Consider the following 40,422-nt stretch of genomic DNA (forward strand, 5'->3'; position numbering starts at 1 on the left):
AGTTTTAGAAGTATGTTGAATCAATGAGGTTTAGTACATGGATATCCACTGTTTTCTATGTATTGCTGTTTTAGAAGTATGTTGAATCAATGAGGTTTAGTACATTCGTATAAGTAATGATGCAATCTTTTTAGTTTTAGAAGTATGTTGAATCAATGAGGTTTAGTACAATTCAAATTAATACCAGTTATGATCGTCCGTTTTAGAAGTATGTTGAATCAATGAGGTTTAGTACACATTCTTAAAAGAAAACTATATTCAACATGTTTTAGAAGTATGTTGAATCAATGAGGTTTAGTACATCAATAAAGATAACATCATATTTGCTTTTGTTTTAGAAGTATGTTGAATCAATGAGGTTTAGTACCCTAACCAATCAATCAACGTCGGCGAGATGGTTTTAGAAGTATGTTGAATCAATGAGGTTTAGTACTCAACTTGGTTTCAGCTGGCAGAATGCTCTGTTTTAGAAGTATGTTGAATCAATGAGGTTTAGTACTTAAACCTTTAGAGTCAGTTGTTATTGACAGTTTTAGAAGTATGTTGAATCAATGAGGTTTAGTACGTAGTAATCCTGATCATTAAAATCGGACATGTTTTAGAAGTATGTTGAATCAATGAGGTTTAGTACCCATCTTTGCTCGTTCTTCACCTTTTTTAAGTTTTAGAAGTATGTTGAATCAATGAGGTTTAGTACGGTACAAATTGATGGACTTCAACTAACCCGGTTTTAGAAGTATGTTGAATCAATGAGGTTTAGTACAATTGTTTAATTATGCTTTTGGATCCTTTGAGTTTTAGAAGTATGTTGAATCAATGAGGTTTAGTAGATAATTTGAATAGGTTGTGTGTTTATGAAAATATGTTATTGGAATTGTAATGGTGCTTTTAGAAAAAAATATAAACAGATTATTAAAGAAGAAGCAGATTTATATATCATATCCGAGGTAGAAGATATTGATAAAATTGATTTTCTTGATGACGTAAATCATAAACTATATCGTAGAATTGATGGGGACCAAAAAGGGATATTGTTTTTTACATTTTTGGATGAAGAGATTATTCCGATTGAAAATAATAACTATGGAATTCGTTATATCATTCCGGTGATGTTTTTAAGCCATAAAATATATGGAGTTTGGATGAAAGGTGGATATATTGAAGATTTGTATACATATTGTGCTGTAAACATTAAGCACCTTTCCAATGCCATTATTATGGGAGATTTTAATAGTAATGTGATATGGGATAAGAAACATGGTGATCGAAATCATACACGATTTGACTTTATGATGAAACAAATTGGTATACATAGTGCCTATCATCAACAAGAAGCCAAACAATTAGGGGAAGAAACAGATTATACCTTTTATATGTATAGAAAGCCTGATAAAGGTTATTATATAGACTATGCATATGTACCTGTGAATATGGTTTATCATTTTTCTATATCAGATAATACATTACTTGATTATTCTGATCATATGATTATCACATTGAGTGTGGATACAGATTCATAATCTCTGGATTTTATTAAATAAAAAACACCTCTCAGCATCCAATACAGATGCTGAAAGGTGTTTTATTTTAGTACTTATTTATTTTGGTTTGCGAAAACAATCGCTGTCTTTGCAAGTTGTTCTGGAACGTCTTGCATGTCCATATTAACTTGAATTAATACGAATTTATCAGTTTCAACTTTGGCTTTTTCAATGGCATCGATTAGTTCTTTTTCGGTTGATGCCTCAATGAAATCGTATTGGTCATCACTAGCGCCAAATGCGTTAGGCATAGCACCATAGTTTAATCCTGGAACGTCATTGTAACTTTCATGCATCCCATGAATAACTCTTTCTACAGTGTATCCAGTGTTATCGATTACAAACATAACGGGATGTAATTGTTCACGGAAAGCAAGACCGAATTCTTGAATGGTTAATTGTAATGATCCTTCACCGGTAGATAGAACTACTCGACGATTTTTATCAGCAATTTGGTTTCCTAATGCAGCTGGGAAAGCGTAACCAATGGAACCCCAAAGTGGTTGACCAAAGAATTTAGCGCCTTTAGTAAGTTTTTGGCTAGCTAAACCAAAGAAAGAAGTTCCTTGTTCAGCTACAAGCGTGTTATTTTCATTTAAGTAATTAGCAATGGCTTGATCATAAAAACTTTGTGTTAACTTGGCATCTGAAGGGTTTAATGAATTGTTGCTATCATTTGCTTTTACGGCTGGTAATGATAAATCTAAAGTAGTGTTAGACAATTCTTCCATAACGGATGCGAAATGATAATCTCCGTCGACTGCTTTGCCATAAATGCTGGCGCCATCATAACTAATTGCGATTGTATTATTTTCTGCAAATTGTTGAGTGAATCCACCGGTAACGGAATCAGTAAGTTTGGCACCTACCAGAATAACTGTATCTGCATTTTCTACGTATGCGTTAATCGTTTCGTCTGAAATTTCACCGTTGTAAGTACCCACGAAATTGGCAAAGCTTTCGTCAATATTACCTTTTCCTAAACCTAAGTCTAGGACTGGGATGTTGTTTTGGGCAGAAAAGTTTTTGATGTCTTCAAAAAGATTAAAACGATCTACTTCATGACCCATAATGATTACAGGATTATGACTATTATTAATTGCATCTTTTATTTCATGGAACGCTTTTTCTACATTATGACTAGCTGGTATAAATAGATCAGCAATCTTATCTTTTAATGATGGATTTACTTCCATTTCTACTAAGTTAGTTGGTAAAATAAGGTATGCAGGTTTTTTACTTTCGTAAATGTATTTGGCGATATCATTAATTTGGTTAACGGCATCATCTTTGTTTAAACGAGCTGATTTAATGCCTAGTTGACGATGTGCATTTTCAAAACGATTGAAGTCATGATCACCAAAAGTATGGTGGACTAAAGCGCCGTTGTTTTGTACCTCATTAGTAGGGGCACCGACAATTTCCAATACGGGAACATGTTCAGCGATGCTGCCGGCAAGACCGTTAATGGCGCTTAATTCACCGACACCAAAGGTGGTAACGAAAGTAGCAAAACCTTTTTCTCTAGCATATCCATCGGCCATGTATGAAGCATTTAATTCATTGGCATTTCCTGTCCATTTTAAATCTTGTCGATGAGTGATATGATCTAGGAATTGAAGATTATAATCCCCAGGGACACCAAAGATATCATTAGCACCCATATACTTAACGACATCTAATAAATAATCTGATAATTTGTAACTGTTTGACACTGTAAAAACTTCCTTTCAATTTATGTCAATCACGTTGACATATTAATTGAAAATATTATAAATCCACTAAAATAAAATGTCAACATAGTTGACATAAAAAGAAGGTAATTTTATCAATTCTAAGGAAAAACTATCCACTATATTCTTTGCATATCAACGTTTTGCGTCGATGATTGATTTAAAAAATTATGATATAAATCAAACGCAACATAGAATAATTTACTCAATTTCGGAATTAGATATTGCCAGTATGGGTAATATTCTACGATTGCTTAATATTTCTAGACAGGCTTTGAATGTTAATGTTCGCGATTTAATGAGTCGTAATTTAATTGAAGAAGTTAGTTCGGATAAAGATAAACGAATTAAAACCCTTCATTTGACTACAGAAGGTAATAAACTTAATGATCAAATTAATGCTGAGCAAATGCAAAAAATCGAAACATTATTTACTAATGTCGATAATGATTGGGAAAAAGCAATGCAGCAATTGGCTAATGAGTATATAAAAGGCTTTGATAAATAGTCATTTTGAATGATTAATGCTTAAAAAATAAAAAGTACACGTAAAGTGTACTTTTTTTGTTTATAAAATTAGATAAGTTGTATAATTGTATTAGATTATAAAAAGAAGATGATATACATGAAATTTGGCGTTAGAAAACCCAGTTGGAAAAAATCTTTCTCTGCACGGACCAGAGGACGTGCAGTCCGATCATTAAAACGTGCCGTTAACCCTTATTATGGTAAGAAGGGAATGGGGTGGATTAATAATCCTCATAAAGCTTTATATAATAAAGTCTATCATAAGACTTCATTTAAATTATTTAAATGGTATTAAAATCATCCAATGTAAAATAGAAAATACATAAGAAATGGGGTAGCTTAAATGAAAAACACAGCTAAAAAGCATAAATTTTTTTCATATTTACGAGAAATCATTATTATGGTTTCTTTTTTCGTGTCCATTAATCTATTTGCTTATATCTACGCTTTTAATCAAAAATCGATTTTAAAAATTGTTCTGGCTTCTTTTGTATTAATAATGACGTTAGTTTTGGTTGCTATACACTATTCAATTGAAGGAAAAGATATATCTTCATTTTTTGAAGATTAGTTTTAAGCTCTCCAAAAATTGGGTATCTTATATACAAGATTGAATTAAAAGAAAGAAGGAATGTTGATTTATCAACATTCCTTCTTATTTTTTTATAATTTGTTGCAAGAAAATAGTCGTTGTTTAAATTAATTATTGAGATTATCATGATTTTAAAGAATTAATGGAGATGATAAAAATTAGTACATTCAATTGGGAAAGAAAACCGGCATTAAGAAATAATTTAGATAAGATAATGAAAGAAAGGCATTTAAGCAATTCATACTTATCGAAATTATCTGGAGTGTCTAGGAGTACCATTTATAGAATTAGAATGAATCCATATAACAAAACAACGATGGTGGTTAAAAATAAATTATGTTCTGCATTACATCTGAAAATGAATGAATTTGATAAAAGGGTTGATCATCTTTATATGATTCTCGAAAAAATAAACAAAGCTTCCTTTAGTAAAAAAACATTATTGAGTTCCAAAAGATTTTATTCACTAATACACATGGATATTTTCAAATGGATCCATATAATGAAAATTCATGTTTAAACATTAGGATGAAATGGAAAAGAAAGAATAAGTTTAGTGGAAATATTAGAATTACTACTGAAGAAGATGAAATAGTTTTTAAAGTTATTGATTTTGATTTTACTTTTTTTGAAAGTAAGTTAGTAGATTCTATTATTAGGAGTTTTGAAATATATGCTTTTTATATAGGTGTTAAATATATAATTTTTTCACCTGGTGTTTTATATAATACTTATGAACTTGTTCATGAGCCAATTAGAGCTCTTATTGAAAAAGACTATGTTTATTATCGTGGGAGTCTAAAAAATGCTGTGCTAATTACTGAAGACAATATATATTCAAGATTCATAAATAAAGTTGATAGAATATATGGATTCGCAAAATTTATTACTTATTAATGGATGTAAATTACGTTAATTATCAAAAAAGAAATCTTCTCTTCAAAAAAGGACTAAATCCTCTCGAGTTAGTCCTTTTTTTCTTTCTTAAAATTAACGTCATAAAAGATGGTGAATAGGTTAAACAAAATCATTAAATAGGACACTAAACGTGCAATTGGATCGTTCACGTATACGTTTTGAAGCCAAACGGCTAATCCTAAAAATGCTAACCAGACAACAGCATCTAAAATTAGGGCGTAATTTATTTTCATAGTTCGTCTCCCCACTGATAAATCGAATTTAATGGTAGAGTAAATACTATTTTTCATTTTTTTGTAAAATAATTAAAAGACGGTCATATCAACATTTTAGATTGTCTTAATTACTAGCGATAATCAGCCTTTAGGTCAGATCTTCTGGAATAAATGACAAAATCATGGTCATAGTCGCCGATTTTACGCACGACGGGAATTTCCGCTTTCAATACAAAATGACATCTTTTTGCGACGTTACGACTAGCCTGATTATTGGGACGGGATAATAATTTAATTTCGTTTAAACCGAGTCGATGAAAACTATAATTGCAAAATTCATCTACGCAGGCCTGCATTAGACCGCGGTGTTGAAAATTAACACTTAACCAATAACCGATTTCGGCAGTTCGCGTCGATAAATTAATATTGTGTAAATCTATCATCCCCACAATCCGTTCATTTACCATTATCGTACATACCATTTCTTTTTGTTGCTGATACCGTATCTGGGCATACTCGATAAAGGCAGTTTCGTCTTCCATTGTCTTCATCGAATTCACCCATGGAAACCATGGTCTTAAGATTGCTTCGTTAGCCTGAACTAAATCGAATACTTCGGCCGCCATAGACATATCAATTAAACTAATTTTGATATTGTCATCTTGATGCTTAAACTGAGTAATTACATTCATCATAAGAACCTCCATAATCGTTTGTCCTTATTATATGCTTATCCCGAACCTTTTAATATATTTTAATCTTTACTCATTTTTTACCGTAATTTTATCGGAAATTTACATTGGCTACCTATAATTAAAAATGTTCCAATATAAGCATCCTTTAACTTACTTAATCAATTTTTTCTTGGCTTTCTCATGGTGGGGCGCTAAGGTTATCATCCTTTACCGATGGTGATAAATAGTCTTCGTTCACAGTAAAAGCTAAAAGCAGCCTGCATCATATGATGAGCATCCCAAAGATTGGGACTTACTTTCGTATGTTATGCTAGACTGTTTTTTTATGTTTTTAATCGATATTTATTGATGATTCACACATAAGGATTTTGAAAGATTAATGCTTTGAGAATTTATAATTGGAGTTTTATATATATATTTAGTTATTATTTTTTTAATAAAAAATTAATAAATAAACTTATTGTCACTTGAAATGCAAAAATATCCTATATTGTTTCTAAATAAAATCGTAAAGTGACAAAAAGTATAGATAATAATTTATGGCAAAATGAGCTGCAATTGAAAAGTGTCAATTCTATTGTATTATTAAATTGTGAAGTATAACTATACCACGAGAGTAATGAATTTATATTGGTGGTGATTAATTTGATGTACAATAAGAAAAATGTTCAAAAAAATTATGATAAGAAAATTTTACGAAAAGCTAAGAAAAATTGGGTAATAATATCTGTAGCAAGTTTTGCATTTATTGGGGTAGCTACTGTTTTTCAATTTAGTGCAATTAGCGCAAGTGCTAATGCTAATGACAATGTTGTTACTAAGGTAAATAATAACCAACAACAAGAAACAGGTGTTAGCACCCAGCAAGAATATGCAGACTATACAAGATATATAGGTTATCAGGAATCATATAGTAACTTAAGCACAAGTGGTAAGACTTTATCACCACAAAAAATTGATTCGGTTCATTATATTAGAACGAAAGTAATGAATGCATCCAATAATCTAATTGGTTATTCATCAAATGGGACTAATGATGTGGATATTAGTTTAAATGATCCTCAAAATGGATGGAGACCAAGGGATGGAAGCGACGGGTTGCTCCCAGATGTTGATTCTCCAAGCATTCAAGGATATGGGAATCCAAGTATAAGTAGAGTAAATAGTACATTTACACCAGGAAGTGGTTTCACAGATACCACAAATGATCAAAACGTATCTATTACTAATGGAGATACTGGTCAAAAGAATGCAATTGAATATGTTAAAGTTTTCTATGATAATCCTTCAGCACAGTATAGGGTTAAAACCCAGTACTCTAACCTTACAAGGCAAATTGATTTCGTAGAAAATAGTAACCAGTCAACGAGCGGAACCCATATTTTTCCCACAATGTATGACAGTATTAGTTGGATAAGAAATATTGTTTTGGATAAAAATGGAGATATTATTGGATATTCTTCGTCTAATAATACTGATATGGATATACCTAAAGATGATTCTGATCAAGGATGGAGATTGAAATCAGGGTCGGCACTTACAATACCTGACGTATACTCACCAAGTGATAATCTTGAAGAAAAAGGTTATGCATCTCCTGATTTATCTGTTGTTCATAGTACTTATTCGCCAGAGAACGGATTCACTAATCTCAATAACTCAGCAGATGTTGCAATTTATGATGGTAAAGATAGTAACGGAAACGTAATTCAAAAAAATGCGTATGAATTAGTTACTGTGAAATATGATAATAATAGAACTAGTCAAACAGATTATAGTAATTTAACAAGACAAATTGATTATGTTAATAGAAATGACTTTATTGACGATGGAACACCATTTCCAGCAGGTTATCATATTTATCCAACTAGAAAAGATACAGTAAACTATGTAAGAACAAGAGTATACGATGTTAACGGTAAACTGATTGGGTATTCATCAACTGATGTAAGTAGCAATGTTGACATTTCACTAAATGATCCATCTCAAGGATGGCATGTTTCGTCGAACTCTCCACAAAAAATTATTCCAGATGTTGTTAGTCCGACTGTAGATGGATATATAGATCCAAGTTCTTCGTCATACTCCAGTAACTATAATCCAGGTAGTGGTTTCAGTAATCCTTCTAATAAGCCCAATGTTATAATTAATGGTAATCCGGCAAATACCTATGAATACGTAAAAGTGGTTTATGGTAGAGATATAAACGTTATAACAATTAATTCTAAAACATTAACTAGAAATGTAAGATATGTTGATGAAAAAGGAAAAGAAATTTATCCAAGGACTACTGAAAAGGTTAACTACAAGAGAGCTGAAATTTATTCAAATGATGGAAAAACATTGTTAGGATATGCTTCTAATTTAAATGGTTCAAAAACACCTGATATAAGTACAAATAGTGATTCCCAAGGATGGATTGTGCAAGATAGTAATTTGAAAAATCATAGTGTAAAAGATTTAACATCACTGGGTTATGTAAATCCTAATAGAAACGAAATAACTAGTAATTATACCGCAGCTTATGGTTTTTACAATCCTAATAATGATAGCAATATCAATATTTATAATGATAATAATGACGAAGATATTGTTGTTATATATAATCACAAGGTGGACACAGTTACACCAGATAATCCAGGCCTACCGGGACAACCCATCAACCCAGATAATCCAAACGGACCAAAGTGGCCAAATGGCACAGACAAGGACAGTTTGAGTAAGACAGTTAATCAAACCATCAACTATGTTGATGGCAATGGAAAGAGTGTCCATGACGCAAGTCATGATCAAGTAAGGTTTGGTAGAACGGCGATGGTTGATGAAGTAACTGGCGAAGTAACCTACGGTGATTGGGATAGAGATAGCGGAACTTTTAGTACAAAGTTATCACCAGAAGTAACAGGATATGTTATAAGGGATTCTAGCCAAAAGACAATCCCAGCGGTAACAGTAAATCCAATCTCAAGTGATATTAACGAAACAGTTATTTATGACAAGGTAGGATCACTAGTGCCAGTGGATACCATAGGTAATCCAATTGACAATGGCAGCCATGACACTAGTTATCCCAATGACCCTAACGATACGGGTAAAGTAACTAACCCGGTCATTCCAAGTATTCCAGGAAAGACACCGGTAGATAAGGATGGTAATCCATTAACCCCCGGTAGTACTTACCCAATTGATGGCACTAAACCAACTGAAGATACTAAGATAACTTACGTAAATAATAACCAAAAAGCGAAGGTAAGTTACATCGACAGTACAACTGGAAAGACACTAGAAAGTGTATACTTGAGTGGCCAACCACAAAGTATTTCTGACTATCGCACTACAGATACAATTAGGAAGTACACTGATCAAGGATACAAACTATTAAGTGATAACTACCCTGTAAGTGGAGTTAAGTTCAATAGTGATAATAAGGAACAAGACTTCACTGTTATATTGGAACACAAGGTAGATAAAGTAATACCGGATAATCCGGGTACACTGGGACAACCAATCAAACCAGATAAAGAAGGTTTTAGTAAGACAATTACTAGAAAGATTAATTATGTAGATCAAAATGGTAATAAAATTCATCATTCTACAATTCAAACTGTAACGTTTAGTAGAACCGTGACAGTTAATGAAGTAACTGGTAAAGTTATTTATGGTAATTGGACAAGTAAAGAAAGTTCATGGAAATCATTTAATACACCATTAGTATCAGGATACAAATTGGTTAATAGAAAACAATCTACTATTAAATCAGTTAATTTGAATCCGGATAGTATTGATGAAAATATAACTGTTGTGTATAAAAAAGATAAACACAAAAATAGTTCTTCAATATCATCAGTTAAGCATAAGATAAATTATCAAAATAGTAATTCATTTATAAATAGTCATAACAAAAGTGATAGAAAGCTTCCACAAACGGGAGTATCTGACGAAAATAACATTCGTATATTAGGATTATTTTTAACAATTTCCTCATTAGTTCTTAGTTTGTTTGGAATTCGAAGAAAGAGATAGTTGTTAATTATCGGTCAATAAATAAATCCGCTTCATTTGATTTACATTAATCAAATGAGACGGATTTTATTTGTACTTTGTGTACAATTAATATTATTATGTACGTATACAGAAAGGTAGATATTTATATGGAGATACGCAATAAATCAAAAAAGAAAATAGTGGATACCTTTATAAACATGACAGTAAATAATGACATTAATGATATCGGAATAGATGATATTGTTAAAAATAGTGGTGTTTCAAGAGGTACTTTTTATAACCATTTTAAAAGCAAAAACGATATAATAGTTTTTATTGAACAATTGATGTGTAGGTCTATTGATAATTCATTTCAAGATATAGAAGACGATAATCGTAATTATATGGAAATTATGACTGATCGAATATTGCCTTTAGTTTATGAAAATAGGGGATATACAAAAGTTTTGTATAACTATTATCAACCTGTATTTTTTGATTTTCTTATAAAAAGATACTCAAAATATTTTATTAAGTATTTTGATAATTATGATGAAAAGGTTTTAAATCTATCAAAAGACTTTGCTGTACAATTTTTCTTCAGAATGATGCTTAATGCAATGTTATTATGGATTTCTCAGCCAATACCATCTGAACCTGAAGAATTTAAGTACTCGTTTGAAAAAATTATTAATTCGTCAGTTTCAGACGTTTGTGGAGTATCTATAAGATAAAAAGAACGACTTTTATAGTCGTTCTTTTTTATTTGCTTTCATATTTCTTAATTCATCTTCTACTTTTAACATATGGGTGTCAAAGTTTTCGATTTTACGTTCTAAATGATCAATGGCTTTTTGCATCATATCACGTTTTTCTTCCATGATGCGTTTTTGTTCTACTAATAATGCCAATTGTTGGTCTTCACTATTTTCAACATTATCAAACAGATTGATATATTGTTTTAAAGTGCTGATTTCCATTCCAGCGTCGCGCATTTTTTTCGCGAAACTAATTCGTTTAATGGCGTGATCATCAAAGTCACGCACACCTGAATCATTCCTATCGACTGCAGGGATGATATGTTCCTTTTCGTAATATCGAATGGTAGATGCTGGAACATCAGTAATTTGACTTGCTTCTTTAATGTTCAAAATTTATCACCTCAATGTCTTGCCTTAAAGTTCGCTTTAAGGAATATGATTACTTTATCATATTTTCAGGAGGAAGCAAGTATGAAATATAAGTTTGGTATTATTCTACCAATTATTTTAATTAGCAATTTTTTAATTTTATTGGATAACTCCGTAGTTTTTACGAGTACCGTTAAAATTGCGGCTGACTTACACATGACTACCCAAAGTATCACATGGATTACAAACATTTATGCATTGGTATTCGGTAGCCTACTATTATTAGGTGGACGTTTAGGTGATTTATATGGTCGTAAACGTATTTTTTTAAGCGGACTTGTAATTTTTACGCTCTGTTCTTTATTAGTAGGGTTGGCGCCTAATGGTGCCTTTATTATCGTAATGCGAGGATTACAAGGGATTGGTTCTGCCATTCTAGCACCCACTTCTTTAGCGTTATTATTAGATAATTATGTAGGAGCTAAACGAGAAAAGGCCATTTCTTATTATGGTGTCACCGCAGGACTAGGCGCTAGTATTGGATTGATTATTGGTGGCTTGGTCACCACATTTGCTTCATGGCGTTTAGGCTTTTTAATCAATGTGCCGTTAGGAATTTTATTGATAATCCTAACCATCTTTGCGGTTCCCCATAAGTCGGCACAAACACGACTAAAATTAGACTATGCGGGTTCGGTTTTATCAGTTCTTATGATTTTATCATTAGTTAATGGGATTAATGGAGCTCAACACCGCCTCATGTTCATGGCTTTATTTGTGCTTTTACTAGTATTATTTTTAGTGCGCGAAGTTAAAATTAGCAATCCTATTATGCCGCTGGCCATATTTAAAGATCCAGAACGCTATTCGGCCTATGTTGCTCGTTTTTGCTATATTGGAGCCATGATTTCCTTTTTCTTTTTAGTTCCCCAAGTTCTCCAAAATTTCTATGGGTTCACACCTTTATTAGCTGCTTTTGGTTTTATGCCAGAAACGGTTCCCCAATTCTTATTTGGGTTACTGCAGTCCAAACTAGCTAATCGGTATCGAAATGAAAATATTTTACTGGTGGGGACCGTTATTTCTTTCATCGGGGTTTTGTTACTATTCGGATTAGACTTACATTATGGGTATTGGATTTCGATTGCGCTACCTATGGTAGTGATTGGGATCGGCCAAGGCTTCTCATTTGGACCCCTAACAGTATCAGGAGTGGCCAATACTCCGCCAGAATTGGGAGGATCCACATCTAGCGCAGTAAATGTTTTTTCTCAACTAGGGAGCTCCATTGTTTTATCAGTGATAGTCAGTTTAACCGCCGGGTTAACTAATGCGCTAACTGCTTATCATTATCAGACATTATTAATGACCATTTTTATTATTGTTCCTATTTTAATGGCGCTTAATATCAAACGTATTCATCATAAATAAATGGCTACAAAAAAGCTGCGCAACGGCGCAGCTTTTTTATTTGAAATCATCGGGGGTTATTTTAGACTATTTGCACACTTTTGCATATATGCTTGTCGGCGTTTTAGCGTATCTACTTTGGCTTCCATGTTCCCTAAGTCAAAGCAAGCAGTAGTTTTAATTCCACAAAAACCCAATACTAAATATTTCCAGCGAAATAACGTGTTACCCCACATTTTGTAGAAAAAAGCAGGGCCATGGCTGGTGGTAAAGATACTTGCAGTCTTGTTAGTTAAGAGCTTTTGGTTTTTGCCATTGGGATTGTAAGTGTAAGCGAAATGTGGCGTTAGTACTCGATCGATAAATCCTTTTAAAATGGCAGGCTCACTTGACCACCAAATCGGAAAGAAGAACGCGATATGATCAGCATCCTGGATTAGTTGTTGTGCATGTTGGGGAAACCTTTCGTCTGACATATGTTGGCGGTATCCATACCTTAAAATCGGATTGAATTCATTTTGACTCAAATCTACTAATTCAGTGTCATAACCTAAATCTTTTGCGTGTTGTAGATAATTTAACGCATTCGCACGTGTGAAGGATTCTGCATCTGGATGCCCTTGAATGACTAAAATTTTCATTTCCTTAACCTCTTAATATAGTTGATTTTGTCATTATTATACACTCAAATAAAAACGCTGCGCATTTGCGCAACGTTTTTTTATTATTTTGGATGTTTATGACGGTCCTTAATCCATAGGAACACAGTCACGAATAACGCAATAATTAGGATTAAATGAAAGATGCGGCCAGCATCACTACTAGTCAGCGCATTATTACTAATTAAAATGATATTAATCAATAATACAATGGCCACTAATAAATTATATGGATTTTTCACGGAATGAACTCCTTTTAATTGATATTTACATTTTATCATGATGTATAATTACTGTCCTTATTTTATGTAATGAAGCTGAATGACCGTCAATAGTAAAACAAACGGGATAATTAGTCATTTTATATAAAGTTAGTATCGATCGAAGCGCTTAAAATTTACGATAACTTTACACTAATCAATCAATAACTTTACAAAGAGTTGCTAATATAAAAAGTGTTAAGAAGTCATTATCTATCATGGCGTTAAAAATTAGAGGAGTTGATTTGAAATGATGAAGCAAAAATTACTGACGATAATCTCGGGAGCAATACTAGCGTTTACTTTGGCGGGCTGTTCTAGTTCTGATCAGGGGAAAGTTACATCTAACAATGAACAAACCATTATTAAAAATGCGAAAAAAGAAGGTTCCATTATTTCGATTGGAATGCCTGACACTTGGGCTAATTGGGGAGAGACTTGGCAAGATTTAACCAAGCAATATGGGTTAAAGCATTCGGATACTGATATGAGTAGTGCTGAAGAAGTACAAAAGTTTAAATCCGCTGGAACCAGTTCATCGGCACCAGATATTGGAGACATTGGGCTTAACGTTGCTCCCACAGCAGTCAAACAAAATCTTGTAGTGCCATATAAGACGAAGTATTGGAAAGATATTCCCGCTTGGGCTAAAGATAAAGACGGTAAATATGCGGCCGTCTATCAAGGATCAATCGCTTTTATTACTGATACGAAAAACGTCAGTGCATCTCAAGCACCTAAGTCATGGAAAGATTTATTAAGTGGTAAATATAAAGTGGCGATTGGTGATGTTTCACAAGATTCTCAAGCACAATATGCGGTCTTAGCGGCGGCTTTTGCTCACGGTGGTAGTGAATCTAATTTAAAACCTGGACTGGATTACTTTAAAAAATTACAAAAACAAAATCGTTTATCATCAGTTGAAACGGTGATTCAAAATTTCCAAAAGGGTGAAATTCAAGTGGGAGTAGTATGGGACTTTAATGCGCTAAACTATGCCCACCAAATTGACTCTAAACGTTATAAGATTACTATTCCTACAGACGGAACTGTTACTTCAGGCTACACTGAAATTTTAAATAAAAATGCGCCCCATCCATATGCAGCCAAATTAGCGCATCTATATACTTTATCAGATCAAGGGCAAATTAATTTAGCAAAGGGCTATGCGCGTCCAATCCGTTCTAATGTCAAATTACCTAAGGCAGTTGCGGATAAGTTATTGCCAGCAAGTGATTATAAGAAAGTTTTCCACGTAGCCAATAATAATGTTTGGAATCAAGAAACTGTTAAATTAGGTCAAGCTTGGCAATCAGAAGTTTTAAACTAACGAGGTGCGTTTATGAAAAATAAGCTTAAGATTTATTTGCCATTTAGTTTGTTGATATTGTTGATTTTGGTTATGCCGTTAATAGTAATGGTCTTAGCAAGTTTTCAATCAATAAATCATCCGGGGTTTAATTTGGATAACTATCGACAAATCATTAGTAATGGTTATTATCATAATGCGTTCATCAACAGTTTTAAAATCGCAATCTATTCATCTGTAATTTCGATGGTAGTCGCGATCATTGGAGCATGGGCATTGACTCAATTAGCGGATTCAACTAAAAACATATTAATTACCATTTTTAATATGTCATCTAGTTTTGCGGGGGTACCATTATCATTTTCCTTAATCATTTTGTTTGGAAATGCAGGAATGTTTAAAGCGATTACAACGGCATTGCATCTGAATGATACCTTTAACGTCTATTCATTATCGGGCTTAGTGACCGCTTATACTTTCTTTGAAATTCCTTTAGGCATCATGTTTTTATTTCCGGTGTTTAATGGCATTGATAATGAATGGCATCAAGCATCTAATGTTTTGGGAGCTTCGAAAAACTTTTACATCCGTAATGTCGTACTTCCGTTTATTTTACCTAACCTAGTCCAAGTTTTGATTTTGTTGTTTGCTAATGCGATGGGAGCATATGAAACGGCTTATGCGTTAACTAGTAACACGGTCGTTTCGGTTCCTACATTGATTGGCTACTGTATTAATGGTGAAATTAATCCTAATATTCCACTTGCCTGTGCTTTTGCCACAATTTTTGCGCTAATTATGTGGGTAATGGTTACAGTCGGTAACTTAGTGATTAAACGACATAAGGGAGGCATCCGTTAATGCGAATTAATAAAAGTAAAATATTTGCCCGCTTGGTTATTATCTTGATCTTACTTTATTTAGTGGCCCCCGTTTTGGCAACTGTAGTGTATTCATTTTCAACAACATGGGTGAAAACTATTTTGCCAGAAGGATTGACCTTTCAATGGTATCAACAAATTCTAACTAATCAAGATTTTATGCTATCTGTTTTACGGTCACTTTTTCTAGCAATTATGACCACGTTAGTCAGTATGATTATTTTTCTACCAGTGATTTTTTATGTCAATGTCTATAATTCTAAGATGAAAAAGCATCTTAAAATCATTACGGTATTACCTTACACGATTCCCGGGATTATTTTAGTTACAGGTTTAATGGAACTTTACCAAAATATACCGATTCCCAAAGTTATCGTTTTGATTTTAGCAATTACGTTCATTAGTTTGCCATTGTCATATCAAACGTTGGATAACACTTTTGTTGCGCATGATTATAAGGCGATGTTTGAACAAGCAATGTTGCTAGGGGATGGCCCGATAAAATCATTTATAAAGGTAATTCTGCCTAATATTAAATCTAGTATTTTCATTTCTATGTTGTTAACCTTTGCGACGGCGTTTGGAGAATATGTGATTACTAATTTGTTATTAGGTGGAAATTTTGAAACTTTAAAAATTTATATGTATATATTAATGCAAGGAAATGGGCAAGCTAGCAGTGTCTTAACCACGATTTACTTTGTTTTGCTAGTAGTTATTTCAGCAGTGTTGATCTTTATTATGCGTCATTATAATCATCATACTAATAAGGACTGGAAGAAAGGATTGTGATAAAAATGCCAAATCAATTTCTACAAATACAAGACTTATCTATAAGTTTCGACAAAAGCGCGGTCATTAAAGATATGAACTTTAATATTCAAAAAGGTAGTCTTACAACGTTCCTCGGTCCCAGTGGCAGTGGGAAGACTACCGTTTTACGCGCTATTGCCGGGTTAAATACTCAAATAGGAGGCAAAATTTTATTAGATGGCCAAGATATTCATAATGTAGCGGCTAATAAACGTAATATTGGGATGGTTTTTCAATCGTATGCACTATTTCCTAATTTAACCGTTTTTGAAAATATTGCGTATGGATTAAAGGTCCGGAAGTTACCTAAAGCAGAAATTCGAGAAGCAGTGCAAGCCATGTTAGCCACGGTTGCATTATCCGATAAAGCGGATGCATATCCAGCTGATTTATCTGGAGGACAAAAGCAGCGAGTGGCTATTGCTCGTGCAATGGTGTTAAAACCTAAATTGCTGTTACTAGATGAACCGCTAAGTGCCCTAGATGCTAAAATTAGGGTGAATCTTCGAGAACAAATTCGGTTGTATCAACAAAAATTTGGCATTACGATGATTTTTGTGACCCATGATCAAGCTGAAGCAATGGCGATTTCAGATGATATTGTTATCATTAATGATGGTAAGGTGCAACAACAAGGCGCGCCAATCGAGATTTATAATAATCCAGCTAATCACTTCATTGCTAACTTTATCGGTAATAGTAATATTTTGTCGGGAGATCAATTGTTACAGTCGGGGCTTTCTAATCTGGATGCCAATGATATTGATACTGATACTAGCTATATTATTCGTCCGGAAGTCTTCAATATTGGTAAAGAATATCCATCCGATTACCATATTCCAGGACAAGTTGTTTCTAGTTCAGTATTAGGGGACAGAATTGAATATGATGTTTCAGTGAATGACCAGTTGTCCTTTAAAGTGGAAAGTCTTAACCATAATAATCAATTGCTAGCGGGTAGTTGGATTGATCTAGCGATTAATCAATGTGATATTAAGCAAGTGGGGGTTAATTAACAAATCTTAGTAAAAACTTTACCTTCATTCACCTTCAAATGATTTATGATAGGGCTAGATAATTAAATTTATCTAATCTAAACATTGAGGTGATATTATGAGTTTGGAAAACGAAAAAGATAAAGTGGTCGGAAAGGCTACTGAATTGAAAGGTAAAGTAACTGGTAACAAGTTTGATGAACTAAAAGGGAAGGCACAAAACTTCTTTGGCAAGGCCAAAGACAGTTTTGATGAAGCCCGCCGTAAGTCAGAAGCTCGTCGTAGTGAACGTGAACAAAAAGATGCAGATAAATAAAAAGACGCCGATGGTGCACTGCACCCCAAAGTTTGTACAAAACTTTGGGGTGTTTTTTGTGTCTAAATATAAAGTACAAGTTAAATTAAACGTAATTAACGCATACCTAAACGGTATGGGATCACAAATGGTAGCTAGAAAGTTTGGAATCAAAAGTAGAAATACTGTTTTATGTTGGGTTAAGAGTTACCAAAAACATGGACTAAATGGTCTGAAAAAAAGAAAGAATATAATCGAATACTCTACTAAAGAGAAACAATATATATTAAACTGGATGAAAACGACTAAATCATCTTATCCAGAGGTAGCTTATCATTTTAATATTCCTTCTCCATCAACTATCTGGACTTGGGAAAAACGACTAGAGCAAAAAGGTATTGATGGTTTATTGTCCCGAAGGGAAAGAAAATCCGTGACAAAAAAGAAAACTAATAAAATCAATTCAAACAACACTAATACCGATAAAGAAAAATTGAAGAAACTTGAAGAAGAAAACTTAATGTTGAAAATAGAGAACGATTTCTTAAAAAAATTGAGGGCCTTAGACGACGAAGAAGACCAGAAGTAATTATTAAAATAATCGACGAACTAAGGCTGAAATACCACACTACTAAAACATTAATACTAAAGGCATTGAGGATATCTAGAAGTACCTATTATTACATTAGATCAATCCAAAATAATCCTGATAAGCACGCTGGAATCACTAAAATTATCCAGGACATTAAAGATAAAAATAAATCCTACGGATATAGAAGAGTGTGCTTAGAATTAACTAATCGTGGATATTGTGTTAATCATAAACTAGTATTAAAGATAATGAAAAAGAATAATTTACTATCTTCATCATATTCAAGAAAAACACGTAAATATAATTCCTATCGTGGTCAAATTGGAGAACTTAAATCAAATCAATTAAATCGAAGATTTAATACTGACAGACCATATCAAAAGCTCTGTACTGATATCAGTGAATTCAGATATGGAAATTGTGATATGAATCATCGTGTTTACCTTTCACCTATTATGGATTTATTTTCTGGTGAAGTAATATCCTATAATATTAGCAGCCATCCAAACATGAACTGTGTTATGAAACCTTTAAAAGAAGTTATTTCATTAGTTAAAGATTTACCATACAGAACGACTATTCATAGTGATCAGGGAGCTCAGTATCAAAGCCATATCTGGCAAAAAGAGCTTAAGAAGAATAAGATATTTCAAAGCATGTCCCGTAAGGGAAATTGTATAGATAACTCACCAATGGAATCTTTTTTTCATATTATGAAAGCTGAAATTATGGACTGTCATTATGACTTTAAAGAAGATTTGATTTCTTCAATGAAAATATGGATTGATTATTACAATAATCATCGTATTAAAACAAAACTAGGCGGAAAGTCACCGGTTCAATACCGGAAACTTTCCGCCTAGGAAAAAATATAATAATGTACAACTTTTGGGGTGCACATCATGGGCGTCTTTTTTGTTATCTCACTTCTCGTGATTAGAATTATTGTTTAGCTAAGGCTAAGCTATTGATAATCACTAACTTGTCTTCATCGCAACTTGGTTATTTTTGATTATTATGACGATCCCTAACCCATAGGACAGCGGTTGCTAATAATGCGATAATCAAGATTAAATGAAATAAACGTCCGACGTTGCTACTAGTTAGATTGTCATCACTAATTAAAACGATGTTAACTAATAAGACACCGACCATTGATATGTTGTACTTATTTCTAATTGGATTACTCCTTTGAATTGATAATTATATTTTATCACACAAAAAAGACGCTGAAATGCGTCTTTTTTGTTATCTCACTTCTTGTGAGTAAAATTGTTGTTTAGCTAAAGCTAAGTTACCGATAATCGCTAACTTGTCTTCATCGCAACTAGGAAGGGTGATGTATTGATCAACATCGCCGACATTCAAGTAGTTGTTTAATAATTGCTTGAACTGTTCCTTTACCTTTTGAAGTTCGATTTCATTGACGATACTACCACCTAATATGATTTTTTGTGGTCTTACGAAAACGGTGGTTTGTACTAAAGATTGAGCAATATAGTAAGCCACGATATCCCAGATAGGATTAAACATGGAAATTTCTTCAGGTTTTTGACCCATGCGAGCTTCAATAGCTGGTGTTGACACCAATCCTTCTAAGCAGTCGCTTTGGTATGGGCAGACTCCGGGAAAGTCCATATCATCTACGTGACGTTGCGGAATAATATGTCCAATTTCTGGACTACCCATGGTTCCAACAAATTTTCCATCATTGACGATACCAACTCCGACTCCATCACTGATGGTGATGTATGAAAGTGCCAAGATGGGATCGTCTTGTAAAATGGATTGGATGTATTCACCATAAGCGCGACTGTTAACATCAGTGGTAAATGAAATCGGAATTTTAAAGTGATGACGTAATGTGCCTAATAGGTTCACATTTTGCCAATTTTCTCTTGAAGATTCCTTAATGTAGCCATATTGTGATGAATAAGTTCTAAGTTCCAATGGTCCAAATGAGGAAACACCAATGGCAGCTAAGTCGTCAAAACCATCGAAGTAATCAATGACTTTTTTCAAAGTTACAGCGGGGGTGGATAAATCAATTGTGATACGGTCTAAGATGTTACATTTACCGTCACCGACAGCACACACCATTTGGTTGTGATCTGTGGTGCAGAGACTTCCTAATAACATGTTATCGCCTCTTTACTTTTTAGTGAAATTCTTTTTGATCTTGTTCTTGAATGGATTGACGTAATTCTTCGTATCCAGGCTTACCTAATAGTGCAAACATGTTTTGTTTGTAGTCTTCGACACCGGGTTGATTAAATGGATTAATTCCATTTAGATATCCCGAAGTTGCAATCGCAAATTCAAAGAAGTAAATCAAGTAACCAAGTGTCTCAGCAGAATTATCTTCAATTTGAATTAACATGTTAGGAACGCCACCATTAGTATGAGCTAAGACTACGGCTTCACGAGCAGTTTTATTAACCGCATCCATAGAAGTTTGTTCAAGGTATTGGAGGCCATCTAGGTTCTCATCTAATGTGGGGATACCTAAGTTTGAAGCCGGTTGTTTGATTTCCACTACGGTTTCCATCAAGTTTCGCATGCCTTCTTGAATGTATTGACCTAATGAATGAAGGTCGGTACTAAAGATAGCTGAGCTAGGGTAGATGCCTTTGTGGTCTTTACCTTCACTTTCGCCAGCTAATTGTTTCCACCATTCAGCTAGGAAACGAAGATGGGGTTCATAGCTTTCTAAGATTTCGTTGGTATAGCCTTTCCGGTACAAAATATTACGGTAGGCAGCATATAATAACGCATCGTTATCTTCTACATCCGCTGCTTTTAATTCACGTTGGGCTTCGGCAGCACCACCCATTAAAGCATCAATGTCGATTCCAGAAGCGGCAATAGGTAATAATCCCACAGGGGTTAAAACGGAGTAACGACCGCCGACTCCGTCGGGAATTACGAAACTAGTAAACCCTTTATCGACAGCTTCAGAGTGTAGAGCTCCTTTTTGCGCATCTGTAGTAACGTAGGTTCTACGGTTGGCTTCGGCTTCACCGTATTTTTCGATTAACTTTTCACGGAAAATTCGAAAAGCCATCGCTGGTTCCGTTGTGGTTCCCGACTTAGAAATGACGTTAATTGAGAAGTCACGATCACCAATAGTTCGAATTAAATCAGCGGTATAAGTAGGACTAATGGTATTGCCGGCGAAGAAGATTTGCGGATGCTTTTCAGTGCCTTCGAGGTTGAAAAAGCTGCCATGTAGAAAATCTAAAGCCATTTTAGCGCCAAGGTATGAACCGCCGATTCCAATCACAATGAGGACATCAGAATCATCTTGAATTTGACGAGCAGCGTCTTTAATACGGTCGAATTCAACATGGTCATAGTCCGTAGGTAGATTAATCCAATCACCCATATGGGCCTCTACCCCAGTGCCTTTTACTAATAGGTCACGAGCGGTAGTTACCATTGGGGCGATTTCAGTTAGTTCATTGGTGGCCACGAATTTTTGTAGACCTAAAGTATCTAATTGAACTCTTTTCATAATTAATCCTCCATCAATTAATCGATTTTAACGATGTTTTCTTTGTAGTATTGACGTGAAGCAAGGGCAAAGTTACCGATCGTAGCAGAACCGTTATCTTCACATGCAGGCATGGTGATGTAGTAATCTAAATCACCAACGTTGACATAATCTTTAAACATTTCTTTGAATTGAGCGCGGACTTTTTCTACCACTGTTTCAGAGATAACGCCTCCACCTAAAATAACCTTTTGTGGTCTGATAAATAGGGTAGCTTGCATTACGGCTTGCGCAATGTAATTAGCGACAATATCCCATACTGGATCGTCCATTGCCACATCTTTACCTTTTTTACCACAACGGATATCAAAAGTAGGACCAGCGGCTAAGCCTTCCAAACAACTGTGGTGATATGGACATAATCCTTCGAAATCTAGGTCCTTAGGATGGCGTTTTAGATAAGTATGTCCGGCTTCAGGATGTCCTAATGAACCAATGAATGAGCCTTCATTAATAATTCCGGCACCCACACCAGTTCCAAAAGTGTAGTAAACCAAAGTTTGTAATGGGTTATGGTTGCGAATCGATGTAATGTATTCACCATAGGCAGAACCATTAACATCAGTAGTCCAAAAGATAGGAATATCAAAAGCGGCTTTCATAGTTCCTAAGAAATTAGTGTTAGACCAGTTAGGTTTAGGGGTATCAGTAATGTATCCATATTTAGGTGAATCGGTTCTGACTTCGATAGGGCCAAATGAGGCGATGCTCATGGCAGTTAAATCATCGAATTTTTGGAAGTATTCAACACATTTTTTCAGTGTTTCATCAGGAGTAGTAGTGGGAATTCTTACGCTATCTAAAATTTCATAGTTTTCGTTACCAACAGCGCAGACGAATTTAGTTCCACCTGCTTCAATGCTTGCAAATTTCATAATGTAAATCTCCTTTGGGTTTGATCTAAGGAGGCGCTTACATTGTCTCCTTATCCATAATTATGGACTCGAATTCGATAAATACAAGCTAAAAATATTTAAAAATTAGTTAAGATATTATAAAAAAATTGTTATTGCCATCTAACATGTTAGGATGGAGTTATTAAATTTTTATAAAACTTATAAAAACGATTTTTAAAAGGTAATAAACCTGATAAAATGTAGCCAATTATAGTTAGAATCGAGGTATATAACCATGGATAAAAATTATTGGACATTAGATCGATTAGGACGATTATATAAAGATTGGGATCCCCAAGTATTGACGGATTTATCTGCACAAGTTGCTAAATCCAAATGGCGTCCGGGTTACCATATTACGACTAAGACCGGCTTGTTAAATGACCCCAATGGATTTTCATATTTTAATGGGCAATGGCATTTATTTAATCAAGCTTTTCCCTATGGTGCTGTGCACGGCTTAAAGAGTTGGCAACATAATGTTTCGGATGATTTAATACATTGGCGTGTGGTGGATAAACCAATGGTGCCGGATATTTATTCTGATCGCAATGGTTGCTATTCTGGTAGTGCGATTAATGTTGATGATAAATTATTTATTATGTATACCGGTAATACGTTTGAAGGCAGTGAATTTACGCGTCATCCTTATCAAGATGGTGCTTGGATGGATGCTGATAATAATATTGAAAAATTAGCAGAACCATTAATTGCCGATTCTCCCTCAGGAGTAACGGGGCATTTCAGAGATCCGCAAATTATTAAGCATGATGATTATTACTATGCTTTTATTGGCGCGCAAACCGTGGATAATACCGGTGAGATTCTAACTTATCGTAGTCGTCAAGTAGATTCCGGATGGGAATTATATAAGAAGTTAGACTTAGGAACTGATAATTTAGGCTATATGGCTGAGTGTCCCAATGTTGGTTTTGTCGATGGAAAAGTAGTGGTTATTTTTTGTCCTCAAGGTGCGGACAAGGCAGCTTTTCATTATGATAATGTCCACCCTAATGCCTATATCATCGCTGATGAATTAGATTTCTCTGCCATGAAACTGGTAAATCCTTCACCTATGCAACAACTCGATGAAGGGTTTGATTATTATGCCACACAACTGTTAAATGCTCCTGATGGTCGCTTGCTATCAGTGGGCTGGATTGGATTACCAGATACGGAATATTTATCGGATCAAGACGGTTGGGAAGGTGAACTTTCGATGGTTCGTGAATTACACATATCCAATGGCAGTTTAGTACAATCACCAGTGAATGAATTAGAGACCATTATTGATGACACGCCAGCTACAGCTAATGATTTACAGCGACTAATAACGGCTGCACCATTGGCTAGTCAGTTTAGCTTGTACTTGGATTCAACCGATAGTTATTTGCATCTGGCTTATGATGAATCTGACCGGCAATGGACGTTGGTTCGTAAGAACGTAGGCGAAGAAGCAGTCACTAGAAGCTTTCAAGGCGATCCATCGTCATTGTCAATTTACTTAGATAATTCCGTGTTCGAGATTTTTATTAACGGTGGTAAAGTCACCATGACAGGACAATTTTTCCATGATGGAAAATCCATTCAGGTGTCAACGACATCTATGGACATTAAACAAAAGAAAATTCAAAACATGTAACAATTCTGTAACAAATTGGTAACAGTATGGTAATGTAGAGTTAACAAATCAATTTGGAGGTTCTATATTATGAAAATGAATAAGTTTTGGTCATTGGCCACTTTATTTATCGCAACGGTAGTAATTATCGTGAGCGGAGTTAATGCTTCTGCTGCCGCACATAAGCAGAATGCACAACCTAAATACCTAACTAGCTTACCTGCCAATATGCGTGGTACTTGGTATGCATACGACGGTAATCAATTAGTAACTACTAAAGTGACGGCTAAGTCAATTACTGTTCAATATGCGGGTGAAAAGGCCAATAAGGGTACTTTGCACAAGTATGTGGATCACAATCCTTTAAAGATGAGCAAAAAGGAAATTAAGAGAACCGCTAACTGGTTTTTTGCAAGTCAAGATACTAAAAAAATCCATGATTATAAGTGGGTATGGACTTACGGTTGGCAACAAACTGCCGGCGCTGGTGAATACTACACCGTTTCTAAATACCAAGGTCATCGAGTACTAACGGATGCAGATGGTGCTGGAGTGTGGGCTAACTCACATAGTTTTAAAACTAAACAATTAGCAGCTAAGTACAAGGGTGTTAAGTTACCTAAGTTTAGCTATCGTTAAAAATAAAAAGCAATTAGAATGAAAATTCTAGTTGCTTTTTTTATGTTTGTATAATATTATATGTCATATAATATGATTTTAAATATAAATGGGGATGATGGTTTGGCGATTAAAGTGGCAAAAACGCTTCTAGATGGATGCGTTTTAGGTCTTCTCGACCAAAATGATATGTACGGTTATGAATTAACTAAACAAGTGCAAGAGTCAATTGCGGTATCCAACTCCACTATGTATCCGGTTATGCGTCGTTTGAAAACGGATGGCTTAGTGGATACCTATGATGAATCCTTTGAGGGACGTAATCGTCGATACTACCGAATTACTGATGCGGGTGTCGAACATCTAGCAGCCATAAGAAAAGAGTGGCAAGATTTTAAAAATGGAATTGATCAATTAGTGGGGGAATAAACATGCAAACTTATTTGGAAGAATTAAAAGTATATTTAAATAAGCTACCACAAGCGGATATTGAAGATGCCTTGTCTTATTACCAAGAATATTTAGAAGATGCAGGAATTAATACTTATCCCGCTTGTATTAAAGAATTAGGGACGCCGGTCCAATTAGCTCGTCGGATTCGAGCAGATATCGATGTTAATGATTATAAAAATGGTGGCATTAGTAACGAACAAAGCACTTGGCAATATTTTTCAAAAATCTTTATTGCCATGGCATCGGTTCCAGTGTTATTGCCATTAGCTGGCGTGTTAGGAGCAGTGGTGGCATTACTATTTGCCATCTTAGTGGTAACGCTACTATTTACTAGCTGTATCATCGTTTTATTCATAATTAGCTTTTTGGAATTAATGTATTGGGCCATCACTAACTTGGGTTTGTACTTTAATCTAAGTATCGTAGCATTTGGTGCCAGTCTTATGCTATTAGGGGCTTCCATGGATTTAGCATACGGATTACAAAAATTGACAGTTAATTTTACTAAATGGATTCGTCAATTTAGTACCTGGATGTATGGTAAGACTATCAACAAAATGAATGGAGGTAACAAGTAATGAAAAAATTTAGTTTAGTCGGATTAGTTATTTTCTTAGTGGGGTTGTTACTATTAGTACTAGGTTTTATTGGGACTAGACATACCGACATTCAAAAAGCGCTTTCTAGTTCGGTGACTAATTATGATTACCGTAAGGATGTTACTAAATTTAATCGTCTTGAAGTCTCCGGAAATGTGGACGTAGAAATTGTACGGGGTAATAAGTACGCTGTACATGTTTACGAAAATAAAAAGAATAGTGTGCAGGCTCAAGTTGAAGATCAAGTGTTAAAAATCAGTAACCGCCAGTCAACTTTTAACGGTAATTTTGTGGTTAAACTGAATAAAAATAAGCTAACATTTGGTTCCAATATGATTGTTGTAACCGTACCGGATAATCAATTAAAAAGTATTGAAGGAAATAACACTTCCGGTGATTTGAGTATTTCCAAGCTACGTTTTAATGATGGTTTGAACATTAACGGTTTTAATGTGGGCGATATTAGATTAAGTCAAGTTACGGCCAAAAGTCTTTCAGTTGATTCGCAATCGGCTGATATTACTGTTGCGGACAGTAGCTTTACTGAAAACGACAGCACTGTTAAGTCTGAAGATGGGGACATTCGCATTCGCAATAGTAGCTTTAAAACTTTGAATACATCATTAACGGATGGGGATGCCTATTTGAATGGATTGAAGATTACGAACTACTTAAACGTTAATAACACCGATGGCGATATTTATTTGACGTTATCAAAACATGATAATGCCAATGTTTATGCGCATAGTAATGAAGGAAATGTTTATGGTTCAGCATCTGATCATCATAATAGTCATCGACATTATCGCTTGATTTCTGAAGATGGCGATATTCATCTTAATGATTAGGTTTCCTGAAAAAGGATATGTAAATTTGGCTTTAAGTATAGTAAAATTAAGGTAATAAGAAAAATCATATCTGGAGGTACTAACGTGTTTAACGATAAAATCGTTTTTAATTACATGTATAAATTATGGGTCGCTGTTTACTCAGATCTAAGTGACGCCGAAGTTGAAGAGATTGGTCAAGTGCTATTGCAAAATAGTAAGGAAGAATATAATCGCCAAAATGAGACTAATATTTCTGATGAAGACTTCATTGATATGATTTCAGAATACGCTGAAGATATTCGTGAACAAGCTGTGAGCGAAGCAGAAGAAGATATAAAAAAACACCATGCACCTAAATTTAAAAAAGTAGATGGATCATGGCAAGTTTAAAATGAACAGATAAAAGCATTCCTTATCAGGAATGCTTTTTTGTATGTAGGGAAAATGAAAATCAATTGTCCGCCGATAAACAGCGATATTAAAAATCATACTATTAGTTCGCTATATTTCGAAGAAATGAACCAATGGTATAGAAAATGGATGGGGTTAGTATTGATAAATTATTAGTTGTGTTGAGGTTAAAATATCTAAATTCCAATCGCCAATAAGTTTAACTGTGAAATAATGTCAGACAAATGAATAGTGCTAGTAAAAGAATAATCGCCTTATTGTTGGTATTACACGTTTTGGGAAGTCTAAATTTCGTTCAATTGTACCAATGTGTCAAAAGTATGCGATTTTCTTAAAATTATTGCGATTTTCTAAAGAAGTTTAAAATTAATTTAAAAGCTATTCAATCGCGTGCAAATCAAAATGGAATGGTTGTATACTCAAAATTGTAAATAAGACAAATAGTTTAAATTTTATTCGTTCGGTTAAAAGAGGGGGACGTAAAATTATGAAACAAGAATTCGATAAGAAAAATGTTAAATTATCAAAGAATTACAAAAAGTGGGCTTATGCAGCCGCTGCTACCGGTATCTTAATCACCGGAGCTGAAGCTGTGCATAACACAGAAGCTCATACAATTTTAGCTTATGCAGCACTCAAGAAGTCATCGGTAACTCAGTTTGGTAGTCCTATCAATATTATTACAATTGATGACGATGATCCAAGTAATACAAATACTCCTACGGGTAGATTAATTAACTCTGGACAAGCTGAAACAAATTGGAACACTTTCAAAAGTGCTGTTCAAAGTAGTTTGTATCAAATGAATACAGAATTTAATCAGGATTTAAGTAAAATGCAGGGTTATGATTCAAGTAATAATACAATTACGATTCATATAACTGAAACACAGGCTTATAAAGACAAAGCTGCCGCAGAAAAATCTGCTGCAGACAAAGCCGCTGCAGAGAAAGCTGCCGCAGACAAAGCTGCCGCAGACAAAAATATATCATCACAAGGGCAAAATAAACCCACTTCTAATCCGGTCACAAGTAGTTCTGGAACAACTCAAAAGGAGGGCACTAATTTAATTCCTGTAAAAATTATTAATGTTAATAGACCATTAGATTCGGTTACTGTAAACATTGCCAATTCTAATGTAGATAATGACACCCAACCAGATGGTGATTTTAAAGGAACAACAATGTCAAATTATATTTGGAACAACTATAATCACAAAGTCTTCATCAAAGGTAGGGGTGATTTAGATTCAAATGGTAATATTGATTTAACAAAAGCGAAGAGTGGTAGCATCGAAATTTATGATGTGCAACTAAATGATGTTACTGTAAACTTTGTTGACGGCAGTTCCAATAATATTTCTAGTAAAACTCTAAGCGAGGTTAGAACAGATTCACAATTGGATTTAACTGATGTTATAACTGATTTTAATAAACAACATAGCAATATGAAGGTAGATCCAACTAGTTCATATGCAATTAATCCTGATGTTAAAATGAACGAAGACCTAACATCAATTACTATTCCAGTGTTATATGTGGCTAATGTACCCGTCATTGATGGTAATGGTAATTCAACTAACCAAACCATTGAAGTTGCGAGTCCTACTAAAAATATGTCAAGATCTGATTTTGTAGATGCTTTAAGTAAACAAGGTTATACTCCAGCTGATGCTGATAGTGAACTTCCTAATAATTCAAATGTCGATTTAACACAACCAGTTAATGTTCACGTAGTAACCAAGTCAAGCTCTGTTGATGCTCCAAAGAGACAAGGAAAATTTACTATTTTAGTTAAGAATCAAAAAGGTAATCTTGTATATTCAACAGCACCTAAAACGTTACCTTTTCCAACGGATGCTTCAATTAGTATCATAAATTTGGTTAATAATATATTAACCAAAGATCTTAATTTACAAGTGGATACAACAAATGCGTATGTTAAAAATAGGAATATTCCAGCTGGATATAATAAAGAACAATTTGTGATTAATGTTACTCAGCCAACACATACACTTACAATTAACTATGTTGACAACAATGGAAAACATATTTCCAATCCAACTGTTATTAATGACTTTACTGATTCGGATACTGTATCAGTTAAAAATCAAGTGGATGATTTAACTAACAAGGGTTATGCTATTGAATTATCATCATTATCTAATCAAATTAGTCCATCTGTATCACAATACAGAGGTGGAATTGCAAACGTATACAATAGAAATGAAAATATAACAGTTAATAGTGACGGATCATATTCGATCAATATTAAGTTCGATAAAGCCCAAGCTGATTCAACAACTGAAAACTTTACTGGAAAAGGTTCTCTACAAACATTCAAGTATACTGATCCACAAACTGGTGAAGAAAAGACTGCTCAAGTAACTATTAACAGTACCAGCAAGGATGGTAAGATGCCATCAGAAGAATTTGTTGCTGCTGCTGCTAAAGCAGGATACCAGGTTGATGCTTCTAAACTAGGTGACACTGTTGATTTAACTAAGACCAATGTTATTGACGCAGTACCAGCTCCTAAAGCCGGTACGGTTTACCCGGTTAATGTTACCGTAAATGGAAATACTGTGACTGCAAATGTAACAGCTGATGGTAGTGCAGGTGAAAGTAACCCATCTTCTGTAAGCAAAGCTAGTTTAATTTCTCAATTAGCAAAACAAGGTATTACTGTTGATCCAGCAACAATCTCATCAGATTCAACTGATTTAAGCAAGAAACCAACATTTAATGGAACTAACAATGTTACTGCGGGCACAGTAAAGAGTTACCCACAAACATTCAATATTGTTGATGCTAATGGAAATGTAGTTACTGATTCAGCTACTAGCAAACAAAAGACAGCGACTCTAGCTATTAACAGTTCAACAGAAACAATGCCTGCAGACCAATACATCAAGGCTATTCAAGATGCTGGATATACTCTAAGCGAAGATCAAAAGAAAGCTATTGAAGATAAAGGTACTATTGACCTAACTAATCCAAACGCATTACCAACTGTTACAGCAAATGAAAATGCTAAGACTAGCTACAAGCAAGATGTCACAGTGAAGAATGCTGACGGTACTACAAGTACAGTAACTCTTCCAATCAATAGTTCATCAAACACAATGAGTAAGGCAGACTTTGTTAAGGCATTAGTTGATGCTGGTTACACACCAACTCAAGATACTGTTAACGGTTTACCTAACACCGTTGATTTGAATAACCAAGACAATAAGACTTCAGTAACTCCTAATGTTACTAACGAATCAACTACTTCATACTCACAACTAGTTAATACTACTGATGATAATGGCAACCCAGTTCAAAAGACTGCTACCATTAACAGTGATTCACCAACTATTTCTAAGGCTGAATACATCAAGGAAATGGCTGACCAAGGATTCGCAATTGATCCTTCAACCATTAAAGATGACCCAGTTGACTTAAGTAAACTTGCTAATAGTCCTGTAAACGCTGGTAACAACAATAGTGCTGCTAAAGAAAACTACGTAAAGACTATTAACTTAGTTGATGCTAACGGTAACCCTAAGAAGGATGCTAATGGTAACCAAGAAACCGCTACTGTTAACATTCCAAGTAGCAGTAACCAAATGAGCAAGAGTGACTTAGAAAAGGCATTATCAAAAGCTGGATACACATTGTCAGATGCTGATAAGGCAAGTCTAGGTGACACTGTATCTCTAGATGACAATAAGCCATTAAATGCATCATCAAATACAACTAACCCATCTAACGCTTACACACAAACTGTTGAAGTAAAAGACGCTAATAGTAACGTTACTTCAAAGAGTCTTCCAATTAACAGTGATCAACCAACCATCAGCAAGGCAGACTATGTTGCTAAGTTAATCGCTGCTGGATACACTCCAGAAGATGTTGCTAAGTTACCTGATTCAATTGATTTAACTAAGGACACTGTTAAACCAACTGTTAAGGATAACGCAAATGCAGCAACAACTTACACTCAAAAAGTTAACGTAACTACTCCAGATGGAACCACTAAAGAAGTCCCTGTCGCAATTAGTAGTACTAATAATAGTATGGATAAGGCAAGCTTCATTAAGGCGCTAGCTGATAAAGGCTTTACTGTATCAGATCCATCAAGCCTATCTGATCAAGTTGCTTTAGGTACTGATAAAGCAGTAAACGCTACTCAAAACGTTGCTGCAACTACTAATTACGTTCAAACTATTAATGTAAAACAATCTAATGGAACTACTGTTCCAGTTAAGGTTGGTATTAATAGTGCTAACCCAACTATGAGCAAGGATGCTTACAAGAAGGCATTAGCAGACTTAGGCTACACAGCTGATGATTCAACATTAAGTGACCCAATGCAATTAGGTACAGCTATCACTAGCGTAAATGTTACTGCTAATGACAATGCTGAAACTAGTCATCCACAAACACTTAAAGTTAAACAACAAGATGGCACATATAAAGATGTTAACGTAAACATCAACAACCACGGTGATACCATGAGTAAAGCGGATTACATTAAAGAATTGCTAGACCTTGGTTACACTTCAATTGATCCTTCATCATTACCAGACACTGTTAACCTAAATGATAAGAATCTACCTAAGGTTACTGAAAACGCTAATGTAGCACCAAGTTACACTCAAACTATTAAAGTTAGAAAAGCTGATGGAACTACTCAAGATGTCACTGTAAACGTAAACAGTGCAAATCAAAAGATTAGTAAGGCAGCTTACGTGGAAGCACTTGCAAGTGTTGGATACACTGTCGTAGACCCAGCTAACTTACCATCTGGTTCTGATACCCCAATTGATTTAGGTGCTGATAACACACACCCAGTTGTATTACCTAACAACCAAGCACATGCTGTTAGTTTAAACGTAACTAACCCAGATGGTTCAACTAAACAAGTTAGTGTTAACGTCGGAAATGATGGTAACAAGATGAGCAAGTCAGACTTAATTAATGCAATTGCTGCAAATGGATACAAGGTAACTAACCCAGATGAACTAAGCGATCCATCTGACTTATCATCACTTCCATCACTACAAGCTAAACCTAACGCAAGTTCATACGAACTAGATTTAACTTACACTGATAAAAATGCTAATAAGGAATACAAAGCTGTAATTAAGAATGTTACTCCACTAATTACTAAACAAGACCTTGTTAAGCAATTAAAAGATCAAGGATACACAATTAGTGATACTAGTCGTCTAAAGGATATTATCAACTTAGATAACCCAGAAGACACTAAAGACTTAGCTTCACTACTAGCACCATATGCACCATACCAAGTTAACATTGACGTGGCTGGTACAAATGATACTGTAACTATCCCTAGTCAAACTCAAACTATCAGTAAGCAACAAGTTATCGATAGATTGAAGGCAGAAGGTTACACTCTAACTAACCCAGAAGTATTGAAAGATACTCTAGACATGACTAACCCAGACGACTTCAAGGGTATGATTGTTACTAAGGGTGTTGCTAGTGATAACACTACTTCAAACAACACTACTAACAGTACTACAACTACTGATAATGGTAACAACAAAGTTAACGGTAGTGGTAACAAGGATAATCATTCTTCTAAGAATTCAAAAAAGAAGACTAAGAAGCACGGTAAGAAGAACAACTTAATTGATAACCATGGAAACAATGCTGGTAAATCATCAGCAAACGGTTCTAACAAGAACGGGTCATTACCACAAACTGGTGATGCAACTTATCAAGCAAGAACTGCAGGATTTGGTTTAATCGCAGCAATCATGGGTTCAATCCTAGCTTTCTTCGGTTTGAAGAGACGCAAAAACGATGATGACTAATTCATTTTAATATCGTCAGAAAAAGCATACTTTTGTTAAAAAAGTATGCTTTTTTATTAAAAATATTATGAATTTATTAAGATGGTTAAGTTTCATTTAAATACTATTAAATCGCGTGCAATTCAATTTGGATTCATTGTATACTACTTTTGTTGATAAGATATGAAACAAAATAAAAGCTTTTAAATTTTAAGGAGATGTTATTATGATGAATTTCAAGAAAAACAAAAAGAACTTTAAGCTACTAAACAAGGCTAACAAATGGTCATATGCAAATGTCATTTCCGGTGTAGCTTACGCAACTGTAAAATAATCCTTTCTATATACTTAATCAAAACTTTTCACTCAATTTAAAATCTCTCTTAGAAGCAATCCTGTCCGGATTGCTTCTTTTTTGTTATAAAATCTTATGGTTGTAACAATTTGCAATTATTCTTAATCGTGTTAACATTGGCCTTAATTAGCAATATAAGATTCTCTACAGACATTTATTAAAAAAGAGTGTAAAGTGTTACATACACAGAGGAGAGATTTACTTAATGATAGAAACTATATGTTTTATTTTATTTTTAGGATTATGTTGCCTACATTATTATGTAAGAGTTGGTAAACATTATGTATGGACTGGATTAATCATTCCACCAATTGTGGTAATATTTATAATTATTTTAGCAATTAATGGCCACAAGTTTGTCCCCATTATTTATGGACAAATTTTTCTAAATATATTCGAATCAATTTTAATAGTTAACCAAGTAAGAGTTAGAAACGATAATAACTAATGAATAGATGCATCCAAGCTTTTATACGGATGCATTTTTATTTTAGCAATTAAGCGAGCATAATAGTTGACTTAAAGTGCACTTTATATGAAATAATAGTAATTAATAAAATATTGGGAGGCTCAATTTATGAAGAGTGCTGTATTTATTGAAGCAGGTAAAGTCGAAGTTCAAGACGTCGACATGCCTAAGATTCAAAAAGATGACGATGTAATTTTAAAGGTTGTCCGTACCTGTGTTTGTGGATCTGACTTATGGACATACAGAGGTCAAGACGAATACAAGAAAGATGCGTTAAACAACGGACATGAAGCACTAGGTGTTGTTGAAACAGTTGGTAAGGATATTACTACTTTACAACCTGGTGACTTCGTAATCGTGCCATTTACTCATGGTTGTGGTCACTGTGCTGCATGTTTAGCTGGTTATGATGGAAGTTGTTTGAACCATTCAGATAACTTTACTCAAAGTGCTCAAGCTGAATACCTACGTGCGCAACATGGTGAATGGTCATTAGTTAAGGTTCCTGGTAAACCAGAAGACTACAGTGACGAAATGTTAGATTCACTATTAGCACTATCAGACGTTATGGCAACTGGTTACCATGCTGCTCGTACCGCTGATGTGCAAAAAGGTGATACTGCAGTTGTTATTGGTGACGGTGCCGTTGGTTTATGTGGAGTTATTTCTGCCAAACTACGTGGTGCAAAACAAATCATCGCGATGAGTCGTCATGAAGATCGTCAAAAACTAGCTAAAGAATTTGGTGCTACTGACATTATTGCTGAACGTGGTGATGAAGCGGTTGAAAAGGTAATGGAATTAACTCACGGTAACGGTGCAGATGCCGTTCTTGAATGTGTGGGAACTGAATTATCAACGAAGACTGCTTTAGATGTTGCTCGTCCAGGTGCTAAGGTTGGTCGTGTTGGTTTACCACATGCCAGCGATTTAAACATGGCTGCTTCATTTGGTAAGAACATTGCACTTGCCGGAGGAATTGCTTCAGTTACTACTTACGACCGTCAAGAACTACTAGACGCTGTCTTATCAGGTGCTATCCACCCAGGTAAGGTCTTCACTGGTAAGTACAAACTAGAAGACATTAACCAAGCATACAAAGACATGGCTGAAAGAAATACAATTAAGGCTACTGTTGTGAATGATTAATAAATGAGGAATCGGTTGAACCGGTTCCTTTTTTATTTTAAGAAAACAATAAGAGCTTTTTAATTGACTTATTAAAAATAAAAGATTAGTATACGATATAATCGTTAGAAAATATATCAGGGGAGGAACTACTATGAGAAAATTATTAACAATTACACATAACCATTGTTGTCTTGACGGCGGTTTCTTCTCCGAATTAATCACGTCAAGATTGACTTATTAAATTCAGAAAAGAGCTGCCATTTCCGCCAAGGGGATGTACAGCTCTTTTTTTATTTTGTTGGATAACGATTATTTGTTACATACTTTAAGAAGGAGTGATATTAATGGATTTAGATGAATCAAAAAAGATCACTAAATTTGAGACGTTTGCGCTTGCCGTTGCGGCAGTTGCCCCAACTGGTTCGATTGCGTTTAACGCCGTGCCAGCGGTACCGTTTGCTGGTATTAACGTGCCGTTAGCATTCTTGCTAGGGGCGATTGGATTGTTATTCGTCGGCTTATGTTTTGCCGAATTATCAAAGCATATTTCAGACGTTGGATCTGTGTATGCATATAACCAACATGCTTTAGGAGAACGCCTAGGATTAGTCAGTGGTTGGACTTTGACGTTTGCATACGTCAACTTAGCTGTTTCATGTATGGGAGCCAACACTAATTTCGCGCATGTTTTCTTTGCCGAATTAGGGTTGAACTTCAATGATACGATTATGGCTTTTGTGATTTTAATTGGTGCGGCCTTAGTGCTTACTTTTGGTTTGAAACTAACTAGTAAGTCAGCAATTGCGATTGAATTTTTAGCGATTACCATTTTAGTGGTATTAACCATCATCATCTTTGCTAAGGGTGGTAGGGATGGAATTAGTGCTCAACCATTTATTCCAACTCACAGTAGTCTATCTGGAATTGGTCAAGGGATGGTATTCGCCATTCTTTCATTCTGTGGATTTGAAGGAGTTACAACTGTTGCCGTCAGAACAAAGAATCCAAAACGTTCAGTGCCATTATCAATTATTATTACTATTATTTTTGCTGGTATTTTCTTTGTGATTGCTAGTTACATGCAAGTTGTTGGATTTGGTATTAACCATGTTGCAAACTTTGCGCATTCTTCTTCTCCATTGAATGACTTATCAATAATGTACATGGGTCGCCCAATGGCTCTAATCATGGATTTCGCCATTTTAATCAGTAGTTTTGGTTCCGTTCTAGGAATCATGAACGCCGGAGCATACATGATTTATGCAATGGGAGTTAAGAAGTATCTACCTAAGTACTTTGGTCAATTTAACGAAAAACTAAATAGTCCTACCCGTGCAATTTGGTTATTAACAGCCATCATGGGAATTGCCTACTTAATTTTTGGTTTACCATACGGACCAGAAGTGATCTACGATAATTCATCTACTTTAGGAGTGTTAAGTATGTTGACCGTTTATGGATTAGCATGTTTAGGAACTATTCTATACTTCCACAAACATCGTGATACCATTAAACGTTCATTTGTAAAACACATCTTAGTGCCAGTGTTAGGGATTTTAGTGTTAGTTTACCCAATGTGGACAAACCTATATCCAGTTCCTGCTTTCCCAGGAAACATCTATCCTTACTTGGTAATTTTATGGATTATCATCGGGTTAGTTGTTTATACAGTTAAAAAACGTAAATAAAATTAAAAGCCGAGATTCTTGTCGGCTTTTTTTATTGGAAAAGATAGACTATTAAATTCAAGAGTGGGATAATACGGGGTAATAAAGAGGGGGTGTTTTTGGATGACAGATAACTTAGAACGACGTTTTTTCATCGGCAAGATTGTCGACCAAAAACATTTTTCAAATGATCAATCATTAGTAGAAGTTGCGGGAATTTGGTATCGATATCAAATTATGGATGATTTGAATTATGATAGCCATGCCCAATATGAAGTGGTTGATAACGCTGGAAATACTCTTTATTTAAAACAATTAAAGTGAGGTCAAAACAATGCCATTTGGAGTTAAAGTTGTTCGTCAAAATAATGAAGGTTTAGTAGAAACTTTAGGTAAATACAGCCACACATTAAGTTCTGGTTTACATTTCTATATTCCATTTATTCAACGCGTGAGAACAGTTAGTTTAGCCATGCAACCTAAGTTATTACCTAAGTACTCATTGATTACTAAGGATAATGCTGAAGTGTTAGGAAGCGTTAGTTTGAACTTCCACGTGACTGAACCTGTAAAGTACCAATACGAAAATACTGATTCAGTAATGTCTATGGTTCAATTAGTGCGTGGACACTTAAGAGATATCATTGGTCGTATGGATTTAAACGAAGTGTTAGGTTCTACCAAGGAAATCAACAAAGAATTAGCCGATGCAATTGGTGATTTAACTGATATCTATGGAATCAACGTTGACCGTATCAACATTGATGAATTGACCCCAAGTAAGGCCATTCAAGAAGCCATGAACACTCAACTTACTGCTGACCGTGAACGCCAAGCTGAAATTTCTAAGGCTGAAGGGGATGCGAAGTCAGTTGAATTACGTACTAAAGCACAAAACGAAGCTTTAGTCGCAACTGCTGAAGCAAATGCCCAAGCTACTAAGACCAAAGCGGATGCTGAAAAGTACCGTATCGATAAAATTCAAGAAGCTTTGAAGAATGCTGATGCTAAATACTTTAATGCGCAAAGTATTGAAGCATTTAGTAACCTAGCAAATTCAGACACTAACATGGTAGTAGTGCCTAATGACGGTGCTGACTCATATGGTCAAATGACTACCTTTGCGAAGTTATTAAAAGAAAATCAAAAACAAGATAAAGAATAATTAAAAAGACTATCCGATGGGATAGTCTTTTTAGTTATTAATTAGTATTCAATAGTTCTTCCAGCCATCCACTTAATCATTTCAGGATCATGGTGATCAAAGAATTGGCTTTTATTGGTATCTAATGTTTCAATCTGTTTCATGTCATCATCTGATAATTCAAAGTCTAAAATATTAATATTTTCAGCCATTCTTGATGGTTTTACAGATTTGGCTAATGGAATAATATTTCTTTGATACAACCAACGTAATACCACTTGAGCAACGGATTTATTATACTTATCACCGATTGATTGAAGTAATTCATTTTTAAATAAATCTTTTTTGCCTTCAGCGAAAGGTGCCCAGGCTTCAATTTGAATTCCGTATTCCTGCATGTATTTCACTTTTGCGATGTTTTGACAGAATGGGTTAACTTCAATTTGTGCCACCATTGGTTTGATATCGTTGAATTCAGCCAAATTAGTAATTTGTGCAATGTCGAAGTTAGATACTCCAATTGATTTCACTTGGCCGTTATTATAAGCAGCTTCCATGGCTTTCCAAGCACCGAAAACATCATTATATGGTTGATGGATTAATAGTAAATCTAGATAATCTAAATTTAGTCGATTCAATGAATCTTGAATGGCTTGTGAAGCTTTATCTGCTGTAACGTCATGTACCCATAATTTAGAAGTTATAAATAATTCTTCACGAGTTACGATTCCTTCATCTATTACAGCTTGAATGCCTTCGCCAACTTCTCTTTCATTTCCATAGCTGGCAGCGGTGTCAATTAGACGATATCCAGATTTAATAGCATCGATAACCGCTTGTTTGGCTGCTCCTTCGTTAGGGACTTGAAAGACTCCAAATCCTAGTGATGGAATAATTGTATTGTTTGATAGCTTTCTGGTATTCATAGTTAATCTCCTTTGCTTTCATCATATTGATTTAATACATGTTCTTCGAAATGGTCGATTTTATAGGTTAAGTAATCGACAGTCTCTTGTCGTTTGGTAATTTCAGCTAGCAACTCTTCTCGTTGTTGAATTAATAATTCTTTTCGATGATTTAAGTCATTAGCATCTTTTAAATATAGATGTACGAATTCTAAAAGTCTTTCTATTGACATACCAGCATTGCGCAATGCTTTAATGTAATAAACCCAATTAAATTCTTTTTGAGAGTATTCTCGATAACCACTGGCGTTTCTTGGAATGGAAGGTAAGAGGCCGATTTTCTCCCAATAACGTATGGTGTCTTTAGAAATAGATAGCTTTTTACTAACTTCATTTATATTCATTTTTGATTACCTCCTGACTTGATTATGGAATAGTATAAACCTTGGAGCTGACTCCAATGCAAGAGAAAAAATAAAAAAGTTATCACAATTGTGTGATAACTTTTTAACGATTTCTTAAGTAGTAAACGAATATGCTTACTTCATAGATCATAATTAAAATTATGAATGGGATGTAAATATGACGTCCGACAAATAATGAAGAAGCAAAGGACGATATAACAACGGCAACGAAGAATATCAATGTTTTGTGATGCGATTTATTGATAGGGCTCCAATGATTGATAAAACCCAATTCCCTAAGTAGTTTGGCAATGGAACTCATCAGGAACAAAGATAATATAAATGTCACTCCGCCCAATAATTGAAAGGTAGGACTAATATTTGTGATATTACTAATGATGCAGATGAACAAAGCTGCGATTAATCCATATAAAGAAAAAACAAAATAAATTACTCCTGACATTTTTTTGCGAAGAATGTCTTTTTCAATGAATTCTTTCATTCCGTTATCTTCTTTTAGCATTGTATCCAAAGAGATATCGTATAAATTACTTAACTGAATTAAACTTTTGATGTCTGGATAGCTGTTTTCATTTTCCCAGCTCGAAATAGTTTGACGAGAAACGTTCAGTTGTTTGCCGACATCATCTTGAGTGAGTTTTTTGATTTTGCGTTGCTGTTTTAAACGGTCCCCAAATTGCATAAATTTTGCACTCCTTTTTAACGGTTTCGTAAATAGTAGACTAAAATTAATACTTCGTAGATCATAATGCAGATGAAGAATGGGGCAAAGGTTCTAGGGATAATATATAATCCAGGTGTAATAAACAATGATACTGCAATAATAACTACTGCCATAAATATTAAGCGAATGTATTTATTGGGTAGGATGTGGTGTATTGGATTCAAATCAGGGTTAAAACCTAAATTGACCATGAGCTTCTTGAATGAATTAATAACACATAAAGACATGGCATATATGGCGATTCCTAATATTGCGACAGCAGGGC

Annotated in this window: 40 protein-coding genes and 1 CRISPR repeat array; of the genes, 27 read left to right on the forward strand and 13 right to left on the reverse strand. The window is 34.6% G+C overall.

Features of this window, described 5'->3' with window-relative positions; genetic code table 11:
* Window position 1: 1 nt before the first annotated feature.
* Window positions 2-830: a CRISPR direct-repeat array (repeat unit 36 nt; unit sequence GTTTTAGAAGTATGTTGAATCAATGAGGTTTAGTAC).
* A 24-nt stretch (window positions 831-854) separates the two neighbouring features.
* Window positions 855-1,520, forward strand: coding sequence for an endonuclease/exonuclease/phosphatase family protein (locus RZ74_RS00455; protein WP_053949502.1), 666 nt, complete (start codon window positions 855-857; stop codon window positions 1,518-1,520).
* A 74-nt stretch (window positions 1,521-1,594) separates the two neighbouring features.
* Here the strand turns inward: RZ74_RS00455 and RZ74_RS00460 are convergent, their stop codons facing one another.
* Entirely contained in the window at window positions 1,595-3,256 is a 1,662-nt protein-coding gene (locus RZ74_RS00460; RefSeq protein WP_237756904.1) for an alpha-keto acid decarboxylase family protein, read from the reverse strand.
* A gap of 169 nt (window positions 3,257-3,425) precedes the next feature.
* Here RZ74_RS00460 and RZ74_RS00465 point away from each other — a divergent pair, with 169 nt between their 5' ends.
* The 4 genes from RZ74_RS00465 (at window position 3,426) to RZ74_RS00485 (ending at window position 5,291) form a co-directional block, all read left to right on the forward strand.
* Window positions 3,426-3,782: a MarR family transcriptional regulator gene (locus tag RZ74_RS00465; protein ID WP_053949503.1), complete on the forward strand. Its 357-nt coding sequence runs from the start codon at window positions 3,426-3,428 to the stop codon at window positions 3,780-3,782.
* 363 nt (window positions 3,783-4,145) lie between these two features.
* The gene (locus RZ74_RS00475) at window positions 4,146-4,373 is read left to right on the forward strand and encodes a hypothetical protein (RefSeq protein WP_053949505.1); all 228 of its coding nucleotides are present in this window, start codon (window positions 4,146-4,148) and stop codon (window positions 4,371-4,373) included.
* A 169-nt stretch (window positions 4,374-4,542) separates the two neighbouring features.
* On the forward strand, window positions 4,543-4,914 hold the full coding sequence (locus RZ74_RS07040) for a helix-turn-helix domain-containing protein (protein ID WP_053949506.1): 372 nt from the start codon (window positions 4,543-4,545) through the stop codon (window positions 4,912-4,914).
* Window positions 4,884-5,291: a hypothetical protein gene (locus RZ74_RS00485; RefSeq protein ID WP_053949507.1), complete on the forward strand. Its 408-nt coding sequence runs from the start codon at window positions 4,884-4,886 to the stop codon at window positions 5,289-5,291. The genes RZ74_RS07040 and RZ74_RS00485 overlap by 31 nt, the downstream gene beginning before the upstream one ends.
* A 68-nt stretch (window positions 5,292-5,359) precedes the next feature.
* Here RZ74_RS00485 and RZ74_RS00490 read toward each other — a convergent pair whose 3' ends face one another.
* On the reverse strand, window positions 5,360-5,545 hold the full coding sequence (locus tag RZ74_RS00490; RefSeq protein ID WP_053949508.1) for a hypothetical protein: 186 nt from the start codon (window positions 5,543-5,545) through the stop codon (window positions 5,360-5,362).
* Between the two features lie 113 nt (window positions 5,546-5,658).
* Window positions 5,659-6,234 (reverse strand): GNAT family N-acetyltransferase, encoded by a 576-nt coding sequence (locus tag RZ74_RS00495; RefSeq protein WP_083437114.1) that lies wholly within the window; start codon window positions 6,232-6,234, stop codon window positions 5,659-5,661.
* 636 nt (window positions 6,235-6,870) lie between these two features.
* Here RZ74_RS00495 and RZ74_RS00500 point away from each other — a divergent pair.
* On the forward strand, window positions 6,871-10,245 hold the full coding sequence (locus RZ74_RS00500; protein WP_053949510.1) for a mucin-binding protein: 3,375 nt from the start codon (window positions 6,871-6,873) through the stop codon (window positions 10,243-10,245).
* A gap of 128 nt (window positions 10,246-10,373) precedes the next feature.
* On the forward strand, window positions 10,374-10,940 hold the full coding sequence (locus RZ74_RS00505; RefSeq protein ID WP_053949511.1) for a TetR/AcrR family transcriptional regulator: 567 nt from the start codon (window positions 10,374-10,376) through the stop codon (window positions 10,938-10,940).
* A 12-nt stretch (window positions 10,941-10,952) separates the two neighbouring features.
* On the opposite strand, the gene RZ74_RS00510 is transcribed toward RZ74_RS00505, so the two are convergent.
* On the reverse strand, window positions 10,953-11,357 hold the full coding sequence (locus tag RZ74_RS00510; protein ID WP_053949512.1) for a MerR family transcriptional regulator: 405 nt from the start codon (window positions 11,355-11,357) through the stop codon (window positions 10,953-10,955).
* An 81-nt stretch (window positions 11,358-11,438) separates the two neighbouring features.
* On the opposite strand from RZ74_RS00510, the gene RZ74_RS00515 reads away from it, so the two are divergent.
* The gene (locus RZ74_RS00515; RefSeq protein WP_053949513.1) at window positions 11,439-12,767 is read left to right on the forward strand and encodes an MFS transporter; all 1,329 of its coding nucleotides are present in this window, start codon (window positions 11,439-11,441) and stop codon (window positions 12,765-12,767) included.
* Between the two features lie 56 nt (window positions 12,768-12,823).
* Here the strand turns inward: RZ74_RS00515 and RZ74_RS00520 are convergent, their stop codons facing one another.
* Both RZ74_RS00520 and RZ74_RS06935 read right to left on the reverse strand, forming a co-directional pair.
* Window positions 12,824-13,387, reverse strand: coding sequence for an NAD(P)H-dependent oxidoreductase (locus RZ74_RS00520; protein WP_053949514.1), 564 nt, complete (start codon window positions 13,385-13,387; stop codon window positions 12,824-12,826).
* A gap of 83 nt (window positions 13,388-13,470) precedes the next feature.
* Complete coding sequence (locus tag RZ74_RS06935; protein WP_187291383.1) at window positions 13,471-13,647, reverse strand: hypothetical protein; 177 nt, start codon at window positions 13,645-13,647, stop codon at window positions 13,471-13,473.
* Between the two features lie 268 nt (window positions 13,648-13,915).
* On the opposite strand from RZ74_RS06935, the gene RZ74_RS00525 reads away from it, so the two are divergent.
* The 7 genes from RZ74_RS00525 (at window position 13,916) to RZ74_RS00555 (ending at window position 19,413) form a co-directional block, all read left to right on the forward strand.
* Window positions 13,916-14,995, forward strand: coding sequence for an ABC transporter substrate-binding protein (locus RZ74_RS00525; RefSeq protein ID WP_053949515.1), 1,080 nt, complete (start codon window positions 13,916-13,918; stop codon window positions 14,993-14,995).
* A 12-nt stretch (window positions 14,996-15,007) separates the two neighbouring features.
* Window positions 15,008-15,835 (forward strand): ABC transporter permease, encoded by an 828-nt coding sequence (locus tag RZ74_RS00530; RefSeq protein WP_053949516.1) that lies wholly within the window; start codon window positions 15,008-15,010, stop codon window positions 15,833-15,835.
* Window positions 15,835-16,647: an ABC transporter permease gene (locus RZ74_RS00535; RefSeq protein ID WP_053949517.1), complete on the forward strand. Its 813-nt coding sequence runs from the start codon at window positions 15,835-15,837 to the stop codon at window positions 16,645-16,647. The genes RZ74_RS00530 and RZ74_RS00535 overlap by 1 nt, the downstream gene beginning before the upstream one ends.
* Window positions 16,648-16,652: 5 nt before the next feature.
* Entirely contained in the window at window positions 16,653-17,684 is a 1,032-nt protein-coding gene (locus tag RZ74_RS00540; RefSeq protein ID WP_053949907.1) for an ABC transporter ATP-binding protein, read from the forward strand.
* A gap of 97 nt (window positions 17,685-17,781) precedes the next feature.
* Window positions 17,782-17,979 carry a CsbD family protein gene (locus tag RZ74_RS00545; protein WP_053949518.1) on the forward strand — a complete coding sequence of 66 codons (198 nt, stop codon included), beginning with the start codon at window positions 17,782-17,784 and terminating at the stop codon, window positions 17,977-17,979.
* Between the two features lie 58 nt (window positions 17,980-18,037).
* Window positions 18,038-18,547 carry a helix-turn-helix domain-containing protein gene (locus tag RZ74_RS00550; RefSeq protein ID WP_053949908.1) on the forward strand — a complete coding sequence of 170 codons (510 nt, stop codon included), beginning with the start codon at window positions 18,038-18,040 and terminating at the stop codon, window positions 18,545-18,547.
* Window positions 18,511-19,413 (forward strand): IS3 family transposase, encoded by a 903-nt coding sequence (locus RZ74_RS00555; RefSeq protein WP_083437117.1) that lies wholly within the window; start codon window positions 18,511-18,513, stop codon window positions 19,411-19,413. The genes RZ74_RS00550 and RZ74_RS00555 overlap by 37 nt, the downstream gene beginning before the upstream one ends.
* Window positions 19,414-19,552: 139 nt before the next feature.
* Here the strand turns inward: RZ74_RS00555 and RZ74_RS06940 are convergent, their stop codons facing one another.
* The 4 genes from RZ74_RS06940 to scrK all read right to left on the reverse strand — a co-directional run bounded on the left by RZ74_RS06940 (window position 19,553) and on the right by scrK (window position 22,978).
* Window positions 19,553-19,705 (reverse strand): hypothetical protein, encoded by a 153-nt coding sequence (locus RZ74_RS06940; RefSeq protein WP_187291384.1) that lies wholly within the window; start codon window positions 19,703-19,705, stop codon window positions 19,553-19,555.
* Window positions 19,706-19,798: 93 nt separating this feature from the next.
* Complete coding sequence (locus RZ74_RS00560) at window positions 19,799-20,689, reverse strand: ROK family protein (protein ID WP_053949520.1); 891 nt, start codon at window positions 20,687-20,689, stop codon at window positions 19,799-19,801.
* Between the two features lie 19 nt (window positions 20,690-20,708).
* Window positions 20,709-22,064 carry a glucose-6-phosphate isomerase gene (locus RZ74_RS00565; protein WP_053949521.1) on the reverse strand — a complete coding sequence of 452 codons (1,356 nt, stop codon included), beginning with the start codon at window positions 22,062-22,064 and terminating at the stop codon, window positions 20,709-20,711.
* Between the two features lie 17 nt (window positions 22,065-22,081).
* Window positions 22,082-22,978: a fructokinase ScrK gene (gene scrK / locus RZ74_RS00570; protein WP_053949522.1), complete on the reverse strand. Its 897-nt coding sequence runs from the start codon at window positions 22,976-22,978 to the stop codon at window positions 22,082-22,084.
* A gap of 256 nt (window positions 22,979-23,234) precedes the next feature.
* On the opposite strand from scrK, the gene RZ74_RS00575 reads away from it, so the two are divergent.
* The 11 genes from RZ74_RS00575 to RZ74_RS00630 all read left to right on the forward strand — a co-directional run bounded on the left by RZ74_RS00575 (window position 23,235) and on the right by RZ74_RS00630 (window position 38,124).
* Entirely contained in the window at window positions 23,235-24,641 is a 1,407-nt protein-coding gene (locus RZ74_RS00575; RefSeq protein WP_053949523.1) for a sucrose-6-phosphate hydrolase, read from the forward strand.
* Window positions 24,642-24,710: 69 nt separating this feature from the next.
* Window positions 24,711-25,259, forward strand: coding sequence for a hypothetical protein (locus tag RZ74_RS00580; protein WP_053949524.1), 549 nt, complete (start codon window positions 24,711-24,713; stop codon window positions 25,257-25,259).
* Window positions 25,260-25,361: 102 nt separating this feature from the next.
* Window positions 25,362-25,667, forward strand: a complete 306-nt coding sequence (locus RZ74_RS00585; protein WP_053949525.1) for a PadR family transcriptional regulator — start codon at window positions 25,362-25,364, stop codon at window positions 25,665-25,667.
* Window positions 25,668-25,669: 2 nt separating this feature from the next.
* Window positions 25,670-26,269 carry a DUF1700 domain-containing protein gene (locus RZ74_RS00590; protein ID WP_053949526.1) on the forward strand — a complete coding sequence of 200 codons (600 nt, stop codon included), beginning with the start codon at window positions 25,670-25,672 and terminating at the stop codon, window positions 26,267-26,269.
* Entirely contained in the window at window positions 26,269-27,138 is an 870-nt protein-coding gene (locus RZ74_RS00595; protein ID WP_053949527.1) for a DUF4097 family beta strand repeat-containing protein, read from the forward strand. The genes RZ74_RS00590 and RZ74_RS00595 overlap by 1 nt, the downstream gene beginning before the upstream one ends.
* 84 nt (window positions 27,139-27,222) lie before the next feature.
* Complete coding sequence (locus RZ74_RS00600; protein ID WP_053949528.1) at window positions 27,223-27,510, forward strand: hypothetical protein; 288 nt, start codon at window positions 27,223-27,225, stop codon at window positions 27,508-27,510.
* 508 nt (window positions 27,511-28,018) lie between these two features.
* Window positions 28,019-33,358 carry an LPXTG cell wall anchor domain-containing protein gene (locus RZ74_RS00605; protein WP_053949529.1) on the forward strand — a complete coding sequence of 1,780 codons (5,340 nt, stop codon included), beginning with the start codon at window positions 28,019-28,021 and terminating at the stop codon, window positions 33,356-33,358.
* Between the two features lie 911 nt (window positions 33,359-34,269).
* The gene (locus RZ74_RS00615; protein ID WP_053949531.1) at window positions 34,270-35,310 is read left to right on the forward strand and encodes a zinc-dependent alcohol dehydrogenase family protein; all 1,041 of its coding nucleotides are present in this window, start codon (window positions 34,270-34,272) and stop codon (window positions 35,308-35,310) included.
* 326 nt (window positions 35,311-35,636) lie between these two features.
* The gene (locus tag RZ74_RS00620) at window positions 35,637-36,980 is read left to right on the forward strand and encodes an APC family permease (RefSeq protein ID WP_053949532.1); all 1,344 of its coding nucleotides are present in this window, start codon (window positions 35,637-35,639) and stop codon (window positions 36,978-36,980) included.
* 102 nt (window positions 36,981-37,082) lie between these two features.
* Window positions 37,083-37,283 (forward strand): hypothetical protein, encoded by a 201-nt coding sequence (locus RZ74_RS00625; RefSeq protein ID WP_053949533.1) that lies wholly within the window; start codon window positions 37,083-37,085, stop codon window positions 37,281-37,283.
* A 10-nt stretch (window positions 37,284-37,293) separates the two neighbouring features.
* Complete coding sequence (locus RZ74_RS00630) at window positions 37,294-38,124, forward strand: SPFH domain-containing protein (protein ID WP_053949534.1); 831 nt, start codon at window positions 37,294-37,296, stop codon at window positions 38,122-38,124.
* Window positions 38,125-38,165: 41 nt separating this feature from the next.
* Here RZ74_RS00630 and RZ74_RS00635 read toward each other — a convergent pair whose 3' ends face one another.
* From RZ74_RS00635 to RZ74_RS06845, 3 genes are all read right to left on the reverse strand, one after another.
* Entirely contained in the window at window positions 38,166-39,029 is an 864-nt protein-coding gene (locus RZ74_RS00635) for an aldo/keto reductase (protein ID WP_053949535.1), read from the reverse strand.
* A gap of 2 nt (window positions 39,030-39,031) precedes the next feature.
* Window positions 39,032-39,412 (reverse strand): MerR family transcriptional regulator, encoded by a 381-nt coding sequence (locus RZ74_RS00640; RefSeq protein WP_053949536.1) that lies wholly within the window; start codon window positions 39,410-39,412, stop codon window positions 39,032-39,034.
* Window positions 39,413-39,515: 103 nt separating this feature from the next.
* Window positions 39,516-40,115 (reverse strand): helix-turn-helix domain-containing protein, encoded by a 600-nt coding sequence (locus RZ74_RS06845; RefSeq protein ID WP_083437118.1) that lies wholly within the window; start codon window positions 40,113-40,115, stop codon window positions 39,516-39,518.
* 72 nt (window positions 40,116-40,187) lie between these two features.
* Here RZ74_RS06845 and RZ74_RS07005 point away from each other — a divergent pair.
* The coding region (locus tag RZ74_RS07005) for a hypothetical protein (protein ID WP_237756905.1) at window positions 40,188-40,422 on the forward strand (235 nt) is incomplete at its 3' end.

The sequence above is a fragment of the Apilactobacillus apinorum genome, assembly GCF_001281175.1.
Taxonomy (GTDB): Bacteria; Bacillota; Bacilli; order Lactobacillales; family Lactobacillaceae; genus Apilactobacillus; species Apilactobacillus apinorum.

Excerpts from the sequence above, each read along its gene's own strand:
- RZ74_RS00530 (WP_053949516.1), top strand. The coding sequence starts at position 15,008 with ATGAAAAATAAGCTTAAGATTTATTTGCCATTTAGTTTGTTGATATTG.
- RZ74_RS00640 (WP_053949536.1), bottom strand. The coding sequence starts at position 39,412 with ATGAATATAAATGAAGTTAGTAAAAAGCTATCTATTTCTAAAGACACC.
- RZ74_RS00495 (WP_083437114.1), bottom strand. The coding sequence starts at position 6,234 with ATGGAGGTTCTTATGATGAATGTAATTACTCAGTTTAAGCATCAAGAT.
- RZ74_RS00630 (WP_053949534.1), top strand. The coding sequence starts at position 37,294 with ATGCCATTTGGAGTTAAAGTTGTTCGTCAAAATAATGAAGGTTTAGTA.
- RZ74_RS00580 (WP_053949524.1), top strand. The coding sequence starts at position 24,711 with ATGAAAATGAATAAGTTTTGGTCATTGGCCACTTTATTTATCGCAACG.
- RZ74_RS06940 (WP_187291384.1), bottom strand. The coding sequence starts at position 19,705 with ATGGTCGGTGTCTTATTAGTTAACATCGTTTTAATTAGTGATGACAAT.
- RZ74_RS00635 (WP_053949535.1), bottom strand. The coding sequence starts at position 39,029 with ATGAATACCAGAAAGCTATCAAACAATACAATTATTCCATCACTAGGA.
- RZ74_RS00625 (WP_053949533.1), top strand. The coding sequence starts at position 37,083 with ATGACAGATAACTTAGAACGACGTTTTTTCATCGGCAAGATTGTCGAC.
- RZ74_RS00520 (WP_053949514.1), bottom strand. The coding sequence starts at position 13,387 with ATGAAAATTTTAGTCATTCAAGGGCATCCAGATGCAGAATCCTTCACA.
- RZ74_RS00490 (WP_053949508.1), bottom strand. The coding sequence starts at position 5,545 with ATGAAAATAAATTACGCCCTAATTTTAGATGCTGTTGTCTGGTTAGCA.
- RZ74_RS00485 (WP_053949507.1), top strand. The coding sequence starts at position 4,884 with ATGGATCCATATAATGAAAATTCATGTTTAAACATTAGGATGAAATGG.
- RZ74_RS00560 (WP_053949520.1), bottom strand. The coding sequence starts at position 20,689 with ATGTTATTAGGAAGTCTCTGCACCACAGATCACAACCAAATGGTGTGT.
- RZ74_RS00475 (WP_053949505.1), top strand. The coding sequence starts at position 4,146 with ATGAAAAACACAGCTAAAAAGCATAAATTTTTTTCATATTTACGAGAA.
- RZ74_RS00455 (WP_053949502.1), top strand. The coding sequence starts at position 855 with ATGAAAATATGTTATTGGAATTGTAATGGTGCTTTTAGAAAAAAATAT.
- RZ74_RS00575 (WP_053949523.1), top strand. The coding sequence starts at position 23,235 with ATGGATAAAAATTATTGGACATTAGATCGATTAGGACGATTATATAAA.
- RZ74_RS00540 (WP_053949907.1), top strand. The coding sequence starts at position 16,653 with ATGCCAAATCAATTTCTACAAATACAAGACTTATCTATAAGTTTCGAC.
- RZ74_RS07040 (WP_053949506.1), top strand. The coding sequence starts at position 4,543 with ATGATAAAAATTAGTACATTCAATTGGGAAAGAAAACCGGCATTAAGA.
- RZ74_RS00525 (WP_053949515.1), top strand. The coding sequence starts at position 13,916 with ATGATGAAGCAAAAATTACTGACGATAATCTCGGGAGCAATACTAGCG.
- RZ74_RS00535 (WP_053949517.1), top strand. The coding sequence starts at position 15,835 with ATGCGAATTAATAAAAGTAAAATATTTGCCCGCTTGGTTATTATCTTG.
- RZ74_RS00615 (WP_053949531.1), top strand. The coding sequence starts at position 34,270 with ATGAAGAGTGCTGTATTTATTGAAGCAGGTAAAGTCGAAGTTCAAGAC.
- RZ74_RS00605 (WP_053949529.1), top strand. The coding sequence starts at position 28,019 with ATGAAACAAGAATTCGATAAGAAAAATGTTAAATTATCAAAGAATTAC.
- RZ74_RS00595 (WP_053949527.1), top strand. The coding sequence starts at position 26,269 with ATGAAAAAATTTAGTTTAGTCGGATTAGTTATTTTCTTAGTGGGGTTG.
- RZ74_RS06845 (WP_083437118.1), bottom strand. The coding sequence starts at position 40,115 with ATGCAATTTGGGGACCGTTTAAAACAGCAACGCAAAATCAAAAAACTC.
- RZ74_RS00545 (WP_053949518.1), top strand. The coding sequence starts at position 17,782 with ATGAGTTTGGAAAACGAAAAAGATAAAGTGGTCGGAAAGGCTACTGAA.
- RZ74_RS00515 (WP_053949513.1), top strand. The coding sequence starts at position 11,439 with ATGAAATATAAGTTTGGTATTATTCTACCAATTATTTTAATTAGCAAT.
- RZ74_RS00590 (WP_053949526.1), top strand. The coding sequence starts at position 25,670 with ATGCAAACTTATTTGGAAGAATTAAAAGTATATTTAAATAAGCTACCA.
- RZ74_RS00620 (WP_053949532.1), top strand. The coding sequence starts at position 35,637 with ATGGATTTAGATGAATCAAAAAAGATCACTAAATTTGAGACGTTTGCG.
- RZ74_RS00565 (WP_053949521.1), bottom strand. The coding sequence starts at position 22,064 with ATGAAAAGAGTTCAATTAGATACTTTAGGTCTACAAAAATTCGTGGCC.
- RZ74_RS00500 (WP_053949510.1), top strand. The coding sequence starts at position 6,871 with ATGTACAATAAGAAAAATGTTCAAAAAAATTATGATAAGAAAATTTTA.
- scrK (WP_053949522.1), bottom strand. The coding sequence starts at position 22,978 with ATGAAATTTGCAAGCATTGAAGCAGGTGGAACTAAATTCGTCTGCGCT.
- RZ74_RS00505 (WP_053949511.1), top strand. The coding sequence starts at position 10,374 with ATGGAGATACGCAATAAATCAAAAAAGAAAATAGTGGATACCTTTATA.
- RZ74_RS00465 (WP_053949503.1), top strand. The coding sequence starts at position 3,426 with ATGATTGATTTAAAAAATTATGATATAAATCAAACGCAACATAGAATA.